Source organism: Neoaquamicrobium sediminum, from assembly GCF_040970315.1.
Lineage (GTDB): Bacteria > Pseudomonadota > Alphaproteobacteria > Rhizobiales > Rhizobiaceae > Aerobium > Aerobium sediminum.
This window is the reverse complement of the sequence record NZ_JAZHFV010000003.1, coordinates 110,498-164,389: the sequence shown is the minus strand read 5'-3', so window position 1 is coordinate 164,389 and position 53,892 is coordinate 110,498. Positions and strand designations below refer to the sequence as shown.

Annotated in this window: 59 protein-coding genes and 1 tRNA gene (2 of these 60 only partly in view); 26 read left to right on the top strand and 34 right to left on the bottom strand. The window is 63.4% G+C overall.

All coding sequences use genetic code 11. The features are described from left to right. Positions 1-1,094 carry the 5' portion of an MFS transporter gene (locus tag V1479_RS11360; RefSeq protein ID WP_368802984.1) on the bottom strand. The gene continues 130 nt to the left of window position 1, outside the view, so 1,094 of the gene's 1,224 nt are visible here — the first part of the coding sequence; the start codon lies at positions 1,092-1,094; its stop codon lies off the left edge, out of view. A 170-nt stretch (positions 1,095-1,264) separates the two neighbouring features. Between V1479_RS11360 and V1479_RS11355 the strand changes: the two genes are divergently transcribed. Genes V1479_RS11355 through V1479_RS11345 form a run of 3 tightly spaced genes read left to right on the top strand, consistent with a single transcriptional unit; the run spans position 1,265 to position 2,619 of the window. Continuing rightward, entirely contained in the window at positions 1,265-1,579 is a 315-nt protein-coding gene (locus V1479_RS11355) for an ArsR/SmtB family transcription factor (protein ID WP_368802983.1), read from the top strand. Further along, positions 1,576-1,950 carry an SRPBCC family protein gene (locus tag V1479_RS11350; protein ID WP_368802982.1) on the top strand — a complete coding sequence of 125 codons (375 nt, stop codon included), beginning with the start codon at positions 1,576-1,578 and terminating at the stop codon, positions 1,948-1,950. Before V1479_RS11355 ends, V1479_RS11350 begins: the two co-directional genes overlap by 4 nt. Positions 1,951-1,995: 45 nt before the next feature. Beyond that, positions 1,996-2,619 carry an ATP-dependent Clp protease proteolytic subunit gene (locus V1479_RS11345; RefSeq protein WP_368802981.1) on the top strand — a complete coding sequence of 208 codons (624 nt, stop codon included), beginning with the start codon at positions 1,996-1,998 and terminating at the stop codon, positions 2,617-2,619. Between the two features lie 22 nt (positions 2,620-2,641). On the opposite strand, the gene V1479_RS11340 is transcribed toward V1479_RS11345, so the two are convergent. Both V1479_RS11340 and V1479_RS11335 read right to left on the bottom strand, forming a co-directional pair. After that, entirely contained in the window at positions 2,642-4,321 is a 1,680-nt protein-coding gene (locus tag V1479_RS11340) for an NAD+ synthase (protein ID WP_368802980.1), read from the bottom strand. A 51-nt stretch (positions 4,322-4,372) separates the two neighbouring features. Further along, positions 4,373-5,086: a DNA-3-methyladenine glycosylase I gene (locus tag V1479_RS11335; RefSeq protein ID WP_368802979.1), complete on the bottom strand. Its 714-nt coding sequence runs from the start codon at positions 5,084-5,086 to the stop codon at positions 4,373-4,375. Between the two features lie 66 nt (positions 5,087-5,152). Here V1479_RS11335 and V1479_RS11330 point away from each other — a divergent pair, with 66 nt between their 5' ends. Then, positions 5,153-5,710, top strand: coding sequence for a DUF1003 domain-containing protein (locus V1479_RS11330; protein WP_368802978.1), 558 nt, complete (start codon positions 5,153-5,155; stop codon positions 5,708-5,710). Next, entirely contained in the window at positions 5,707-6,285 is a 579-nt protein-coding gene (locus V1479_RS11325; protein ID WP_368802977.1) for a DedA family protein, read from the top strand. The genes V1479_RS11330 and V1479_RS11325 overlap by 4 nt, the downstream gene beginning before the upstream one ends. A gap of 4 nt (positions 6,286-6,289) precedes the next feature. Here the strand turns inward: V1479_RS11325 and V1479_RS11320 are convergent, their stop codons facing one another. From V1479_RS11320 to V1479_RS11310, 3 genes are all read right to left on the bottom strand, one after another. Next, complete coding sequence (locus V1479_RS11320; protein ID WP_368802976.1) at positions 6,290-6,649, bottom strand: diacylglycerol kinase; 360 nt, start codon at positions 6,647-6,649, stop codon at positions 6,290-6,292. Positions 6,650-6,721: 72 nt separating this feature from the next. Beyond that, on the bottom strand, positions 6,722-7,519 hold the full coding sequence (locus tag V1479_RS11315; RefSeq protein ID WP_368802975.1) for a DODA-type extradiol aromatic ring-opening family dioxygenase: 798 nt from the start codon (positions 7,517-7,519) through the stop codon (positions 6,722-6,724). 130 nt (positions 7,520-7,649) lie between these two features. Continuing rightward, complete coding sequence (locus V1479_RS11310; RefSeq protein WP_368802974.1) at positions 7,650-8,036, bottom strand: GFA family protein; 387 nt, start codon at positions 8,034-8,036, stop codon at positions 7,650-7,652. Between the two features lie 217 nt (positions 8,037-8,253). On the opposite strand from V1479_RS11310, the gene V1479_RS11305 reads away from it, so the two are divergent. Then, positions 8,254-9,132, top strand: a complete 879-nt coding sequence (locus V1479_RS11305; protein ID WP_368802973.1) for a lipid kinase — start codon at positions 8,254-8,256, stop codon at positions 9,130-9,132. Positions 9,133-9,190: 58 nt separating this feature from the next. Here V1479_RS11305 and V1479_RS11300 read toward each other — a convergent pair whose 3' ends face one another. Continuing rightward, a complete protein-coding gene (locus V1479_RS11300) occupies positions 9,191-10,570 on the bottom strand; it encodes a class II 3-deoxy-7-phosphoheptulonate synthase (RefSeq protein WP_368802972.1) in 1,380 nt (459 codons plus the stop codon). A 95-nt stretch (positions 10,571-10,665) separates the two neighbouring features. Then, complete coding sequence (locus V1479_RS11295) at positions 10,666-11,307, bottom strand: gamma-glutamylcyclotransferase family protein (protein ID WP_368802971.1); 642 nt, start codon at positions 11,305-11,307, stop codon at positions 10,666-10,668. A gap of 411 nt (positions 11,308-11,718) precedes the next feature. Here V1479_RS11295 and V1479_RS11290 point away from each other — a divergent pair, with 411 nt between their 5' ends. Beyond that, complete coding sequence (locus V1479_RS11290; RefSeq protein ID WP_368803280.1) at positions 11,719-12,390, top strand: esterase; 672 nt, start codon at positions 11,719-11,721, stop codon at positions 12,388-12,390. Here V1479_RS11290 and gor read toward each other — a convergent pair. The 3 genes from gor to rpiA all read right to left on the bottom strand — a co-directional run bounded on the left by gor (position 12,387) and on the right by rpiA (position 15,164). Continuing rightward, positions 12,387-13,775 (bottom strand): glutathione-disulfide reductase, encoded by a 1,389-nt coding sequence (gene gor, locus V1479_RS11285; RefSeq protein ID WP_368802970.1) that lies wholly within the window; start codon positions 13,773-13,775, stop codon positions 12,387-12,389. The two genes, V1479_RS11290 and gor, sit on opposite strands and share 4 nt — an antisense overlap. Before the next feature lie 105 nt (positions 13,776-13,880). Then, positions 13,881-14,447, bottom strand: coding sequence for a DUF2059 domain-containing protein (locus tag V1479_RS11280; RefSeq protein ID WP_173191250.1), 567 nt, complete (start codon positions 14,445-14,447; stop codon positions 13,881-13,883). Between the two features lie 18 nt (positions 14,448-14,465). After that, a complete protein-coding gene (rpiA, locus tag V1479_RS11275; protein ID WP_368802969.1) occupies positions 14,466-15,164 on the bottom strand; it encodes a ribose-5-phosphate isomerase RpiA in 699 nt (232 codons plus the stop codon). A 124-nt stretch (positions 15,165-15,288) separates the two neighbouring features. Here rpiA and V1479_RS11270 point away from each other — a divergent pair, with 124 nt between their 5' ends. Both V1479_RS11270 and V1479_RS11265 read left to right on the top strand, forming a co-directional pair. Beyond that, on the top strand, positions 15,289-15,972 hold the full coding sequence (locus V1479_RS11270) for a phosphoglycolate phosphatase (RefSeq protein ID WP_368802968.1): 684 nt from the start codon (positions 15,289-15,291) through the stop codon (positions 15,970-15,972). A 68-nt stretch (positions 15,973-16,040) separates the two neighbouring features. Then, positions 16,041-16,115 (top strand) — tRNA-Val (locus V1479_RS11265). A 55-nt stretch (positions 16,116-16,170) separates the two neighbouring features. On the opposite strand, the gene V1479_RS11260 is transcribed toward V1479_RS11265, so the two are convergent. Then, positions 16,171-18,369 carry a L,D-transpeptidase scaffold domain-containing protein gene (locus V1479_RS11260; RefSeq protein WP_368802967.1) on the bottom strand — a complete coding sequence of 733 codons (2,199 nt, stop codon included), beginning with the start codon at positions 18,367-18,369 and terminating at the stop codon, positions 16,171-16,173. Positions 18,370-18,591: 222 nt separating this feature from the next. On the opposite strand from V1479_RS11260, the gene V1479_RS11255 reads away from it, so the two are divergent. Continuing rightward, entirely contained in the window at positions 18,592-20,211 is a 1,620-nt protein-coding gene (locus V1479_RS11255) for a fumarate hydratase (protein WP_368802966.1), read from the top strand. Positions 20,212-20,237: 26 nt separating this feature from the next. On the opposite strand, the gene V1479_RS11250 is transcribed toward V1479_RS11255, so the two are convergent. Beyond that, entirely contained in the window at positions 20,238-21,134 is an 897-nt protein-coding gene (locus V1479_RS11250; RefSeq protein ID WP_368802965.1) for an alpha/beta fold hydrolase, read from the bottom strand. 47 nt (positions 21,135-21,181) lie between these two features. Here V1479_RS11250 and V1479_RS11245 point away from each other — a divergent pair, with 47 nt between their 5' ends. Next, positions 21,182-21,637: a MarR family winged helix-turn-helix transcriptional regulator gene (locus V1479_RS11245; protein WP_173191240.1), complete on the top strand. Its 456-nt coding sequence runs from the start codon at positions 21,182-21,184 to the stop codon at positions 21,635-21,637. A 9-nt stretch (positions 21,638-21,646) separates the two neighbouring features. Here V1479_RS11245 and V1479_RS11240 read toward each other — a convergent pair whose 3' ends face one another. Beyond that, entirely contained in the window at positions 21,647-22,258 is a 612-nt protein-coding gene (locus V1479_RS11240) for a pyridoxamine 5'-phosphate oxidase family protein (protein ID WP_368802964.1), read from the bottom strand. Between the two features lies 1 nt (position 22,259). Continuing rightward, positions 22,260-22,613: a gamma-butyrobetaine hydroxylase family protein gene (locus V1479_RS11235; protein WP_368802963.1), complete on the bottom strand. Its 354-nt coding sequence runs from the start codon at positions 22,611-22,613 to the stop codon at positions 22,260-22,262. A gap of 177 nt (positions 22,614-22,790) precedes the next feature. Here V1479_RS11235 and moaA point away from each other — a divergent pair, with 177 nt between their 5' ends. The 10 genes from moaA to V1479_RS11185 all read left to right on the top strand — a co-directional run bounded on the left by moaA (position 22,791) and on the right by V1479_RS11185 (position 31,127). Further along, on the top strand, positions 22,791-23,801 hold the full coding sequence (gene moaA / locus V1479_RS11230) for a GTP 3',8-cyclase MoaA (protein ID WP_368802962.1): 1,011 nt from the start codon (positions 22,791-22,793) through the stop codon (positions 23,799-23,801). Positions 23,802-23,908: 107 nt separating this feature from the next. Next, complete coding sequence (locus tag V1479_RS11225) at positions 23,909-24,829, top strand: DMT family transporter (RefSeq protein ID WP_368802961.1); 921 nt, start codon at positions 23,909-23,911, stop codon at positions 24,827-24,829. 10 nt (positions 24,830-24,839) lie between these two features. After that, complete coding sequence (locus V1479_RS11220) at positions 24,840-26,045, top strand: multidrug effflux MFS transporter (protein ID WP_173193519.1); 1,206 nt, start codon at positions 24,840-24,842, stop codon at positions 26,043-26,045. A 16-nt stretch (positions 26,046-26,061) separates the two neighbouring features. Continuing rightward, positions 26,062-26,565, top strand: a complete 504-nt coding sequence (mobB, locus tag V1479_RS11215; protein WP_244648990.1) for a molybdopterin-guanine dinucleotide biosynthesis protein B — start codon at positions 26,062-26,064, stop codon at positions 26,563-26,565. A 149-nt stretch (positions 26,566-26,714) separates the two neighbouring features. Then, positions 26,715-27,494, top strand: a complete 780-nt coding sequence (locus tag V1479_RS11210) for an ABC transporter substrate-binding protein (protein ID WP_368802960.1) — start codon at positions 26,715-26,717, stop codon at positions 27,492-27,494. Positions 27,495-27,590: 96 nt separating this feature from the next. After that, complete coding sequence (locus tag V1479_RS11205) at positions 27,591-28,304, top strand: ABC transporter permease (protein WP_368802959.1); 714 nt, start codon at positions 27,591-27,593, stop codon at positions 28,302-28,304. Continuing rightward, on the top strand, positions 28,301-29,134 hold the full coding sequence (locus V1479_RS11200) for an ABC transporter permease (RefSeq protein ID WP_368802958.1): 834 nt from the start codon (positions 28,301-28,303) through the stop codon (positions 29,132-29,134). The genes V1479_RS11205 and V1479_RS11200 overlap by 4 nt, the downstream gene beginning before the upstream one ends. A 40-nt stretch (positions 29,135-29,174) precedes the next feature. Continuing rightward, entirely contained in the window at positions 29,175-30,044 is an 870-nt protein-coding gene (locus tag V1479_RS11195) for an NAD(P)-dependent oxidoreductase (RefSeq protein WP_368802957.1), read from the top strand. Positions 30,045-30,053: 9 nt separating this feature from the next. Further along, complete coding sequence (locus V1479_RS11190) at positions 30,054-30,785, top strand: DNA alkylation repair protein (RefSeq protein WP_368802956.1); 732 nt, start codon at positions 30,054-30,056, stop codon at positions 30,783-30,785. 93 nt (positions 30,786-30,878) lie between these two features. Continuing rightward, on the top strand, positions 30,879-31,127 hold the full coding sequence (locus V1479_RS11185) for a DUF6074 family protein (RefSeq protein ID WP_368802955.1): 249 nt from the start codon (positions 30,879-30,881) through the stop codon (positions 31,125-31,127). 15 nt (positions 31,128-31,142) lie between these two features. Here the strand turns inward: V1479_RS11185 and V1479_RS11180 are convergent, their stop codons facing one another. The 5 genes from V1479_RS11180 to V1479_RS11160 all read right to left on the bottom strand — a co-directional run bounded on the left by V1479_RS11180 (position 31,143) and on the right by V1479_RS11160 (position 34,505). After that, positions 31,143-31,844, bottom strand: a complete 702-nt coding sequence (locus V1479_RS11180) for a gamma-glutamyl-gamma-aminobutyrate hydrolase family protein (RefSeq protein WP_368802954.1) — start codon at positions 31,842-31,844, stop codon at positions 31,143-31,145. A gap of 183 nt (positions 31,845-32,027) precedes the next feature. Further along, the gene (locus tag V1479_RS11175; protein WP_368802953.1) at positions 32,028-32,519 is read right to left on the bottom strand and encodes an Lrp/AsnC family transcriptional regulator; all 492 of its coding nucleotides are present in this window, start codon (positions 32,517-32,519) and stop codon (positions 32,028-32,030) included. 98 nt (positions 32,520-32,617) lie between these two features. After that, entirely contained in the window at positions 32,618-33,250 is a 633-nt protein-coding gene (locus V1479_RS11170) for a uracil-DNA glycosylase family protein (protein WP_368802952.1), read from the bottom strand. Continuing rightward, positions 33,250-33,861, bottom strand: coding sequence for a glutathione S-transferase family protein (locus tag V1479_RS11165; RefSeq protein WP_368802951.1), 612 nt, complete (start codon positions 33,859-33,861; stop codon positions 33,250-33,252). Before V1479_RS11165 ends, V1479_RS11170 begins: the two co-directional genes overlap by 1 nt. Next, complete coding sequence (locus tag V1479_RS11160) at positions 33,858-34,505, bottom strand: thermonuclease family protein (protein WP_368802950.1); 648 nt, start codon at positions 34,503-34,505, stop codon at positions 33,858-33,860. Before V1479_RS11160 ends, V1479_RS11165 begins: the two co-directional genes overlap by 4 nt. A gap of 74 nt (positions 34,506-34,579) precedes the next feature. Here V1479_RS11160 and V1479_RS11155 point away from each other — a divergent pair, with 74 nt between their 5' ends. Further along, positions 34,580-36,115: a sensor histidine kinase gene (locus tag V1479_RS11155; protein WP_368802949.1), complete on the top strand. Its 1,536-nt coding sequence runs from the start codon at positions 34,580-34,582 to the stop codon at positions 36,113-36,115. Here V1479_RS11155 and V1479_RS11150 read toward each other — a convergent pair. From V1479_RS11150 to gatB, 3 genes are all read right to left on the bottom strand, one after another. After that, positions 36,112-37,101, bottom strand: coding sequence for a nicotinate-nucleotide--dimethylbenzimidazole phosphoribosyltransferase (locus tag V1479_RS11150; protein ID WP_368802948.1), 990 nt, complete (start codon positions 37,099-37,101; stop codon positions 36,112-36,114). The two genes, V1479_RS11155 and V1479_RS11150, sit on opposite strands and share 4 nt — an antisense overlap. Positions 37,102-37,175: 74 nt before the next feature. After that, the gene (locus V1479_RS11145) at positions 37,176-37,676 is read right to left on the bottom strand and encodes a GNAT family N-acetyltransferase (protein WP_368802947.1); all 501 of its coding nucleotides are present in this window, start codon (positions 37,674-37,676) and stop codon (positions 37,176-37,178) included. Between the two features lie 2 nt (positions 37,677-37,678). Continuing rightward, on the bottom strand, positions 37,679-39,178 hold the full coding sequence (gene gatB, locus V1479_RS11140) for an Asp-tRNA(Asn)/Glu-tRNA(Gln) amidotransferase subunit GatB (RefSeq protein ID WP_368802946.1): 1,500 nt from the start codon (positions 39,176-39,178) through the stop codon (positions 37,679-37,681). A gap of 324 nt (positions 39,179-39,502) precedes the next feature. On the opposite strand from gatB, the gene V1479_RS11135 reads away from it, so the two are divergent. Next, positions 39,503-39,760: a YjhX family toxin gene (locus V1479_RS11135; RefSeq protein WP_173191202.1), complete on the top strand. Its 258-nt coding sequence runs from the start codon at positions 39,503-39,505 to the stop codon at positions 39,758-39,760. 48 nt (positions 39,761-39,808) lie between these two features. On the opposite strand, the gene V1479_RS11130 is transcribed toward V1479_RS11135, so the two are convergent. After that, a complete protein-coding gene (locus V1479_RS11130) occupies positions 39,809-40,240 on the bottom strand; it encodes a CBS domain-containing protein (RefSeq protein ID WP_173191200.1) in 432 nt (143 codons plus the stop codon). A gap of 81 nt (positions 40,241-40,321) precedes the next feature. Further along, positions 40,322-41,068: a rhomboid family intramembrane serine protease gene (locus V1479_RS11125; protein WP_368802945.1), complete on the bottom strand. Its 747-nt coding sequence runs from the start codon at positions 41,066-41,068 to the stop codon at positions 40,322-40,324. A gap of 347 nt (positions 41,069-41,415) precedes the next feature. On the opposite strand from V1479_RS11125, the gene V1479_RS11120 reads away from it, so the two are divergent. From V1479_RS11120 to V1479_RS11110, 3 genes are all read left to right on the top strand, one after another. Next, positions 41,416-42,057 carry a PAS domain-containing protein gene (locus V1479_RS11120; RefSeq protein ID WP_368802944.1) on the top strand — a complete coding sequence of 214 codons (642 nt, stop codon included), beginning with the start codon at positions 41,416-41,418 and terminating at the stop codon, positions 42,055-42,057. 114 nt (positions 42,058-42,171) lie between these two features. Beyond that, positions 42,172-42,783, top strand: coding sequence for a PilZ domain-containing protein (locus tag V1479_RS11115; protein WP_173191194.1), 612 nt, complete (start codon positions 42,172-42,174; stop codon positions 42,781-42,783). Positions 42,784-43,023: 240 nt separating this feature from the next. Next, positions 43,024-43,635 (top strand): transglutaminase-like cysteine peptidase, encoded by a 612-nt coding sequence (locus tag V1479_RS11110; RefSeq protein WP_173191192.1) that lies wholly within the window; start codon positions 43,024-43,026, stop codon positions 43,633-43,635. 232 nt (positions 43,636-43,867) lie between these two features. On the opposite strand, the gene V1479_RS11105 is transcribed toward V1479_RS11110, so the two are convergent. The 9 genes from V1479_RS11105 to V1479_RS11065 all read right to left on the bottom strand — a co-directional run. Then, positions 43,868-44,551 (bottom strand): ABC transporter ATP-binding protein, encoded by a 684-nt coding sequence (locus V1479_RS11105; protein ID WP_173193515.1) that lies wholly within the window; start codon positions 44,549-44,551, stop codon positions 43,868-43,870. Beyond that, positions 44,551-45,837: a lipoprotein-releasing ABC transporter permease subunit gene (locus tag V1479_RS11100; protein WP_173191190.1), complete on the bottom strand. Its 1,287-nt coding sequence runs from the start codon at positions 45,835-45,837 to the stop codon at positions 44,551-44,553. The genes V1479_RS11105 and V1479_RS11100 overlap by 1 nt, the downstream gene beginning before the upstream one ends. Continuing rightward, positions 45,834-47,162: a proline--tRNA ligase gene (gene proS / locus V1479_RS11095; RefSeq protein ID WP_368802943.1), complete on the bottom strand. Its 1,329-nt coding sequence runs from the start codon at positions 47,160-47,162 to the stop codon at positions 45,834-45,836. Before proS ends, V1479_RS11100 begins: the two co-directional genes overlap by 4 nt. A 528-nt stretch (positions 47,163-47,690) precedes the next feature. Then, positions 47,691-47,960, bottom strand: a complete 270-nt coding sequence (locus tag V1479_RS11090) for a DUF1467 family protein (RefSeq protein WP_173191186.1) — start codon at positions 47,958-47,960, stop codon at positions 47,691-47,693. A gap of 65 nt (positions 47,961-48,025) precedes the next feature. Further along, positions 48,026-48,430, bottom strand: a complete 405-nt coding sequence (gene mce, locus V1479_RS11085) for a methylmalonyl-CoA epimerase (RefSeq protein WP_368802942.1) — start codon at positions 48,428-48,430, stop codon at positions 48,026-48,028. A gap of 167 nt (positions 48,431-48,597) precedes the next feature. Next, positions 48,598-50,265, bottom strand: coding sequence for a ribonuclease J (locus V1479_RS11080; RefSeq protein WP_368802941.1), 1,668 nt, complete (start codon positions 50,263-50,265; stop codon positions 48,598-48,600). 18 nt (positions 50,266-50,283) lie between these two features. Further along, on the bottom strand, positions 50,284-51,102 hold the full coding sequence (locus V1479_RS11075; protein WP_368802940.1) for a biotin--[acetyl-CoA-carboxylase] ligase: 819 nt from the start codon (positions 51,100-51,102) through the stop codon (positions 50,284-50,286). Positions 51,103-51,107: 5 nt separating this feature from the next. Beyond that, the gene (gene nuoN / locus V1479_RS11070) at positions 51,108-52,544 is read right to left on the bottom strand and encodes an NADH-quinone oxidoreductase subunit NuoN (RefSeq protein ID WP_173191178.1); all 1,437 of its coding nucleotides are present in this window, start codon (positions 52,542-52,544) and stop codon (positions 51,108-51,110) included. A gap of 18 nt (positions 52,545-52,562) precedes the next feature. Then, on the bottom strand, positions 52,563-53,892 hold the 3' portion of the coding sequence (locus V1479_RS11065) for an NADH-quinone oxidoreductase subunit M (protein WP_173191176.1). Its footprint extends 176 nt past the window's final position; the window shows 1,330 of its 1,506 coding nt (coding positions 177-1,506); its start codon lies beyond the right edge, outside the window; the stop codon is at positions 52,563-52,565.

Genomic DNA, 53,892 nt, shown 5'->3' with positions numbered 1-53,892 from the left:
TAGCCCGTCAGGCCCGGCCCCAGCGCCGTGGCGAACACGCCGAGCGCCATTGTCACCGCGCGAATCGCACCGAGGTAGCGCACCCCGTAAATCTCGGGCCATAGCGCGCCGAAGACCGTGTTGGTGAAGCCGTAGCTGATGCCCATCAGACCCATGAATACGAAGGCCGCCCATTGCCCTTCGACGAAGCCGAGGACAAGGCAGGCGAGACCGAGCGGTATCAGGAAGGTCGGCAGCATCGCCTTTGCCGAATAGCGGTCGACCAGTTGTCCCGCCACCAGCGAGAACACCACCACCGTCGCCGCCATAAACGCGAAGGAGGCTGCGAAGGCTTCCAGCGACCAGCCGCGCAGCTCGACCAGATAGATCTGGTGGAAGAAAACCGTGGTGCCGATGAACCCCGGCGCGAGCACCCCCGCCATCGCCATGTAGAACAGCGGGTCGCGCAGCACCTCCGCACGGCTCCAGTCGCGCGCCGCGGCAACGGGCGCTGCGGGGTCGGATGCCTGCGGCGTGCGGTCCTTCGCGACCAGCCAGGAAATCAGCGGCAGCGCGACCACCAGCAGCGTGACCGCGCCGGCAAGCCAGGCGTTTCGCCAGCCCAGCGCGCCCGCCACCAGCACGAACAGCAGCGGAAAGGATGCCTCGCCGGCATTGACGCCAATCGCCGTCAGCGAGGTCGCCCTGCCCCTTTGAGCGACGAACCAGCGCCCGATGGCGGTGAATGCGTTCTGGCTCATCATGCCCTGCCCGAACAGGCGCAGCAGGTAAATAGCGAGTAGCAGCAGCACGATATGGTGCGAGAATGCCATCAGCACGCAAGCAAAGGCGAGTATCGGAACGATGATGAAGGTCACGGCGCGCGGTGAGCGCTTGTCCACGATCTGGCCGAGATAGGTCAGGGTCGCGGCGCTGGCGAGCGTCGCCAGCATGTAGATCGTGCCGAACTGGCCATGGCTCAGTCCGTACTCGGTACGGATATGGCCCGACGACAAAGAAATGAAAAACGTCTGCCCGTAGGACGAAAAGAAGGTCAGCAGGAAGCCGCCGGCGAGCCAGCGCGCGTTATTGCGGATAAAGGCAAGGAAATTCATGGGGGTCGAAAGCCGCTCTTTTGCCGACCCCGCCGGGGCATGCGGGGCCCTGCGTTTGGAATGCCGCGCACTCTATCCGACTCTCGTCGGCCCGCAATGGCACTGACCACCTCTCCTGGAGGGCCAACGCGACTCTTGCCTAAAAGATAAGTCTATGCTTATCTCAAGCCATGAACGAATCTGACATCTTTCGCGCCCTTGCCGATCCGACCCGTCGCGCGGTCTTCGAGCGACTTCTTGCCGGTGAGAAGAACGCGACCGAGCTGCGCGAAGGCTTGGCGATCTCGCAACCCGCCATCTCGCAGCACGTCGCCGTTTTGCGTGGTGCTGGCCTCGTCAACGAGACCCGCGCCGGCCGTCACGTAAATTACAGCGTCAACCCTGATGGCCTGATGCCGCTTTTCGACTGGCTCGCCCGCTATCGCGCCTTCTGGCCGACGCGCGTCGAAAGGCTCAAGACACTCCTCAAGGAAATGGATCAATGACCGACGGTTTTTCGGACGACGCGGACAGCACCGACGAGGTGATGGTCGACTGCGAACTCGACGCCGCACCTGAAAAGGTCTGGCGGGCACTCACCGTGCCGGAGCTTGCCGCGCAATGGCTGGAAACCGATCGCACTGGGGAAAACGCCGCCGGCGAGCGCAGCTATTCCCTTATCGAGGCAGAACCCTGCAACCGCGTGCGCTACGCATGGCGGGACGAGACGGCGAGCGAGCCCGATACGGTCGTCACCATCGACCTATCACCCGCTCCGGACGGCCGCACCCGTTTTCGCCTGACGCATAGCGTGGCCGAACGCGCGATACCGGTGGCAGTCAACTCCAACCGTCCGCCAACGGCCGTGGCCGCCTGACGGCAGCTTCAAAACCTTTCACATCCAAACAAGGAGGATCGCGCGATGCGCGAAACGATGAATCTCGTCCCCATGGTCGTCGAGCAGTCGCCGCGCGGCGAACGCTCCTTCGACATCCTCTCACGGTTGCTGCGCGAGCGGATCGTGTTCCTCAACGGCGAAGTCAACGACGCATCCGCGTCATTGATCTGCGCGCAGCTTCTGTTTCTGGAGTCGGAGAACCCCAAGCGGGAAATCTCATTCTACATCAACTCGCCGGGCGGCGTGGTGACGAGCGGCTTTGCGATCTACGACACGATGCGTTTCATCACGAGCCCGGTTTCGACGCTTTGCATGGGCACAGCCGGATCGATGGCGTCATTCCTGCTCGCATCGGGCGCGCCGGGCCGGCGCATCGCCCTGCCCAATGCCAGCGTCGTCCTCCACCAGCCCCTCGGCGGGTTTCGCGGGCAGGCCTCGGACATCGAACGCCACGCCGAGGATATCCTGAAGCTCAAGCGCCGCATGACGAGCCTCTATGCGCAGCATTGCAACCAGACCGAAGCCGAGGTCGAACGCGTGCTCGACCGCGACTTTTTCTTCACGGCGCAGGAAGCGAAGGAATGGGGGCTCGTCGACCACGTATACGACCAGCGCGAAATTGTGGAGAACGGCAATGGCGCAAGCTGAAGGCGCCGCCGCCCGGTGATGCTCAGCTCCGATCTCGGAACCGGTTCGTGATGGGATAACGGCGGTCGCGGCCGAAGTTCTTCTTGGTGATCTTCACGCCCGGGGCGGCCTGCCTGCGCTTGTACTCGGCGATGTAGAGCAGATGTTCGATGCGATGCACGGTCTCGCGGTCGTGTCCGCGCCCGACGATCTCGTCGACGCCCATCTCGCCTTCGACGAGGCATTCCAGAATGTCGTCCAGGACGGGATATGGCGGCAGCGAGTCCTGGTCGGTCTGGTCCGGCCGCAGCTCGGCCGAGGGCGCCTTGTCGATGATGTTCTGCGGGATCACCTCGCCCGAGGGACCAAGCGCGCCGGGCGGCACATTGTCATTGCGCCAGCGGGCCAGCGCATAGACCTGCATCTTGTAGAGGTCCTTGATCGGGTTGAAGCCGCCATTCATGTCGCCGTAAAGCGTGGCGTAGCCGACCGACATCTCAGACTTGTTGCCGGTGGTGACGACCATCGAACCGAACTTGTTGGAGATCGCCATCAGGATCGTGCCGCGCGCGCGGCTCTGCAGGTTCTCCTCGGTGATGCCTTCCTTGGTGCCTTCGAACATCTGGCCGAGCGCATTGGAGAAGCCATCGACCGGCTCGAAGATCGGCACGATGTCGTAGCGGGTGCCGAGTGCGCGGGCGCAATCCTCGGCGTCCTTCAGCGAATCCTTCGAGGTATAGCGATACGGCATCATCACGCAGCGCACCCGCTCCTCGCCGAGCGCATCGACTGCGATCGCCGCGCAGATAGCCGAGTCGATGCCGCCCGAAAGACCGAGCACGACGTTCTTGAAGCCGTTCTTGTTCACATAGTCGCGAAAGCCCAGCAGGCAGGCGCGGTAATCGGCCTCCTCCTTTTCCGGGATCTTCGACATCGGGCCGTCGGTGCAGCGCCAGCCGTCTGCTTCCCGCTTCCAGGTCGTGACGACGACCGCTTCCTCGAACTGGCTCATCTGGAAGGCCAGCGACTTGTCGGCGTTGAAGGCGAAGCTTGCACCGTCGAAGACGAGTTCGTCCTGCCCGCCGAGCTGCGCCGCGTAGAGCAGCGGCAGGCCGGTCTCGATGACCTGCTTCAGCACGACCTGATGGCGAATATCGACCTTGCCGCGATAATAGGGCGAGCCGTTCGGCACCAGCAGCATCTCCGCGCCACTTTCAGCCAGCGTCTCGCAGACGCCGAGCTCGCCCCAGATGTCCTCGCAGATCGGAATGCCGAGCCGGATACCGCGGAAATTGACTGGACCGGGCACGTCGGGGCCGGCCTGGAACACCCGCTTCTCGTCGAACTCGCCGTAATTAGGCAGGTCCAGCTTGTAACGTTCAGCCACGACGTTGCCGCCGTCCAGCACCATGACGGCGTTGTGCAGGCCACTGTCGCGACGCAGCGGCGTGCCGATGATGACGCCCGGCCCGCCATCGGCAGTATCCTGAGCGAATTCCGCGACAGCACGTTCGCAGGCGGCCACGAAGGCCGGCTTCAAAACCAGGTCCTCCGGCGGATAGCCGGCGATGAAGAGCTCGGTAAAGAAGATGAGGTCCGCGCCATGGCGGGATGCATCCGCCCTCGCCTCGCGGGCCTTGGCGAGGTTGCCGGCAACGTCGCCGACAACCGGATTGAGCTGCGCAACGGCGATGCGAATGATGTCTGGAGCTTTGCTGTTCATGCAAAAGCCTGTAGCGCGGCGGTTGCCGCATCGCAATGGCGCAGGGGCAGCCTAGTCGCTGACATAGCCGCGCAACTCTTCCACCGATCGATTGGGCCCGATCGACATTGAAAGAGTGCGCGAGATGTGGGCGCGCGGCAGGCCGGTTTCCGCAGCCCAGGCATTCATCTGCGCCTGAATGGCTGCGAGGTCCTTCTTGGAAGTCGGGCTTTCGGCGATCTCCAGCCCGGCATCGCGCATGGCAGCGGCCATGTCGCTGGAGATGATGAACGTATCCCAACCCAGCCAGCGCAGCAGGTATTGCCCTGTATTGCCGCCAAGCCGGCTGCCGTGCTTGCCGAAATACGCCGTCAGCCCGACCTGGTCGTCGGCGGGCCAATCAGCCAGGAACTTGCCGAACCCGCCGTGCTCGCGCGAAACGCGGTCGACGAAGGCTGCGTTGTCGCGAACCGATTTGATCTTCTGCGGGTTGCGCACGATGCGCTTGTCGCTCGCCAGATCGTGCCAGAAGTCTTCCGGCTGAAACAGAAGCGGCTTCGGCTCAAAGCCGAGGAACGCCTCCTCGAAGCCCGGCCATTTCTGCTCGATCACCGACCAGACGAAGCCGGCCGAGAACACGCGACTGGCCATGGTGGACAGGATGCGGTCGTCCGGCACGGCCGCGAGTGCCGCATTGTCTGGCACCGGCCCCAGCAGAGAATCCAGCACCTCATCACCGCCCTTGCGGTCTGCCGCGCGGGCGCGGATAGATTTGAATGAAAGCATGGCGGCCTCCCTGAATCGTTGCGATCATGCTTCACCGGAACGTTCCAGCCAAGCAGGAGAATGGCCATGGCAAAGACAGTCGAGGAACTCGCGTCACGCTGGTTCCCGGGCAAAAAGCTCGGCGACGCCGAACACCGTGTTCTTCAAAGCACCGCGGCCCGGCGTCCGCTTGCCAGAGACCAGAACCGGCATATTGCCGACCATGCCGGCTTCGGCGAGAGACTGGCAGACGCGATCGCACGGATCGGCGGTTCATGGAGCTTCATCCTGAGCTTTCTGGCCTTCCTGCTTGTCTGGACGCTTGCCAACACGTGGTTGCTCACGCGTGACGCGTTCGATCCCTACCCGTTCATCTTTCTCAACCTCGTGCTTTCCATGCTTGCCGCCATCCAGGCCCCGGTCATCATGATGTCGCAGAACCGGCAGACTGAGCGAGACCGGCTCGACGCGGCACATGACTACGAGGTCAACCTCAAGGCCGAGATCGAGATCATGGCGCTGCACGAAAAGATGGATGCCCTGCGGCAGAGCGAAATCGTCGCCATGCATGCCGAAGTCCGGGCAATCGCCGAAAGGCTGGAGAGGCTTGAGACGCTGATGACGGGCCGGAAAACCGCCGAATGACCGAGACGATCCATCTGCTGATCGAGAAATACGGATTGCTTGCCGTCTTCCTCGGCTGCGTCGCGGAAGGCGAAAGTGCTGCGGTGCTCGCCGGGTTCTTCGCGCACCAAGATGTCTTTCCGGCGCTAGGCGCATTTCTCGCGGCCTTTGCCGGCGCGTTCCTCGGCGACACGTTGTTTTTCGTCGCCGGCAGACGGTTCGGCACCTACGGGTTTGTGAAACGACAGGCAGCGCGCCCCGGCTTTGGCCGTGCGCTCGACCTCATCGCTAGACGGCCGGTCGCCTATGTCATGCTCAACCGCTATGCCTACGGTTTTCGCCTGGTCGGCGGCATAGCCGCAGGACTGTCCGCCATCCCCGCTGGCAAGTTTGCTGCCGTGAACGCACTTTCGTCAGCGGTTTGGGCGATCCTGTTTCTTGGCGCAGGCTACCTGTTCGGTGCGGGCGTGGAACAGTTCCTCGGAAAGGAGCTCGCAAATCCTCAGCGATTGCTCGCCGCATTGGGCATCGGGCTTATCACGACCGTTGCCGCCGGTCTTGCCGCACATCATTTCGCCAGACGCAGCGAGCGTTAAATGCTCAAACCGGCGCGCCTGCAATCCACTCCCAGAAGGCCAGCAGCCACACGCCACCCGCGATGACGAGCGACAGCGCGACAGCCAGCGAACCACAGTCCTTGGCAAGCCGTATGTCGGTGTTGAACTCGCGCGAAAAGGCATCGCAGGCCGCTTCGACCGCTGTGTTCAGCACCTCCACGACCATCACCAGCAGGATCACCCCGATCAACAGCGCGAAGCCGCGCCATGTCGTTGCGATCAGATAAGCAACCGGCAAAGCAACGCCGAGAAGGATCGTTTCCAGGCGGAAAGCGGCTTCATGGCGGATAAGGACCCCCCAAGCCCGGGCCGAATTCTTCGTCGCGTTGATCAGTCTTTCCATCGGCGGGCCGGTTCTTGAATTGTCGCTTTCGGCTTCTCATAGCCAAAGCGATGCCCGGCGAACAGCCTGCCATCAATGGAAGAGGTAGGAATCGTAGGCGAAGAACCCGAGCTGGCGGGACGCGTGGGCGCGCTCTGCGTGGGGCGCCTCGCCAGCCGCACCGTATGCGAAGAAGATCGGCATGAGATGCTCGTCGGTCGGGTGGTTTTCGCTGGCGAACGGCGCCTGCGCCTTCCAGTCGAGCAATGCATCGCGGTCACCTTCCGCCAGTTTGTCGGCAAACCACTCGACAAAGGCGTCGACATGAGCCGCCAGTTCGGGATCGGCCTGCTTGCCGCCGCGCATCACCGGAAACAGTTCACGCAGGTTGTGGGTGATGTGGCCGGAGCCGATCAGCAGCACGCCTTCCTCGCGCAGCGGCGCCAATGCGCGGCCGAGCGCATAGTGCCATGCGGCGTCGCGCGAAGGATCGACGGAAACCTGTACCACCGGAATATCGGCCTGCGGAAACGCGAGCTTGAGCGGTGTCCATGCGCCGTGATCATATCCCCGCTCGGCAAGGCGGCTCGGCTCCAGGCCTGCCTCGCCCAGCATCGCAAACACGCGCTCGGCAAGGCGCGGCTCGCCCGGTGCCGGGTACACCATCTCGTAAAGCTCCGGTGCGAAGCCGCCGAAATCATAGATCATTCCCGGCGCCGGATCGGTGACGACGGCAACGCCGTTAGTCTCGAAATGGGCGGAGACGATCACGATCGCCCTGGGCCTCGGCAGGTGTTCCGACAACGTTTCGAGATAGTCGCGGGCTGCACTGTCATTGATGACGATGTCGGGGCCGCCATGAGAGATGAAGAGCGTGGGCATCGAAGCCATGGGAAATCTCCTTTCCCATCATATACGCCCCTGCACGATCCGGCGGCAGATGCGGCACCAGCGACTCTTCGTTCAGCAATGATGAACGCCAATCAACGATGCGTTCACGGTCGCACCTAAACCCGCACGCCTAGCTTCTCTGCGGCAATCCGTCGGCGATCTCGTAATAGTCGCCCTTGTCGGCAACGAAGATGTGTTTTTCACCCCTCAGCCCCGAGGGCGCATCGAAACTGCCTGCCATGATGGAGACATAGTCGGCGTCGTCGCGTTTCCAGAACAGCGCCGAGCCGCAGGTCCTGCAGAAGCCGCGTTGCGCGAAGTCCGATGCACGATACCAGCTCACATTTTCGTCGCCGGTGACTTCCAGGTTCTCGTTCGACACGTTGGTCGCCGCGTAATAATGCCCGGTCTGGCGGCGGCATTGCGAGCAATGGCAATAGACGACGCCGCGCAACGATCCCCTTGCGGTGAATCGCACGGAGCCGCAAAGGCACGCGCCTGTATGGGTTTCTCTCATGATCTCCTCCCTGCGTTGTTCTCGCCCCATCTCGCATGACTCCACCGGACGGAACATCGCGGAATTTTGACGCCTCTTTCAGCGAAACACGATCAGCACCACGCAGTGCAACATTAACAAGAATTAACGCAAGAACGTCGCTTTTCGCCCGGCCCGGCATCGCAATGCCCGTTTCACATGCATATGTGCGACGCGCAATCCAAATGGTCGTATCTCCATGCAAGACAAGACGAAAAGAGCGCTTCTGCTGGTCAACCCGAAGGCAAGGCGCGGTAGCGAGGCCATCGGCCCGGTAACCGGCAGGCTCGAGGCTGGCGGGCTTTCGGTGACTGTGGAATCCTTCGAGGCCTTGCCCGAAATCGCGCGCGACATCGTCCGGCTGCGGGAAACCGCCGATCTTGTGATTGTATGCGGCGGCGACGGCTCCGTCTCGTCTGCGGCGCTCGCAGCGGTCGAGAGCGGGCTGCCGCTGGGCATCGTTCCGATGGGAACGGCGAATGACCTGGCACGCACGTTGAACATTCCTGTCGACCTGGCGCGGGCGGCCGACGTCATCGCGAACGGCCAGACCCGGCGGATCGACGTCGGCACCGTTAACGGCCACGCCTTTTTCAACGTTGCCAGCATCGGGCTCAGCGCCGCACTCGCGCGCGGGCTCGATCCCGCCCTCAAGCGGCGCTTCGGCCGTTTCGGCTACGCGCTCGCCGCCGCTCGGGTGATGCGGCAGGCCGATCGCTTCGTTGCCCGCATCACGGAGAAAGGACAAAAGATCGAGACGTCCACCTACCAGATCGCGGTCGGCAACGGCCGCCATTACGGCGGCGGCAACGTGATCGAGGCCTCTGCCAGCATCGACGACGGGCATCTCGACCTCTACAGCCTCGAAATGAAGAACGTCTGGAAGCTCGCGCTGATGATGCGCTCGTTCCGCTCAGGCACGCACGGTGCATGGAGCGAGGTGCGCACTGCGCGTTGCATCGAATTCGATGTGGAAACGGACACCGAAATGCCTGTGAATGCCGATGGCGAGATCGTCACCTCGACGCCGGCGCATTTCAAGGTGCTACCCCAGGCGATCGAAGTCTTCGCCCCCTAGCCTGAAACGGAAACGGGCGCCGAAAGGCGCCCGTTCGATTGTCGCGAAGGCAGGTTGATCAGCCGTTGACGACTTGTCGCGGAGCCTCGCCAGCGTTCTTCCGCTTGAGCAGATCCGCCACCAGGAAAGCCAGCTCGATCGCCTGATCGGCGTTGAGGCGCGGGTCGCAATGGGTGTGGTAGCGATCCTGCAGTTCCTCGTCGCGAATGGCGCGCGCGCCGCCGGTGCATTCGGTGACGTTCTTGCCCGTCATCTCGATGTGGATGCCGCCCGGATGCGAGCCCTCGGCGCGATGCACCTCGAAGAAGCTCTGCACTTCCTTGAGGATGCGGTCGAATGGCCGCGTTTTGTAGCCGGCGGCAGTGATCGTGTTGCCGTGCATCGGATCGCAAGACCAGACGACCTTGCGGCCTTCCTTCTGCACGGCGCGCACCAGCTTCGGCAGGTGGTCGCCAACCTTGTCGGCGCCGAAGCGCGCGATCAGCGTCAGCCGGCCCGGCTCGTTTTCCGGGTTCAGAAGGTCGATCAGCTCAATCAGACCGTCCGGCGTCAGCGAAGGACCGCATTTGAGGCCGAGCGGGTTCTTGATGCCGCGGCAGTATTCGATATGCGCATGGTCCGGCTGGCGCGTGCGGTCGCCGATCCAGATCATGTGGCCGGAGGTCGCGTACCAGTCGCCGGAGGTCGAGTCGATGCGGGTCAGCGCTTCTTCGTAGCCGAGCAGCAGCGCCTCGTGGCTGGTGTAGAAATCCGTTTCGCGCAGCGCCGGATGGCTGTCGCCTGTGATGCCGACGGCGCGCATGAAGTCGATCGTCTCGGAAATGCGCGTCGCCAGCGCCTCGTAGCGCTCGGCCTGCGGGCTGTCGGCGACGAAACCGAGCATCCACTTGTGCACATTCTCGAGGTTGGCGAAGCCGCCCTGCGCGAAGGCGCGCAGCAGATTGAGCGTGGCGGCCGACTGGCGGTAGGCCATCTCCTGGCGCGCGGGATCGGGAATGCGCGACTTCTCGTCGAATTCGATACCGTTGATGATGTCGCCGCGGTAGCTCGGCAGCGTCACGTCGCCCTTGGTCTCGTTGTCGGACGAGCGCGGCTTGGCGAACTGGCCGGCGATACGGCCGACCTTCACCACAGGCTGGGCACCGCCATAGGTCAGCACCACGGCCATCTGCAGAAAGACGCGGAAGAAGTCGCGGATATTGTCCGCACCATGCTCGGCGAAGCTTTCGGCGCAGTCTCCGCCCTGCATCAGGAAGGCCTCGCCATTGGCGACGGAAGCGAGCTGGCGCTTCAGCTTGCGCGCCTCACCTGCAAAAACCAGCGGCGGATAGGTGGCGAGCTGCCGTTCGGTCTCCGCAAGCACAGCGGCGTCCGGATAGGCCGGAACCTGCTGGATCGGCTTGTTTCTCCAGGAATTCGGGGACCATTTCGTCGTCATCGTCGCACCCATTACATCATGCGCGGGCTGCCTACGCCCGCCGGGAACCCGGTTTTTCGGGAACGCGGCTCCTTACACTAGAGCTAATGTTTATTCTACCCCGCATTCGTCCGCGATTCGACCGCAATCAAGCTGCGACCTGAAAGTACGTCGTCGAACCACCGCCGCTGCGCATCGTCGAGGCTGACCGCGCGCGGGTAGACCGGCTCAGCGCGGTCATCATGGATGCCCACCTCGAACCCTTCGGTTTCGGTCAGGAAACGCGCCAGCCCTTCTTCGCCATGCTCGGACAAGAAACCCAGCAGTACGGCATCGAGATAAGACCGCAATATGCGTGGCGGCTCGGGATGCGGCGGCAGATGGTCCTCAGCGACGTAGACATATGTCTGGCATCGATATGGAGCCGGAGCGAGGAGCTCGAGATCGCCGTCGGCAATCTCGATGCGCCGGTAGCGCGCTTCACGCGCGTCGACGGCTGCGAGGTTCTCCATGCGGTCGAAGACCAGCAGTCCATCGCATATGGAACTCTCATCCTGCCGCACCGAAAGAAGTGCTGCCGGAAAACCCGGCATGTCTGGGCGCGGCCGCCAGTGCCGCCGCCAGCCTTTAAGCCGCGCAGGCACGGCCGCCAGAATATCGGTGCGGTGGGTGGCGCGGCAGACAAGCGAACCGTAGCCGAAATAAGCGACGACGGCGTTGTCGGAAAGTTCGGAGGAATCGATTGCGTTGTCATTCATGCCCGGAGGCTAGCTTGTCTATCACGCCTGCCGCAAGCACAGGCATTTCCGTTCAGGCTTGAACATTTTCTGTTGATTTTGACGTTAACGTCAATGCTACGGTTATGCATTGTTCGGCTTTGCAGCCGGAGCCGCTCCATAACCGGAAACGATCCGATGTCGCAGAAACCAGCCCGCGTAATCCAGCCGTCCGAACCTGCCCATGTGGATGCCACCAAAAACCCTGTCACGATCAGCACGGAGGACGGTTTTCCGCTTGGCGGCACGCTGTGGCAAGGCGATGGTGACGGCCCACTGGTCTTGATCTCTTCCGCCACCGCCGTGCCGCAAGGCCTCTATGCACGCTTCGCGGTCGCGCTGGTCGAGGCCGGCGCGCGGGCGGTACTGACATACGACTACCGCGGCACGGGCATGTCACCGCGGCCTGAAGGATGGTCGCGGCGCATCGACTACAAGGAATGGGCACTCAGGGATTTTCCTGCCGCGTGCCGGACACTGGCTGCGGTCGACCCTCGCAGCGAGCTGGTGGGGGTTGGTCAGTCGCATGGCGGGCACGCGTTCGGCCTTTCCGGCGTTTCGGACCGTTTTTCGCGCTACGCGATGGTCGCCACCATGTCGGGTTATCTCGGCCTGCTCGACGACCGCTGGGCGTGGGCGCGGATGAACCTTGTCGGCGTGCCGGTCTCGCTCTGCTTCCGCGACACGCCGCGCTGGATGGGCATCGGCGAGCCGATGCCTTCCTCGTGCTTCCGCGACTGGGCGCGCTGGTGCCGGATGAAGAACTATTTCTTCGACGATCCGGATTTGCCCGAGACTGCGCGCTACGGCGAAGTACGGCGTCCCATCCTCGCCATCGGCCTCACCGACGATCCATGGGCTACGCCCCGGGCGGTGGATCATTTCATGGCGCGCCACACCAACGCGCCGGTCGAGCAGCGCTGGATTTCGCCGCAGGAAGCCGGTGGGCGCGTCGGCCATCTCGGCTTCTTCCGTTCCCGCTTCGCCGAAACGCTATGGCCGCCGCTGATCCGATGGCTGCTGCAAGGCGAAGAGATGACGCTGGGCCGCAGCAGGGCAGCTTAGACGCGCTCGCCGTTCTTCACGCGATAGGTGGGCTGATACATCGTCACCAGTTCCTCGGCGGCGGTTGGATGCACGGCCATGGTTGCGTCGAACACGTCCTTGGTCAGCCGCGCCTTGACGGCGATCCCGAGAAGCTGTGCCATCTCGCCGGCATCGACGCCGAGGATGTGGGCGCCGACAACGCGCCGCGTCGCGGCATCGACGACCAGCTTCATGATCATCTTTTCCTGGCGGCCGGATAGCGTGTGCCGCATCGGCCGGAACTCGGCACGGTAGATTTCCAGCTCGTCGAAGCGCTTCGCGGCATCTTCCTCCGACAGGCCGACGGTGCCTATCTCAGGCTGCGAGAACACCGCCGTGGCGATGGCGTCGAAATCCGGCGTCGTCGGCTTGTCGCGGAAGACCGTATCGATGAAGCACATCGCCTCGTGGATCGCCACGGGCGTCAGCTGCACGCGATTGGTGACGTCGCCGATGGCGTAGATGTTATCGACATTCGTACGAGAATAGTCGTCGACGACGATCTCGCCGACGGTGCCCGTTTCCACGCCTGCCTGCGCGAGCCCCAGCCCCTCGGTGTTGGGCGTGCGGCCCAGCGCCAGCATGAGCTGGTCGACGGTGAGCGTTTCGTCGTTGCTCAGCTCGATCTCCAGCTTTCCATCCGCGCGCTTGCCAATGTTGTGGGCGACTGCGTGGCAGATGATGCGGATGCCCTTGTCCACCATCGCCTTGTGAACGCCGCGGCGCATATCCATGTCGAAACGGCCGAGAATTTCCTTGCCGCGATAGACGAGTGTCGTCTCGACACCCAGCCCATGGAATATGTTGGCGAACTCGACGGCGATGTAACCGCCGCCGGCAATCGCGATCGAGCCCGGCAGCTTTTCGAGATGAAATGCCTCGTTGGAGCTGATCGCATGCTCGTGTCCCGGCAGCGCCGGATGCGGGGTGGGCCTGCCGCCCGTGGCGACCAGGATGGTCCGCGCCGTCACCGTGCGGTCTTCCTTGACGATGCGCACCGTGTGCCTGTCCAGCAGGACTGCCCGGCTTTCGATGATGTCGGCGCCGGCCTTTTCGAGCCCCATCCGGTAGAGCCCCTCGAGCCTCGCGATCTCGCGGTCCTTGTTGGCGATCAATGTCGGCCAGTCGAATTTGGTCTCGCCGACGCTCCAGCCATAACCGGCCGCATCTTCGAAATGCTCGGGGAACTGCGAGGCATAGACGAACAGCTTCTTGGGCACGCAACCGCGGATGACGCAGGTGCCGCCAAAGCGGTACTCTTCTGCAATCGCAACACGCTTGCCCATGCCCGCAGCGAGACGGCCCGCACGAACACCACCGGATCCGCCACCAATGACAAAAAGGTCGTAATCGAATTCGGTCATTGGCGCGCTCCCGCTGCTTTTATGATGGGCTTCACGTAAGCGCTGAGCAGCCAAAAGAAAAGCCCGGCGCAAAGGCCGGGCTTTTTCCGAATACCGTCGTGGAGACTACTGGTTGGCCGTGCCCTGCGCGGCACCTTGGTCGGGCGCAGTTCCGTCAGTGACCCGTGCGACCCCTACCCGCTCCTCAAGCTTCTGGCCAACCTGCTGCGTCATGTCGCGCGCGATGCCACGCCCCCATATTTCGGCTGCCTGGCGAATTTCGCGTATCACGATAGGCGCGTTGTCCATAACCTTCTGGCCGGTGGTCGTGGCGTAGAACGCGGAAATATCCTTCAACTCCGCTTCGGAGAAAATGCGGGCGTAGATCAAAGCAACCTCACGCTCCAGGTCTCCGCGGCGTGCGGCGAGGGAAATCGCGGTCTCGTCGACAACCGCGTTGATGTCGGATTCGAGGTTGGGGTTCTGCTGGATCAGCTCGTTCTTCACGCCAAGCGCCGTTTGCGGCAGGATCGCGTCGTACTCGTTCGTCGTACGCATTGCCCCAATGGCAGCGCGCGCGGCGGCTAGGTGCGAGTCGGAGATTTCCTGCGCGATAGCCGGCTGCGCCACCGCAAGCATTGCGAACGCTCCAACGACGGCTGCAATGTGACGGGATTTATTGGCCAGAATCATGATGTTGCAAACTCCTGTTTAAGCAGCGGCCCGCACCGTTCTCACGCCGTCCGCGTCCGCGACGATCGCCGCATCGGCCAGTTCCAGAAAGAGACCATGCTCGACCACGCCGGGTATGGCATGAAGTGCATCGCTAAGGGCTCTTGTATCGGGAATGCGGCCAAAAGATGCGTCGATGATGAAATGCCCGCCGTCTGTAACAAAAGGCTCGCCGTTCGTCATCCTCAATGTCAGCGGGCCGTCGAGCCCGAGACGGGCGGCCGCCTCGTTGATCGCGATCTCGGTCGCGCGCAGGCCGAACGGGTTGACCTCGATCGGCAACGGAAAGCGGCCCAGCGTGTCGACCAGTTTCGAAGCGTCGGCGATGACGATCATGCGCGCCGAGGCGGCCGCGACGATCTTCTCGCGCAGCAGCGCGCCGCCGCCGCCTTTGACCAGCGTCAAGGCGGGATCGATTTCGTCGGCGCCGTCTATGGTCAGGTCGAGGCGCGGCGTCTCGTCCAGCGTCGACAGCGGGACGCCCAGTTCACTGCAAAGCCGCGCCGTACGTTCTGAGGTCGGGACGCCGATCACAGTCATCCCCTCACCCACTTTTACGGCGAGCAGCCGGACGAACTCCTCCGCCGTAGAGCCGGTGCCGATGCCCAGCTTCATGCCGTCGGCAACATGGGTCAGCGCCTCGCGCGCCGCTTCGATCTTCAGTTGTCTGGCGTCCATCCCACTGCTCCTACGGTCTCGTTGGAAGGTGCCCTAGCAGTTTTGCCGGACGGCGCAAGACTTGCCCGGCCCGGCAAGGCACGCTATCGCGGTTTCACCCGTGGATATTGAGGATTTCCCGCCCATGAAACGACCGATTGTCGTCTTCGACCTCGACGGAACGCTGGTCGACACCGCGTCCGACCTGCTCGCCAGCCTCAACCACTGCCTCGGAATTGCCGGTCTCGCCCATGCCGAGCCGGCGCAATTGCGCAGCTTCGTCGGCATGGGTGGGCGTGTGATGATCGAGCGCGCCTTCGCCGCTCAGCAGAAATCGCTGTCGCCAACAACGCTCGACAAGCTTCAGGCCGCGTTCCTGGACCATTATGGCGGCAACATCCCGGGGCTGTCCCAACCCTATCCCGGCGCGGTTGCGGCGGTCGAGCGCTTCGCGGAAGCCGGATATGCGGCTGCCGTCTGCACCAACAAGTTCGAGGGCCTTTCGAAGAGCCTGATCGATGCGCTGGGCCTGTCGTCGCATTTTGCGGCGATCTGCGGGCAGGACACGTTCGCCTTCCGCAAGCCCGACCCGCGCCATCTGCTCGAAACGATCGCGCTCGCGGGATGCGATCCGGAGCGCGCCATCATGATCGGCGATTCCCGCACGGACATCGACACGGCTAAGGCCGCTGGCATCCCGGTCGTCGCCGTCGATTTCGGCTACACGGACCGCCATGTCCGCGAGTTCGAACCCTCGCGCATCATCTCGCATTTCGACGAACTGACGGTCGCCATGGCCGACGATTTGCTGCGCGCGGTAGCCAACTGATCGGTTCTTGACTTCCCCCTGCCCCGCCCCTTATATCGCGGCTCCTTCGGGGCGATCACGCCCTGTTCGGGCGCGTAGCTCAGCGGGAGAGCACACCCTTCACACGGGTGGGGTCACAGGTTCAATCCCTGTCGCGCCCACCATCCGCCAAGTCGGATGGTGATACTCATCTCACTCCCCGGAGACTGAAGATTACCCTCACGCGCCGGGCGCGCGCAGGGCCTCCACCTTGTCGATCGCCGCTTTCGTCTTTTCGTCGCGGCTGTAGACGTCGTCGTAATAATGAACCTTGCCGGCCTCGTCCGGCCACGCCGTGAAGTAGCCCACATAGACAGGCACCTCGACATCGAGGTTCTGGCGCGAATGCGGCTGTTCGAGGCGCGCGTCGACGCGGCTACGCTCCCAGCCGAGTACGGCTGCGGCCATGCCGCGCGGATCGGCAAGACGGATGCAGCCGTTCGAGACAGCGCGGTTGTCGCGGTCGAAGAGCTGCTTTTCCGGCGTGTCGTGCATGTAGATCGCGTGTTTGTTGGGGAACATGATCTTCAGTTCGCCCAGCGCGTTGCCGCGCCCGGGACGCTGGCGCACGTCGAATGGCACGTTGGCGCCGTATTGCGACCAGCTCACCGAGGAGGACGGCACCGTCCGCCCGCGCCGGTCGACCACCTCGAAGCCGTTGCGGTCGAGATAGGACGGGTCGGAATAGAGCTTGGGCAGGTACTTGTTGACCAGGATCGAGCGCGGCACTCCCCAATAGGGGTGGAACTCGACATACTGGATCTTGTCCTGGAAGAAATAGGTCTGCGTGCGCGTCGAGCCCACGACCGTGCGCATCGACAGCTTTTCCTTGCCGTCCTCGACATAGGTCGCCTTGAAGGCTGGCGTATTGATGAAGACGTGCCGGTCGGGCAGTTGCGAAGGCAGCCAGCGTGCCTGTTCCAGCGCCACCTCGGCCTTTTCGATGCGGCCGGCCCGGGTCTCGCCCGCCAGCGCGCGGATGGTGCGCGGGCCGATCACGCCGTCAGCGCCCACACCGGCCAGTTTCTGGGCAGCCTTGATTACCGGAGCCAGCTCCTGTGCATAGGCTTCGCTGCTGAGGTGCCGCGTCAGCACGTCGCCATGCTCCGCGCGGAATGCCTCGTCGGCGCGCTGTCCGATGAGGGTGAGGATCTTCGGAAACTCCGGATTGGTCTCGCCGGGCCGCACAACCGTGTTGGGCGCGATCACGATGTCGTTCTCTTCCGCCGCGCGCAGCATCTCCAGCTCGACCCGCAGTGCCTTGTAGCGCGCGTTCTGCGGATGCTGGGCCTCAAGATATGCCGCGACATCGTCGGCGTTACGCGCAAGCTGAAGGGCCGCCACCGCGTCGAGTTCCTTGGGCGCGAAGTCGTGATAGCCGGAGATGCGGTTGGGATCGATACGCCCCGAGCGCGCGTCGCGGATATAGCGCAGCATCCGCGCCGAGAGCTCCATCTCGAAGGCGGCCAGTGCTGCGTCGTCAGCGTCCGCCCCCGGCACGGCGACGGCGTAGTCCTGCGGCTCCAGCCCATGGCTGGCCGCGTCGCCAAGCGTGCGCAAGGCGCTGCGGGCACGCTCGTTCGGCCGCCCGTCGCTCACCCAGATGAATTCAGGCACGGCCGTGTAATGGGCGACGATCGCGTCGGCTGCTTCCTTTTCCGCCAGAAGCTCGACCTGCTGCAGCGATGCGATCTCCGCATTGGTCAGCGGCTGGGGCGCCGGCGGCGCGGATACCTGCTCCATCGCCGGCGCATCTTCGACCTTCGGCATCTCTGCGGTGGCAGTGCCCTCGCCGATCAACTGCGCGTCCTCGACCCTGGGCACGGAAACGGCCTGCTTTGCAGCCTCGCCGATCAGTTGGGCATCCTCGACGCGTGGCAATGCAGCAGACGGGCTTTCCGCGACATCCGTCGTTTCCGTCGCGGTCGTAGAGCGCTCGTCAGCCGCCGGATCGGCTTCCAATACGCGTTCCACAGCATCGAGGGCGGTGTCGACCTCTGCGCCAGTCGCCTCTGAACTGTCCGAGGGCGCGGCTTCCATTGCAACGACCGTGGAGCCGACCGATTCGTTGTCGATACCAGTAGGTTCGAGCGCGGCCTCCTCGTCTGCCCGGACAGGTTTGATCGCCGCGAAATCGACACGCACGAGAGCGTCGGTCTTGTAGGTGTAATATTGTGGCCCGGTGACGCGCGGCGGCGCAGGACGTGCCGGCGCCTGTTGAACCACTGGCGGTGGCGCCTCGCGCTCGACGCGGCGCTCGCGATTGCCGAACAGCCGCTCGAAGAGGTTCTGTGCGGATGCGGACGGAGCACCGGCGACCAGCATCGCCGCGATGGCCGTCGTCGAAACCGCCAGGGCGCGGCTGCGCGTCAATCTCATGTCGATCCCCCTTTGTGCCTGATCCGGCGTCGTCATTGAAATGTCGCGCGACTATACGGGCGCGGCGGCATCGCGTTAAGCGAAAACGGGCATGACGGATGCGCGAGCACCGGTGGTTGCGGCTTGCGTGCCACAGCGCCGCGATTGGCATCCCGGCAACACGCCGCTAAAGAGACGGCGCAAGACCCGCCAGCATCTACGCCAGCAACGGAACGTACAGCCATGGCCGACCAGGCAACAGCCAGTCTCTTTCCCCTCGGTGCCGACGAGACACCTTACCGCAAGCTCACCTCGGACTTCGTGTCGGTCGACACGTTCAAGGGGCAGGAAATCCTGACCGTGGAGGCGGAAGGCCTGCGGCTCCTTTCCGAAACCGCGTTCTCCGACATCAATCACCTTCTGCGGCCGGGCCATCTCAAGCAGCTCGCCTCGATCCTCGAAGACCCGGAGGCAACCGACAATGACCGCTTCGTCGCCTACGACCTTCTGAAAAACGCCAATATCGCTGCCGGCGGCGTGCTGCCGATGTGCCAGGACACCGGCACCGCGATCATCATGGGCAAGAAGGGCCGCCGCGTCTGGACAGAGGGCGGCGACGACGCGGCACTGGGACAGGGCGTGCTCGACGCCTACGAGCGCAAGAACCTGCGTTATTCGCAGCTCGCGCCGCTGTCGATGTTCGAGGAAAAGAACACCCGCAACAATTTGCCGGCGCAGATCGACATCTACGAGGAAGGCGAAGACGCCTACAAGTTCCTGTTCCTTGCCAAGGGCGGTGGCTCGGCCAACAAGACCTTCCTCTACCAGGGCACGCCATCGCTGCTGACGCATGACCGGCTGATTGAGTTCCTGAAGGAAAAGATCCTGACGCTGGGCACCGCAGCCTGCCCGCCCTATCACCTTGCCATCGTCATTGGCGGCACCTCGGCCGAGATGAACCTCAAGACGGTCAAGCTCGCCTCGACCCGCTATCTCGACAGCCTGCCGACGAGTGGCGGCGAAAACGGCCACGCCTTCCGCGACCTGGAAATGGAAGCGGAAGTCCACAAGCTTACGCAGCAGATGGGTGTCGGCGCGCAATTCGGCGGCAAGTATTTCTGCCACGACGTGCGGGTGATCCGCCTGCCACGCCACGGCGCATCGCTACCCATCGGCCTCGGCGTCTCGTGTTCGGCCGACCGTCAGGCCAAGGGCAAGATCACGAAGGACGGCATCTTCATCGAGGAGCTGGAGACCAACCCCGCCCGCTACATGCCCGACATCGACGAGGAGAATCTGACCTCGCATGTCGTGCGCATCGACCTGAACCAGCCGATGGAAGCGATTCTCAAGGAGCTGTCCCAACACCCCGTAAAGACGCGGCTTTCGCTCTCCGGCCCGATCATCGTCGCGCGCGACATCGCGCATGCCAAGATCCGCGAGCGGCTTGAAAACGGCGAGCCGATGCCCGACTATTTCAAGAATCACCCGATCTATTACGCCGGTCCGGCCAAGACGCCGGCGGGCTACGCGTCGGGCTCCTTCGGGCCGACGACGGCCGGCCGCATGGATTCCTACGTCGACCAGTTCCAGTCGTTCGGCGGTTCGATGGTGATGCTCGCCAAGGGCAACCGCTCGCAGCAGGTGCGCGAGGCGTGCGGGCGCCATGGCGGCTTCTATCTCGGCTCGATCGGCGGGCCTGCCGCCCGGCTTGCCCAGGACTGCATCAAGAAGGTCGAGGTGGTAGAATATCCCGAACTCGGCATGGAGGCGATCTGGCGCATCGAGGTCGAGGATTTTCCGGCCTTCATCGTCATCGACGACAAGGGCAACGACTTCTTCAGGGAGCTCAATCTCGGCTGACCGACAACGCCGGCCAGCCAAGGACTTCAAGCGGCCGGTTCCTCGCCGAAAAGCGCGAAACCGGCAATCGCAGCCGACACCTCGTCGTCGGCGAGGATGCGTCGATGTCCCCTGCCCGGCGCGCGCATCAGCCGCGCGCCGGCGGCCTCGAAGCGGCGGGCCTCCTCGAACGGCACTTCCTTGTCGTCCGGTGCGTGGATTGCCAGCGTCGGCGTATCCATCACGCGAAGCTGGTCCGCGCCTACGAAATCCTCCAGCGGGCGGCCGGCGACTCGCTCCACCTCGTGCGACAGCGCGACCTGGGTGCGTGTACCGAGCCCGAGAAATCGCCGGAAATCCTCGAAGATGGCCGGCATCGAACTGGGCGCGGAGACGAGGACCAGCCGCTTCGTGCGCACCGGCGCGATCCCGCGGATCGATCCGGCCACCGCGTTGACCGCAACCGCTCCGCCGAACGAATGCCCGACGATCGCTGCAAACGGACCGAACCAGTCGGCGGCGGCGCGCACGGCTGCAACGGCTATCGCCAGATTGAGCCGCCGTCCCGGCGATGCGCCATGCCCCGGCAGGTCGATCGCGATCACCCGGAAGCCCTCGCCACGCAAGGTCGTGATGATGGTGCGCATGTGCTCGGTCCGCGAGCGCCAGCCATGAATGACGAGCACCACAGGCGCGCCATGCCCGACGTCGCTGCGGAAATCGTGGGCGACGACACAGCCTTCCGGCGTTGCGAGCCAGTGGTGCCGGGCCTCGGCCATGAAGGGCGCGGCATCGCCCAGAACGGCGGCCTCGCGCGGCGAAACATGCTGTGGATGCGGCGTGCGGCAGAAAAGCTCGAAAGCGGCGCGCCCGGTCAGGCGCGGCGCGATTTGTTCAGCGAGCGCGAATGCGCTACGGAAAAGCAGGAAACCGACGGTTGCCATGGATGTGACTCGCTAGATAGTTCAAGCATGAACAGAATAGTTCAATCATGAACAATAAACAAGCCCTCCCCTGGGACAATCCGCGATTCCGCAACTGGATCGCGATGGTGCGCGCCGAAAAGGCGGTCGTGCGTGAGCTGACGCATGCGCTTGCCCCCTTCGACCTCAAGCTCGGCCAGCTCGATGTGCTGATGAACATCTACCGCCACCCGGGCATGTCGCAACACGACGTGGCGCGCAAACTGCTGATCGGCCGCTCGAACATCACCATGCTTCTGCCGCAGCTCGAAAAGCAGGGGCTGATCCGGCGCGAGGGCGACAAGAAGGACAAGCGCGTGATGCGCCTGTTCCTGACCGAAGACGGCGAAGCAAGGCTGATGGAAGCGCTGAAGGTCTACACCGCGCTCATCGACCGCGTCATGGCGCAATCGACGCCTGCCCAGTGCGATGCGATGGGCGAGCAGATGCGCCGCATCGAAGAAATGCTCAGCGGCGACGACTAGAGACCCACGTCACCACATCGTTTTCCTGGCGCGCTCCGGCCACTCTGCATCGTAGGCCTCGCCGTCGATCCGGGCCTGGCTGGTCGCCGCGAGGATTTTGCCCGGCGTCGGCAGGCTTTTCGGATCGATATGCCGGTCCGGATTCCACAGTTCGGAACGCACGATCGCCCGCGCGCACTGGAAATAGACCGCCTGGATGGTGATGACGATCACCGAACGCGGCGCCTGGCCGTCGACGGCGAAAGACGCGCGGAGCTCTGGATCGATCGACAGTGTCGCGTTGCCATTGACCCTAAGGGTCGTACCCGAGCCCGGCACGAGAAACAGCAGGCCGACCCGGCCGTCGCGCACGATGTTCTTCAGCGAATCGACCCGGTTGTTGCCGCGCCGGTCGGGCATGAGCAGCGTGCGCTCGTCTGCCACGCGCACGAAACCGCGCAGGTCGCCGCGCGGCGAACAATCCAGCCCTTCCGGCCCGTTGGTGGCCAGCGCCACGAAGGGCGACGCCTCGACGAAGGCGACATATTCCGGGATCAACCGGTCCAGTTCCTTGACCAGCGACGCCTCGCCCGGCGTCCCGTAGATCGCCTCGAGTTGCTCGACGCTGGTGATTTCGGTCATGTCAGCGCTCCCTGGAAAGGCCTTTCGCGGCCAGTTCGTCCAGATAGGACTGCCAGCGTGTTTCCTTTTCATGACCGAGCGTGTGGAAATAGTCCCAGGTGAAGATGCCGGTGTCGTGCATGTCGTCGAAGGTGATGCGCACGGCATAATTGCCGACGGGATCGACCTTGAGGATCGCAACGTCCTTCTTGCCGGGCACGGTCACCCGCTGATCGGGCGAATGACCCTGGACCTCCGCCGAGGGCGACAGCACTCGCAGCAGCTCGGCCGGAAAGGCGAAAGGCGCATGGCCCGGAAAAGTCACTGTCAGGAGGCGCCTGTCCTTGGATACGCGCAATTCTGTGGGAGGGGTCATTCACATCGATCCGGTCTCGTTTCGGCGGCGACACTAGCTCCGCCGATCGTTGCTGGCCATATGCATTGCGGCCCTGGCCCTTGAATTTCCTTGGCGATTGCTCGACATTCCAAGCTAGAAACGCAAGCGCAACCAACGCGACAGGCGCGAAATTTGCGCCAAAGGAAACGCAGGCCCATGAGCTTTGCCGGCAGCAGCATGATCGATCCGTTCGGACGCTCGATTTCCTATCTGCGCGTCTCGGTCACGGACCGCTGCGATTTCCGCTGCACCTATTGCATGGCGGAGGACATGGCCTTCCTGCCGAAGAAAGACCTGCTCAGCCTCGAGGAACTCGACCGGCTCTGCACCGTCTTCATCGAGAAGGGCGTGAAGAAGCTGCGGTTGACCGGCGGCGAGCCGCTGGTGCGCAAGAATATCATGCACCTCGTTCGTCAGCTCTCGCGGCACCTTGATAGCGGCGCGCTCGAAGAGCTGACGCTGACCACCAATGGCTCGCAGTTGGCGCGCTTCGCGCAGGAACTCGCCGATTGCGGCGTGAAGCGCATCAACGTGTCCCTCGATACGCTCGACCCCGACAAGTTTCGCACCATTACCCGCTGGGGCGATCTCTCCAAGGTGATGGCGGGCATCGAGGCGGCCGAGGCGGCCGGCCTCAAGATCAAGATCAACGCCGTTGCGCTGAAGGGCTTCAACGACACGGAACTGCCCGAAATGCTGCGCTGGGCGCATGGCCGCGGCATGGACCTGACCGTCATCGAGACGATGCCGATGGGCGAGATCGACGCCGACCGCACCGACCAGTACCTGCCGCTCTCGCAGTTGCGTGCCGATCTGGAGCGCCGGTTCACGCTGACCGACATTCCCTACAAGACAGGCGGTCCGGCCCGTTACGTCGAGGTCGCGGAGACGGGCGGACGGATGGGCTTCATCACGCCGCTCACGCACAATTTCTGCGAAAGCTGCAACCGTGTCCGGCTCACCTGCACCGGCATGCTCTATATGTGCCTCGGCCAGAACGACGATGCCGACCTGCGTGCGCCGCTGCGTGCATCCGAAGGTAACGAGCTGCTTTCCAACGCCATCGACGAGGCGATCGGACGCAAGCCGAAAGGCCACGACTTCGTCATCGACCGGCGCACCCGCAGGCCCGCTGTCGCCCGCCACATGAGCGTCACGGGCGGTTAGCGGCTCAACGCAGGCCTTTATGGCCTCATCATTCGACGATGCTGTCCGTTGCCTTGGCCCGCCCCGGGAAATAGGTCTGTGCCAATACAGAATCGCCGGACCCGCCCTTGTCACTCTCCCCGAACCTGCGCGCCTCGCTTTTCATCGTTATTTCGATGGCGGGCTTCACCATCAACGACGCGATCACCAAGACGCTGGTCGGCAGCATGAACCAGGGCCAGGTGATGCTGGTGCGCGGCCTGTTCGCGACGCTGATGATCGGCGCGCTCGCCTGGAGCCAGGGCGCTTTGCGCAATCCGCGCCAGGCGGCCCATCCGATGGTGGCGCTGCGCGTGACCGGAGAACTCGTCGCGACCGTCCTCTTCCTGATTGCGCTGACGAGGATGCCACTCGCCAACATTTCCGCCGTGCTGCAGGCGTTGCCGCTGGCGGTTACCATGGGGGCTGCGCTCTTCTTCGGCGAGACAGTGGGCTGGCGGCGCTGGCTGGCGATCGCCGCCGGCTTCACGGGCGTGATGATCATCGTCCGGCCTGGGTTGGAAGGCTTCAACGCCTATTCGCTGGTGGCCCTCGTCTGCGTCCTGTTCTGCGCGGTCCGCGACCTTGCAACCAAGCAGATACCCGATGAAGTTCCGTCCCTGCTGGTTTCGACGCTTACCTCCGCGGCGATCACCATCGTCGGCGCCTTTCTGATCCCGATCTTCGGGGGATGGACGCCGATGACCACCGGCGAGGTTGGCCTGCTGGCGGCGGCTGCCGTTCTGGTTCTGGTCGGCTACCAGTTCATCATCATGGCGATGCGCCTTGGCGACATCTCCTTCGTTGCGCCGTTCCGCTATACGGCGCTGATCTGGGCGATCCTGCTCGGCTATCTGATCTTCGGCGACATACCCGACGGCATCATGATCCTCGGCGCATCGATCGTCGTCGGCTCCGGCCTCTACACGCTCTATCGCGAACGCAGGGTGGGCCGAGAGAAGCCCGCCGCGGAAAGTACCGGGCCCAACATGGCCCCCGACGGGCTTTAAGGTTACAAGCATGACAGGCCCGCTTTTGAACAGAAACACGCCGCCGCATATCCTGACGCTGGTCATCGCCACCGCGACCGGGGCGCTTGCCATGAACGTGTTCCTGCCGTCGCTGCCCGGCATAGCGCGTCATTTCAATGCGGACTACGCGCTCGTTCAGCTTGCGGTGTCGCTCTATCTTGCTGCCACAGCCGTGCTCCAGCTCTTCATCGGCCCTGCCTCCGACCGGTTCGGGCGGCGTCCGGTGATGCTCACCTGTTTCGCGATATTCCTTGTCGGTTCAGTCGCCACGATCTGCGCGCCCACCATCGAGCTGCTGCTTGCCGCGCGATTGCTTCAGGCGTTCTCCGCCGCCGGCATGGTGTTGTCGCGGGCGATCGTGCGCGATACCGTCAGCACCGACGAGGCCGCCAGCAAGATCGGCTACATCACCATGGGCATGTCGGTGGTGCCCATGGTCGGCCCGGCGATAGGCGGAATTCTTGATGAGATGTATGGCTGGCAGGCGTCTTTCCTGCTGACGCTCGGCTTTGGCGTGCTGGCCTTCGCGGTCGTCTTCTTCGACCTCGGTGAGACGAACCACAGCAGATCGACCAGCATGATGGCCCAGGTGAAGGGCTATCCGGAATTGATGCGTGCACGCCGTTTCTGGGGATACACGCTCACCGCCGCCTTCACCTCGGGCACCTTCTTCGCCTTCCTCGGCGGCGGCCCCTATGTCTCGACCGAGATGCTCGGGCTGAGGCCATCCCAATACGGGTACTACTTCGCCCTCATTTCGGTCGGCTATATGGCCGGGAACTTTCTATCCGGCAGGTTTTCCCGCCGCATCGGGATCAACACGATGATGCTCATGGGCTGCACTGCGGCCGTGATCGGGTTGATCGGTGCGCTGACCTTGTTTGGGGCCGGCTATTATCACGCGCTGTCGCTGTTCGGTCCCACCGTGCTCGTCGGGCTGGGCAACGGCATGACGCTTCCCAACGCCAATGCCGGCATCGTCAGCGTGCGGCCGCATCTCGCCGGCAGCGCTTCGGGGCTCGGCGGCTCGATGCAGATTGGAGGCGGCGCGGTGCTGGCTATGGTGGCGGGCGCACTGCTTGGGCCGCAAACCGGCCCATGGCCACTGCTCTTCGTCATGCTCGGCTCATCCGTGGCGGCAGTGCTCGCCGCGCTCTATGTCATGCATGTCGCGCGCAAGGCGGGCGAAATCTGACGCGGAGGATGGCAGCTTGGCGCAACGGGTGATCGGCATTGCCGGGTGGAAGAATTCCGGCAAGACGACGCTGACCGAGCGCCTCGTCGCTGAGCTTTCGGCGCGCGGCTGGTCCGTCTCGACCGTCAAGCGCGCGCATCACGAGGCGGACATCGACCGTGAGGGAACCGACAGTTTCCGCCACCGCAGCGCCGGCGCTTCCGAGGTGATGCTTGTTACGCCGTTGCGCTGGGCGCTGATGCACGAACTGCGCGAGGAGCCCGAACCTGACCTCGAAGCCATGCTTGCCCGGCTCTCCCCATGCGACCTCGTGATCGTCGAGGGCTACAAAGGCAGTCCGCACCCGAAGATCGAGACGCGGCGCATCGAGGCCAAAGACCAGACACCCTTGCCAGCATCCAGCAACGTGATTGCCATTGCGGCCGATCACGCCATTGCCGATGCCGCCGTTCCCGTCTTCGAGCTCGACGCGGTTCCGGCCATCGCCGATTTCGTCGAGGCGGTCACCGACCTTCGGTGATCACGAAGCTACCGCTGCGGAAGCATTTCGCGATTGCAATCCTGCTGAAAACAATGGGAATATCGCCTTCAAAGTGCGCGGCAAGCCGCACTTGAGACGATCGCCGCGATCGAAAGAACGCGGCGTATCCATAAGCAGAGAGGAACATTATGCGTATTTCTTCACGAGTTTCGCTGGCCCTGTCGGCCGCGGCCCTTGCCCTCACCATCGGCGCAGCGCAGGCGCAGGAGAAGCTCCGGATCGGCACCGAAGGCGCCTATCCGCCCTTCAACAACCTCACCGCGGACGGCCAGCTCGTTGGCTTCGACATCGATATCGCCAACGCCCTTTGCGAAGAGATGAAGGTCGAGTGCGAATTCGTCACCCAGGACTGGGACGGCATCATTCCCGCACTCCAGGCCAACCGTTTCGACGCCATCATCGCTTCGATGTCGATCACCGACGAGCGGAAGAAGCAGGTCGACTTCACCAACAAATACTACAACACGCCGCCGGCAATCGTAGCGCCCAAGGACAATGACATTGCCGGCGTCTCGGCCGAGGATCTCGCCGGGAAGACGATCGGCGTTCAGGGTTCGACCACGCACTCCAACTATTCGGAAGCGACCTATACCGACAGCGACGTGAAACTCTATCCGACCGCCGACGAATACAAGCTCGACCTCATCAACGGGCGCATCGACGCGGCCAATGACGACGTCACCGTGCTCGAGGAATGGCTTGCGACCGAGGACGGCGCCTGTTGCAAGATCGTCGGCACGATCACGCCGGTTGAAGAAATCCACGGCCCCGGCGCGGGCATCGCCATCCGCCAGGGCGAGGACGAGCTGCGCGAGCGTTTCAACGCGGCGATCGACGCCATTCGCGCCAACGGAAAGTACAAGGAAATCAACGACAAGTACTTCTCCTTCGACGCATATGGCAGCTAAGCGCCAAGCTTGCTGACCTGATCGGCCGAAGGCGGCGGGCGGCAGTCCGCCGCCTTCGCGCAAAGCGCCAAACGCAAGCTCGAAGAACGCGGCCGTATGGAGACAACGCTCAAACTGCTCGGTTTCGGAGCGGAAGGCTGGGGCGACGAGATCGCTTCCGGGGTGCTCGTGACCGTGTCGCTGGCGCTGGCCACGCTGCCGCTCGGACTTGCGGTCGGCTTCCTGATTGCGCTGGCCAAGCAATCGCAGGAGCGCTCGCTGCGTCTTGCCGCCAACATCTACACCACGATCTTCCGAGGGCTGCCGGAGCTGCTGACGCTGTTCCTGGTCTTCTACGGCGTGCAGCTCGGGCTGCAGCGCATCGTTACGCTTTTCAATCCCAGTGCCACCATCGAGATCAACGCGTTCGTCGCCGGCATGGTGGCGCTCGGCGTCGTCTTTTCCTCCTATGCCAGCGAAGTTTTCCTGTCCGCCTTCCGCGCCATTCCGCGCGGCCAGTATGAAGGCGGCTACGCGATCGGGCTCTCCACCTGGCAGACGATGCGGCTGGTCGTGCTGCCTCAGCTCGTGCGCATCGCCCTGCCCGGCCTGTCGAATCTGTGGCTGATCCTGCTCAAGGATACGGCGCTCGTATCCGTGATCGGCCTGTCGGACATCATCCGCCAGTCCGGCATCGCCGCGCGCGTCACCAAGGAGGCGTTCCTGTTCTTTGGCGTCGCCTGCCTTCTGTATCTGTTCCTTGCAATCATCTCGTCCATTGCCTTCGGCGTCATTGAGCGCTGGGCGGGCCGCACGGAGCCGGCGCGATGAGCAACACCGCAAGCCGGATCATCGAAACGATGGAGCGCCCGCCGGCGCCCGCGCGGCAATGGACCAGGCAGCGTATCGCCGGTCATGTGTTCATGGGCTTCTGGGTGCTTGCGGCGCTCGGCCTCGCGACGTTCCTGGCCGGCGCATGGGACAGCGAGCTGTTCGCGCGCTACGCACCCAACTACGCCTCCGGCCTGATCGTCACGGTTCAGCTCGTGCTGATTTCGATCCTGCTCGGCGCACTGCTTTCCGCTCCCATCGCCTATGCGCGCACCTCGCGCAACAAGTTCCTGGCATGGCCCGCCTATGCCTATGTCTATTTCTTTCGCGGCACACCGCTGCTGGCGCAGACCTTCCTGATATATTACGGGCTCGGCTCGTTCCGGCCGCAGCTCGAGGCGCTCGGTTTGTGGACCTTCTTCCGCGAGGCCTGGTATTGCGCCGTTCTCGCCTTCACGCTCAACACCGCCGCCTACCAAGCCGAAATTCTGCGCGGTGCGGTGCAGAGCGTGCCGCGCGGGCAATGGGAGGGCGCGGCGTCGCTTGGCCTGCACCGGTTCCAGACGCTGCAAAAGATCATCCTGCCGCAGGCGCTTATCGTGGCGCTCAGGCCCTATGGCAACGAGATCATCCTGATGATCAAGGGCTCGGCCATCGTCGCGATCATCACCGTCTACGACCTCATGGGCGAGACGCGACGCGCCTATTCGCGTACCTTCGATTTCCAGACCTATATCTGGGCAGCCGTCATCTACCTTGCGATCGTGGAGACGCTGCGTAACATTATCGACTGGATCGAGCGCCGCATCACCAGACACCTCAAGCGCTGACGCGGCTTTTCAGCACCACACCGCACGAAAGGGAGCCGGCATGGCCAAGATAGCATTTCTGGGATTGGGCGTGATGGGTTATCCGATGGCCGCGCACCTGAAGAACAAGGGCGGTCACGACGTCACCGTTTACAACCGGACCAAGGCCAAGGCCGAGAAGTGGGTGGACGAGCACGGCGGCGAAATGGCGCTGACGCCGGCAACCGCCGCAGCCGAGAAGGATTTCGTCTTCGCCTGCGTCGGCAATGACGACGACTTGCGGTCCGTCACACTGGGTTCCGACGGCGCTTTCGGCGCGATGAAGAAGGGCGCGATCTTCATCGACAACACGACGGCTTCGGCGGAAGTCGCCCGCGAGCTCGACGAGGGCGCCAAGGAGCGCGGCCTCGGCTTCATCGATGCACCGGTCTCGGGCGGCCAGGCGGGCGCGGAAAACGGCGTGCTGACGGTGATGTGCGGCGGCGACGAAGCGACTTTCGACAAGGCTAAGCCTGTGATCGATGCCTATGCACGCATGGTCGGGTTGATGGGCCCGGCCGGCGCCGGCCAGCTCACCAAGATGATCAACCAGATCTGCATTGCCGGCCTCGTACAGGGGCTGTCGGAGGGCATCCACTTCGGCAAACAAGCCGGGCTCGACATCGAGAAGGTCATCGATGTCATCTCCAAGGGCGCTGCGGGCTCCTGGCAAATGGAAAACCGACACAAGACAATGAATGCCGGCAAGTACGATTTCGGCTTCGCGGTCGACTGGATGCGCAAGGATCTCGGCATCTGCCTCGCCGAGGCCGACCGTAACGGCGCGAAGCTGCCCGTCACCGCACTGGTCGACCAGTTCTACAAGGACGTCCAGCAGATGGGCGGCAAGCGCTGGGACACGTCCTCACTGCTGGCGCGGCTGGGGAAGTAGGCTTCGGCCATGAATGCCCTGTCGCGCAATTCCACTGCCGAGGAAATCATCGAGCATCTGAAATCGCTCGGTTCGGAAGAAAACCGGCAGGGCATGCTGCGCTACGGCATCCGCATCGAGCGCGCGCTGGGCATTTCGCACGGTGAGCAACGGCACATCGCCAGGGCGATCGGCCGCGACCACGAGCGTGCCTTTGCGCTCTGGGATTCCGGTATCACGGAAGCGCAGTTCATCGCCTCGTTGACTGCCGACCCCAAGCGCTTCACGGCGGATGACGCGCGCCAATGGGCGGCAGAATTCGATTCATGGGACATCGTCGACGGGGTCTCCGACCTCTTCGTCGACACCGACCACTGGCTGACCCTCATCGACGACTTCGCCGAGGACGAGCGCGAGTTCGTCCGCCGCACCGCCTTCGCGATGATGGCGTGGTCGGTGGTTCATCGGAAGAAAGAGCCTGCGGAAACCTTCCTGCACTTCCTCGAAACCATCCGCCGGCACGCAGACGACGAGCGCAATTTCGTCAGGAAAGCCGTGAGCTGGGCGCTACGGTCGATCGGCAAGCGATCCGCAAGCCTCAACGCCGCCGCCCTGGATCTCGCGCGCGAACTCGCGGCGTCGGAAGACAAGACCCGTCGCTGGATCGGCAAGGATGCCGTGCGCGACCTCACCTCGGAAAAGAGCAGGCAGCGTCTAGAACGCATCGCCAACAAGGTTTCGTCCAAGCCGCGCAAGGCCTGAGCGGCCAGAAATCGCGCTGCCAGCCTAGCCAAAAGTCTCCTGTTAACCATTTGCCCGCTAGCCTGACGGCGAAACTCAGGAGGGGATACGGGCGTGGGCAATGCTGAGGTGCGGGCTTTCCCGCTACATCGTCAACGTAAACTGGTGAGCGGCATCGCTCGCGTTCTTGGCTCCAAGCAGGGCGAAGAGGCCACGCTTTTCTGGCGTGAGACTGCGAAGAGCCTCCTGCAGCGGCTTATCGCGAACGGCGTGCAACAGGCCGCGGCCGAGGACGAAGTACGCGCCCTACTCCACGTCGTGCTTTCGGAGCTCGAGACGGATGCGGCGACGGCAAGGGGCTGACGGCTCTCGAAGCCGCTACGATCGATCCCGCGCAGCGTCCACGAACGCATCGAATATGCGCAGACCCGGATGATCTTCGCCGGCCAGCTTTTCGGGATGCCACTGTACGCCCATGGCGAAGGTTTGTGACGGCACTTCGATGCCTTCGATCACGCCGTCCGGTCCGCGGGCGGTGACGACCACGTCCGCGGACGCCTCGACGATCGCCTCCCTGTGGAAGGTGTTCGCGCTGAACATCTCCTTGGCGAAGACCTCTGCCATCTTCGTGCCGGGCTCAATGAGCACCTCGTGACGCAGGTCCTTCTGGTCATGGTTCAGCGCATCCGGCCATGAGGCATGCACGTCCGAGACCATCCGGCACCCGTTCAGGCATGCGAGCATCTGCATGCCGTTGCAGACACCCAGCACCGGCTTGTTGCGCGCGAGAAATCCTTCCATCAGCGCCATTTCGACCCGCAGGCGGTCGGAGGCCGGATATTGCGACCGGTCGCCGTCGACGTACCAGGGTTCGGGAAATTCGATGCGCCCGCCGACGCTGAGAAACCCGTCGAACTGCTCAACCGTCTGGTCGACGATCTCAGGCAGGTAGGGAATGCCGAAAGGCGCGCCGCCAGCGCGGCCCACCGCGGAGAAATAGGCTTTCGACGTCTCGTAGGCGGTTCCGCCCGCACTGGTGTTTTCGTCCATGATCACGGCGATCATCGGCTTGCGTTTCATATGCATGCACCTGCCCGGCGGTCTGTTTCGTTCCGAGGGAAAGTCTTTCGAAGATTCTCCCTCGGCCGATAGTCGCCAAACGGACCGCACATGCAACGCTGTTCAGACGATACGGCTTGCCTGATCCAACAGCCCGGTGTGGCTGGCCCACGTCCAGGCCGCGTGCCGGATGAAAGCAGAAGCTCAAGCGGCGCGTTCGCCGGCTTCCTTGTCGAGTACCAGATAGTCGAGCGGGAGCTGGGTCGTGTTCTTGATCTGCTCCATGGCAAACGCGGACGAGACGTCGCGTATCTCGATCTTGGCGATCAGCCGCTTGTAGAAGGCGTCATAGGCCGCGATGTCAGGCACCACCACGCGCAGCAGATAGTCGACCTCGCCGCTCATCCGATAGAATTCGACGACCTCGGGGAACTCCTGGATCACCTCGGCGAAACGCTTCAGCCATTCCATGCTGTGTGCGTTGGTACGGATCGAAACGAAAACGTTGACGCGGGTGTTCACCTTCACCGGGTCGAGGACCGCCACGCGCCGCTGGATCACGCCCTCCTCCTCGAGCTTCTGGATACGCCGCCAGCACGGCGTGGTCGAAAGGCCCACCTTCTTCGCCACATCGGCGACGGCCAAGGTCGAGTCCTCCTGCAGCAGGCGGAGGATTTTTTTGTCGAGGCGGTCCATTTCGAAACTCCGTTGGAATTTCATGCCATGATGAGAGCAAAACTTTGCCTCGACAAGAAACTTCTTCTCATAGAAAGGCGCTTTAGCGCGTGAAACGCCTAAGCGTGGCGGTCGAGGCGCATTGCGATTTCGCGGCGGAGCACCGGTAGCAAATCGGCCTCGAACCAGGGATTCTTTTTCAGCCATGCCGTGTTGCGCCATGAAGGGTGCGGCAGCGGCAGCACGCGCGGGATTTCGTTGCGCATGAAGATCGCGCGCCAGTCGGCCACCGTCTCGGTGAGCGAAACCCGCCGCGCATCGCCGATATGCCAGCCCTGCGCGTAGAGTCCGATGGCCAACACCAGTTCCACCTGCGGCATCGCGGCAATCAAATCGGCCCGCCAAGCCGGCGCGCATTCGCGGCGCGGCGGCAGGTCGCTTCCCTTGGCGTCCTGCCCCGGAAAGCAGAACCCCATCGGCGCGATGGCAAAGTTCTCCGGGTTATAGAACTCTTCACGCGTGACACCCAGCCAGTCGCGCAGGCGATCGCCGGAGCGGTCGTTGAACGGCTCGCCGGTGGCGTGAACCCTGGTGCCGGGCGCCTGCCCCGCAATCAGGATGCGCGCGGTCGACGATGCTGTGACCACTGGGCGCGGCTCGTGCGGCAAAGGACGCGCCGGGTTGGCCGGCGCATCCCGGCACAAGCGGCAGGCGCGGATGCGCTCGACCAGTTCTGCCAGTTCTTCGTTCATCAGGCCGCAGCACTCGGCCGCGAGGCGACCGTCGCATACCAGCGCCGCACATTCGCGCACTCGTCCGGCACAGCGATGCGGGCGGGCTTCATGAAGTCGATGCCGATCATTCCCGTGATGTCGGCGATGGAGAAAGTGTCGCTGGCGATGAACTCGCGATCGGCGAGTTCACTATCAAGGAAAGCGAGGAAATCCAGTGCCTTGGGCTTGTTCGCTTCACCCCATTCGGCAATCTGCGGTATCTCCCATTCCTTCATGGCGGGATGCAGATGACGGAAGGCGCTGGCAACGGCACTGAGGAAATTCAGCTCCATCCGGCGCTGCCACATCTCGACCTTCGCCTTGCCGACCGCCCCGGTGCCAAACAGTGGCGGCTCGGGGTGCGTTTCCTCGAAATAGCGGCAGATCGCGACCGATTCGGTGATGACCGTGCCGTCATCGAGTTCCAACACAGGCAGCCGCCGCAGCGGATTGCGGCTGGCGACTTCGGGCGAGCGGTGGCCCATCGCGCCCATGTCGACCGGCACCAGCGGCACTTCGATGCCCTTCTCCGTCAGAAAGATGCGCACCCTGCGCGGATTGGGCGCGCGCCCGCCATCGTAAAGCTTCATCCGGTCTCTCCTCCATCCGTTCCCTGTCCACTCATCTTGCCCTGAAAAAGGGATCGCAACCAATCCCCGATCGCCGAAAGCCCGTCATGCGATACCTCCGCCATTCCGCCGTGAATGCGGCGCCAGTCCTGCGGTCGCTCGAAAGAACCGGCCCATAGGCCACGGCCGGCGTCTCGTGCCGACCGTTCGGCATCGTCATGGTCGCCATAGGCGACCGCCCAGCCGCGCTCCACCATCGCATGGTTCAAGTCGACGCCTCCGGCTTTGCAACTTGCGAGCAGCCGGTCGTAGCGGTCGCGCCGCCGGGCCTCGCACGTCACCGGCCGTCCGCCGATCAGTTCTGCCAGCGCGTTGCGCGCTTGGCGCCCACAGGGATAGTCGCCGCGCGGACCAACGCAGGTCTGGCCGAGTTCCGGCGCATCGATGCCGATCAGTCGCAGCCGCGCGCCGCCGAGCGTCAGGGAATCGCCGTCCACCACCTGCGGCATGCCGGATCTGGTCTCGGCCGTTCCGAAACGCTCGTGTCCGGCAACGAAGGCCAGCGCGGCAAGTATCGCGATAGCCAGCGCCAGGTCCAGAAACAGCCGGACGAACGACCTTGGTTTGCGCCGGCGCGCGTAGCGGTTGCGGCTCTTCAAGGCCATCTACGGAAGGGTCTCTTAATCATTCCGCGTTAGCGTGCCGCAACGAAAGTATCGCGCGAAAATCGTAATCTTCCATGGCGTTACAACGCTCAAACGCAACCGACAAGAACATTGTGGACCGCACCAAGGCGCACCGCAACAGCGACGTGGCGCGCGCCGTGCGTCGCACGCGCGACAGGCTCGCCCAGCAGGCTGGCAATCCGGTCTACGATCGCGAACTGCTGAAATTGCACGCCCGCGCGACGATCAACACCGCGCTCGCCATCCCCCTCACCGTCATGGCGGTCACGGCGGCGGGGCTGTTTGTGGGCGTCGGCTTCACCATCGTTGCATGGGCGCTGGTCACCATCGCCTGCTACGGCGGGCTCGCGCTGATCGCGCGACGCGTGGACCGCACCGAAACAACAGAAATCAACGCCAAGAAGGTTCGGCGCGCCTTCCTTTTCGGCCATTTCGTCAGCGGCATCGGCTGGAGCTATTTCGCCTGGCTTGCCTGCAATGAATGTCAGATCGATCAGTTTCCTGTGCTAAAGGCTGTCGTCCTGCTTCTGGTCATGGCGGCAACCGCGATCATCTCGTCGGCTCTCAGCGGTGCGCTGGCCACTACATTCGCGCTCCCGGTCGGCATCTTTGCCGCCTCGGTCGCCATGTCGAGCGGCTGGCAGCCTGTGGAAGCGATCATGGCAGGCCTGCTCGTCATCTCGCTGCCGTTCTTCAGTTATGTTGCCGGCCACCTGCATTCAGCCAGTGTAATGCTGCTGTCGTTCCGCGCCGAAAAGGATGGCCTGATCGCCGAGCTGGAGACGGCCAAGGCGATGTCTGACGAGGCGCGCAGACGTGCCGAAGAAGCAAACCTCGCCAAATCGCGCTTTCTGGCCACCATGAGCCACGAACTGCGCACGCCCCTCAACGCAATCCTCGGCTTTTCCGAGGTGATGGCGAACGAGGTGCTGGGGCCGCTTCAGAACGAAACCTATCGCGACTATGCGAAGGACATAAACGGCTCCGGCCGCCATCTCCTGCACCTCATCAACGAAATCCTCGATCTCTCGCGCATCGAAGCCGGCCGCTACCAACTCAGCGAAGAGCCGATGTCGCTTGAAGCCGTCGTGGAAGAATGCTGCCATCTGATGGAGCTGAAGGCGCGCAACAAGGATATCCGCCTCGTGCAGCAGTTCGAACCGAACCTGCCGCGCATCTTCGCCGATGAGCGATCCTTGCGGCAGGTGACGCTGAACCTGCTGTCCAATGCCGTGAAGTTCGCGCCGAGCGGCAGCGAAGTGCGCGTGCGTGTCGGCTGGACGGCCGGTGGCGGCCAGTACATCTCGGTGAAAGACAACGGCCCCGGCATACCCGACGACGAAATTCCGGTCGTCCTGTCGGCGTTCGGCCAGGGTTCGATCGCCATCAAGAGCGCCGAACAAGGCACCGGGCTCGGCCTGCCGATCGTCCAGGGGCTGATCGCGCTGCATGGCGGCGAGTTCCAGCTTCATTCCAAGCTGCGCGAGGGCACGGAAGCCATCGCGATCCTGCCGCCCTATCGCATCATGGAAGAACTGCCGGCGCTGCCGACCGAAAAGGTTGCCGCGGCAGGCGGCAGGCGGCGCTAAGTCCGGACAACCATACCGGAATGCACCAGCGCGGCGTTCTTCACGACGCCCGCCGCAAGTGCTGCCCCGATCCCCTCCCCGTCGCCGAGCGACAGATCAAGAAGCGGCCGGAGCCCCATCAGCCGTGCCGCTCGGGCCATGCCCGGCTCGGTCGAGCAATGTGCGAGCAGGCAATGGTCGATTGCGCCGGGTTCGGCCGCTTTCAACACAGCGGCTGCGGCCAGCGCCGCATAGCCATCCAGGATTACCGGGATTTTCTCCACGCGGGCCGCGAGGATCGTGCCCGCGATGGCCGCGAATTCCCGGCCACCCAGCCTGCGCAGCGCCTCGAGCGGGTCCTTCAGGTTCGTTCCGTGGTGAGCGATTGCCTTTTCCACCACGTCCACCTTCAGCGCGATCATCTCATCGTCGGCACCGGCGCCCGGCCCAACCCAATCGGCCGCATCGCCACCGAACAGGGCCGCCATCAGGGCAGCCGCCGAGGTCGTGCCGCCGGCGCCCACGCCGCCGACGCAAAGCAGATCTATGCCGCCCGCCACCGCTTCCATGCCGAAGGCCATGGTGGCCGCGCAGCCGCGCTCGTCCAGCGCCGGTTCAACGGTGATGTCGCCCACCGGCATGTGGAGCGCGAGGTCGAATATCTTCAGGCCGAGATCGTTGGCCGCGCAGAGCTGGTTGACTGCCGCGCCGCCGGCCGCCGCGTGCTCGATCATGGCTTGCGTTTCGTCGGCCGCGCGGCGGGAGACGCCATGCCGCGTCAAGCCGTGTGTGCCGGCAAAAAGGGCCACCAGCGGTCTCAACACCTGCGGGTCACGCCCGGTCCAGGCTGCCAGCCATTCGGCGACCTCGCCCAGGCGGCCGAGCGATGGCCCTTGCTTCGACAAGGTCTCGTTGCGCAACGCCGCACGGTCGCGCGCGGCACTATTCGGCCCGGGCAAGGTCTTCAGAAGCTGGCGGTAATCGTCGAAGGGCAGTCCGGTGGTCATGGCAGGTCCGGTTCAGATGAAGTCGGCCCGCAATAGCCGCTCGCGGCGCGGCGCACAATGCAACAGCCGGGCTTTCAGTCGGCCCAGACGATCGGACGCTCGTAGATCGCGGCGGGTATCTCGGAATTGCTGCTGCCGCAGTTGGCCGTCATGCCGACCTTGGCGAAACCCTGCGCAACATAGAAGGCGACGGCCTTGGCATTGGCCTCCTCGACCTCCAGCCGCACCTTGTCGGCGTCCGGAAAGCAGCTTTCGATCTCGTCCAGCAAAAGGCCGCCGATGCCCCTGCCCTGACAGTCCGGCTTAACGTAAAGCTGATGCAGCATCACGGTCTTGCCCTCGTCGGCGGCCGAGGCGAATGCCATGCCGCCGATGCGCTCGCCGTCGTCGGCAACCAGGAACTCGGAGTTCGGCCTGACCAGCCGCGCTTCGAGCGACGGGATGGAATGCCAGTCGTCGGTGATCGCCGTCACCCGTTCCGGGCCGTAGATCGCATCGTAGGTGTCGTGCCAGGTTTCGACCAGCAGGGCGCGCACGGCTTCAATGTCTCGCGATGAGGCCGTGCGCACGAACATGGCTATTCGATCCCGAGGCGGGCCTTGACCAGGTCGTTCACCGCCTGCGGATTGGCCTTGCCACCGGTGGCCTTCATCACCTGGCCGACGAACCAGCCGGCGAGCGTCGGCTTGGCCTTGGCCTGCTCGACCTTTTCCGGGTTGGCGGCGATCACCTCGTCGACGGCCTTCTCGATGGCGCCGGTGTCGGTCACCTGCTTCATGCCGCGCTCTTCGACCAGCGCGCGCGGGTCGCCGCCCTCGTTCCAGACGATCTCGAACAGGTCCTTGGCGATCTTGCCGGAGATCGTGCCTTCCTTGATCAGGTCGATGACTGCGCCGAGCTGATCGGGCGAAACTGGAGTCTCTTCAATATCCTTGCCGGATTTGTTCAACTGGCCCAGCAGGTCGTTGATGACCCAGTTGGCTGCCGCTTTGCCGTCGCGGCCGGCCGCGACCTTCTCGTAATAATCGGCGATCGCCTTCTCGGACACGAGGATCGATGCGTCGTAGGCCGACAGGCCCAGGCTCTCGACGAGCCGCGCCTTCTTGTCGTCCGGCAGTTCCGGCAGATGCTCGGCCAGCGCATCGACATAGGCCTGGTCGAATTCGAGCGGCAGCAGGTCGGGATCCGGGAAATAGCGGTAGTCGTGCGCTTCTTCCTTGGAACGCATCGACCGGGTCTCCCCTTTGTTCGGGTCGAACAGCCGCGTTTCCTGATCGATCGAGCCGCCGTCCTCCAGAATGCCGATCTGACGGCGGGCTTCGTACTCGATCGCCTGTCCGACGAATCGGATCGAGTTGACGTTCTTGATCTCGCAACGCGTGCCGAAGTCTCCGCCCGGCCGACGAACCGACACGTTGACGTCGGCGCGCATCGAACCCTCGTCCATGTTGCCGTCGCAGGTGCCGAGATAACGCACGATGGTGCGCAGCTTGGTCAGATAGGCCTTTGCCTCGTCCGACGAGCGCATGTCCGGCTTGGAAACGATCTCCATCAGCGCCACGCCCGAGCGATTGAGGTCGACGAACGACATCGTCGGGTGCTGGTCGTGCATCGACTTGCCTGCGTCCTGCTCGAGATGCAGCCGCTCGATGCCGACCTCGATGTCCTCGAAGTTGCCCTTCTTGTCGGGCCCGACAGAGATCGTCACGGTGCCCTCGCCGACGATCGGCTGCTTGAACTGCGAAATCTGATAGCCCTGCGGCAGGTCGGGATAGAAGTAGTTCTTGCGGTCGAACACCGACTTCAGGTTGATCTGCGCCTTCAGACCCAGCCCCGTGCGGATCGCCTGGCGCACGCATTCCTCGTTGATGACCGGCAGCATGCCCGGCATCGCCGCGTCGACGAGGCTGACATTGGCGTTCGGCTCCGCGCCGAAGGCGGTCGAAGCGCCAGAGAACAGCTTTGCCTCGGAGGTCACCTGTGCGTGCACCTCCAGGCCGATGATGATTTCCCAGTCGCCGGTCGCACCAGCGATCAGGCGCTTGGGGTCGGGTGTGCGGGTATCGATGATCGTCATGGAAGTCCGGTTCGCTGTGGCGTTATCGCGCTTTCGCGCCTTTCTGCATGCGGCTTTCGCTAGATCAAAGCGCGCGTCCATGCAAGCGATTCGCCCTTGTCAGGCTGTTGCAAGCCTACGGTCACCACCCGCATCTGGACGAGGCGGACGATGTCGCCTATGTAGCGCGTGCATTACAGGGTGTTTTATGTCCACCAGCTTTGAGTCCCGCTGAAGCCCTGACGTCCACGATCGTCAGGGCATGAAAACCGAGTAACGACGCCCCGCTCACGCGGCGGCGTGATTGGCGTTCGGCCTTTGGCCGGGTTTTCGGGACTTTTTCCAATGAACATCACACGCGCTGAACAGCGCATCCTCCACCTGTTGGCGCAGGGCGGATGGATCGAACTCGAGAAAGACGAGCAGGGCCGTATCGCGGCAGCTCATTGCCACACGCGCGACAACTGGCGTTTTGCCGGTTTCGATGTCGACCTTTTCCGCAGGCTGAAGCGGCGCAACGCCGTGGCCTCGAAAGGCGGCGGGCCCTACCGCATCACGCGGCGCGGCCTCGAACTGGTGCGCGCCAGGCAAGACAACCGCTGATCCTTCCGCAAACCCGTCGGGGCCAACCGGCTCCGACGGGCGTCAACCCTATGCGGTCGCAATATATTCCCTGATCTGCTCGGCCTCGCGCTCGACTTCCTCGATGCGCAACTTCACCACGTCACCGATGGAGATGATGCCGTCCAGTTGCCCGTCCTTTTCGACAGGCAGGTGGCGGAAACGTCCGCGCGTCATGATTTCCATCACTTCGTTGACGGTATTGGCTTCCCGGCAGGTGCTGACCTTTGCCGTCATGGCCTTGTCGACGGTCAACGACAGCGCCTCCGTGCCAAGTTCGCCCACGGCCCTCACGATGTCGCGCTCCGAGAGGATACCGCGGATCTTGCGGTCGCCCGCCGTTACCACCACCGCGCCAATGCGCCGTGCGCCCAGAAGCTGGGCGGCCTGCGCCAGCGTCGCGCCGGGCTCCAGTGTAACAACGTCGCGACCTTTTTCCTCCAGTATCAACCTGACCGTCATCGCACGCTCCTCTCGGCTTGTTGGTCCGCGATGGCACATGGTGCGCTCGGCTCGAACCGTTTTCAAGAGTACTGCAACGTGTCAGTCGGGCCGGGCGCGGCGGACAAACAGCCTGACGAGAAAGAAACCGGCCAGGAAGCCACCGATATGGGCCTCCCATGCGATCGGGTTTTCGGACCCCGGTGCGCCAACGCCCAGGCCCATCACGAGATTGACCACCATCCACACCGCCAGGAACGCGACGACGGTGCGCGAGCGGAAGACGGCAGGGATCGAGAGCACCGGTCCCGCGAATGCACCCCGCCCCTGGCGGCGGTCGATCTGGAAGCCGAAGCGCGCGGCAGCGCCCATCATGCCTGAGATAGCGCCTGATGCGCCGACCAGCGGCGCGGGATCGAACGGGTGCAGCACGAAATGCAGTCCCACCGCCGCAAGCGAGGTAACCAGCCAGAACGCAAGGAACCGCGCCGCGCCGATGCGGTTGGCCAGCGGTGAGCCGAAGGCAGCCAGCCAGACCATGTTCACGATCAGATGCGCGAAGCCGCCATGGAGGAAGGCGTAGGTCCATGGCCCCGCGAACGCGAAAAGGTCGAGGGCATAACCGCCGGTGTAGCGAATCGGGATGAATGCGAAGCGCAGTATCACTTCGAAATCCTGCCGGTCGGTCAGGAGATAGGCGCGCACCAGGTGAATGCCGACACAGATGGCAAGCAGCGCGATGACGACCTTCGGCAGGTTGAACACCGGTTCGCGCTGCGGTGCCGATTCGCCGTTTTCGGCGATCTCATCCTCGACGGAACGGCTTTGCGGATCGGAATCGGAAGACATGGCTGACAATCTGCAACGGGTCCTTTTGCGCTAGCACCCTGTCGCGCAAATGAAAAGCCGTCCGGGTTTCCCCGAACGGCTTTGGTCGAGCCCCCTGCTCACCCCCAAGATTTCTTCTGACTGGAGTTCCCGCCGAAGCGTCGTCCCCTTGGAGTGACTGGAAGGTGTCACACCACTTGCCGGCCGGCAACGTAAACCCTTTGTTAACCTTAACGAACCCGAACGCCGTGAACAACGGTTAACGGGACTGGCACGGGTTCTGCCTGTCCGTCCATGTAGCACATCGGAGGGATTCGTTTCTGTTCACCGATGACACAACCGCAAAGGGACAAGGGGCGGCAGGAAGCATGAGACAGGAAGGATCGATCGCGTTGTTCCAATACTGGGACAGGTTGCGCAAGGGGCGGCCTGCACCGCGGCGCACCGAGATCGAACCGGCGGACATCAAGACCCTGCTGGCCGATACATTCATCCTGGAGAAGGACACGCGCGGCGAACCGGTCTTCCGGCTCGCAGGAACCCGCCTGTGCGCCACCTACGGGCGCGAACTCAAGGGCTACTCCTTTCCGTCCATCTGGGCGCGTCGCGACCAGCGCATGATCGCACGCGTGGCACACAGCGCCTTCCACGAGAAATCCGTGGTCACGGTCACCTATGAAGGTCTCAGCCAGGGCGGAAAGGTCAATCTTTTCGAGCTGGTGTTGCTACCGCTCGAGGGTGGCCTGGGCAGCCCGCGCTCGCTGGGTGCGATCACGCCCCTCGCCAAGCCCTACTGGCTCGGCGCCGACCCGATCGTCGAAGGCAGGGTCGATACGCTGCGTGTCGTCGATCCAGACCACGAATCGGTGTTTTCAACCGCCCGCCCGACGATGTCCGTGCCCCCCATCGCGCCCGGCGCGGCGCAGATTATCGGCAGCGAGCCGCAAGGTCCGGAACACGGCCGTCGCATCCGCCATCTCGTCGTATTCGACGGCGGCAAAGACGGTTAACTTGTCACATCGCCGACACGTTCGGCTTACCGGATATTAACCGATCCGAGAATAACGTTTCGCCAACGTCTTCGCCATGCGCGAAGCATGGAAATGAGCGAGGCGGATTCGAGAATGATTTTAGCGGCGAGCCACACAGCGCCGTCACGAACGGAAAGACGCAACTTTCAGCGCGTGCCGGTGAAAGTGTACGGCCGCTATATGCTTGAAGACCGGTCCGAACACCCATGTCAGGTGATCGACATGTCGCCGGGCGACGTCTCGTTTCTGTCAAACCATCCCGGGCAGCTCGGCGAGAAGGTCATCGCCTACCTCGACCATATCGGTCGCGTAGAGGGCGTGGTGACGCGTCGTCTCGAAACCGGCTTTGCGATGACGATCCTGGCTTCTGAGCGCAAGCGCGACAAGCTTGCCGCGCAGCTTACGTGGCTTGCCAACAGGCACGAACTCGACCTGCCGGAAGATCGCCGTCACGAACGCGTATCGCCGCGCAATCCGATGACCGTGCTCCACATGGGCGACGGCCGTCAATACAAGTGCCGCATCATCGATCTTTCGCTTTCGGGCGCCGCGATCGAGCTCGACGTCAAGCCGGCACTGGGCGTCGAGGTGACGCTCGGCAACATGCGCGGCCGCGTCGTCCGACACTTCGACGACGGCATCGCCATCGAGTTCGCGATGGTGCAGCGGGAAGAAACGCTCGCCGCGCACTTCAGCGGCCACTAGCCCTACCTCACAATCCATGCTTTCCAGGCCGGCCATTGCGCCGGCCTTTTGCATTTGCGGCATCGGGACTGCAACCCCGAATTACCTACAATTTTAATCAAAATCTATTCTATTTTTATTCTTATTCTATTCACAGTTACACAAATAACTCTCTTGTTTTGAGGCAAGTTATACTTCGCTCTTTTGCGCGGAATAAATTCCCGTCTGCCATAGTGATCTCGTCAAAGGGGAGACGACACTATGGGGACCAGGACAGGGATGCTGCATGCGGCGATAGCCGCCGCCATGCTGACGAGCGGTGCGCAGGCCGCATCGGCGCAATCTTTCATGCCAACGGGCGGGCTCTCGACGCAGCCGGTCGGCCATTACGAATTCTGCCAGCGCGAGCCGCGCGAGTGCACCAGTACGGCACATGCCGGTCCGGTCGATCTGACACGGCCGCTCTGGGCGAAGATCGTTGAGGTCAACAACATCGTCAACACGACGGTTACGCCGCGCACCGACATGGAGCTCTGGGGCGTCGAGGAGCGGTGGACCTATCCGGTCAACGGCTATGGAGACTGCGAGGACTACGTGCTCGAAAAGCGCCGCCGCCTCATCAAGGCAGGGGTGCCGGCCTCCAACCTTCTCATCACCGTGGTGCGCCAGCCCAATGGCGACGGCCATGCGGTGCTGACGGTTCACACCAATATGGGCGACTTCGTGCTCGACAATCTCGAGCCGCGGGTCCTCGCCTGGAACGAGACGGAATACAGCTACCTCAAGCGACAGTCCGCGAAGCATTCCGGCATGTGGGTCTCGATCGACGACGGCCGCAACGTGCTGGTCGGCAGCGTCAGCTCCAACAGGTAGCCAGAGCATGTCGCCCAAAAGCGGCAATCGGTTTGGGGACAACGGCATGCGGAAAACAACACTTAAGGCGCGTCGCCTGAGCCTGATCGAACGCGACGCGCCTTAGAGAAACGGGAAATCAGGGACAACCCGGTCGAGTCCCCACCCTCCCCGTCCCCAACGACCGGGTTCAGGAGCCGGCCCTTCCCCAAAGGGTCGGCTCCGCTTTTTGTGGGGTACCCTAAGCAGGCTGCTAGAATTCCACGATCTTGCCGTGGTCCAGCGTCACGCGGCGGTCCATGCGCGCGGCCAGGTCGTGGTTGTGGGTGGCGATCAGCGCCGAGAGGCCTGACTGGCGCACCAGTGCCTCCAGCGCCTCGAACACATAAGATGCGGTATCGGGATCGAGATTGCCGGTCGGTTCGTCCGCCAACAGCAGCAGTGGTGCATTGGCCACGGCGCGCGCGATCGCAACACGCTGCTGCTCGCCGCCCGATAGTTCCGCCGGACGATGTTCCGCGCGCTCGCCGATCTTCATGTAATCCAGAAGCTGCAGCGCGCGTTCGCGCGCCTGCGTCTGCGGCAGCCCGCAGACGAGCTGCGGCATCATGATGTTTTCCAGCGCCGAGAACTCCGGCAGCAAGTGGTGGAACTGGTAGACGAAACCGATGTCGTTGCGGCGGATCGCGGTACGCTCGTCGTCCGAGAGGCGGCCGCAGGCGCGCCCGTCGAGGATCACATCGCCGCCGTCCGGCCATTCGAGAAGCCCCGCCGTATGCAGCAGGGTCGACTTGCCGGCACCAGAAGGCGCCACCAGCGCAACCGTCTCGCCACGCCGCAGCGTGAAATCCGCCCCGTCGAGGATGGTCAGCTTGCGCATCCCTTCATCGTAGCGGCGGTCGATGGCCTTGAGTTCGAGCAGAAGGTCGGATGCCATCATTCGTACCGCAGCGCTTCGACGGGATCGAGCCGGGCTGCGCGCCAGGCCGGAAACAGCGTTGCCAGGAACGACAACACCATGGCCATCAGCACGACCGAGATCGTTTCGCTCGCATCCATCTTCGCCGGCAACTGGCTGAGGAAATAGAGCTCCGGATTGAACAGCGTCGTACCCGACAGCCACGAGAAGAACTGCCGGATCGATTCGACGTTGAGGCAGACGACCACGCCGAGCAGCACGCCCGCGATGGTGCCGGTGACGCCGATAGCCGCCCCGGTCATCATGAATATGCGCATCACCGATCCGCTGGTCGCGCCCATTGTGCGCAGGATCGCGATGTCGCGGCCCTTGTCCTTCACAAGCATGATGAGGCCGGAAATGATGTTCAGCGCCGCCACCAGCACGATCAGCGTCAGGATCATGAACATCACGTTGCGCTCGACCTGAAGCGCGGAAAAGAAGGTCTGGTTGCGCTGCCGCCAGTCGGTGACGAATATCTGGCGTTGCGAAGCGACCTCGACGGGCCCGCGCAAAGCGTCCACCGCATCGGGGTCGTCGACGAACACCTCGATCGACTGCACCACCCCTTCCGAATTGAAATAGAGCTGCGCCTCGCTGAGCGGCATATAGATGATCGAGCCGTCATATTCGGACATGCCGACCTCGAAGATCGCCACCACCGGATAGATCTTCTGTCGCGGCGTGACGCCGAACGGCGTCACATCGCCTTCGGGTGCTACAAGCTGGATGCCGTCGCCCACGGCAAGGCCGAGGCTGTCGGCCATGCGCTTGCCGATCGCCACACCTTCCGACTGGTCGAAACCTTCGAGCGTACCTTGCCTGATGTTCTCGGCGACGAGCGTCATCTTCTCGATGTCCTGCTCGCGCACGCCGCGCACCAACGCGCCGGTTCCCGCTCCAACCCGGCCGGTGGCCAGAACCTGCCCCTGAACCAGCGGGATCGCATAACGCACGCCTTCCACGCCCTCGATCCGTCCAGCAACGCCGGCATAGTCATCGAAGACACGGTCGATGGGCTCGACGATCAGGTGGCCATTGACCCCGAGGATGCGGTTGAGCAGCTCGGCGCGGAAGCCGTTCATGACGGCCATGACGATGATGAGCGTCGCGACGCCCAACATGATCCCGACGAAGGAGATCAGCGAGATCACCGAGATCACCGTATCCTTGCGGCGCGAGCGCAGATAGCGCCAGGCGACCATCCGCTCGAAGACGGAGAACGGCCCGGCGCCCGCGAGTTTCCTGCCGGCTGTTTCGCTCATGCGGTTTTTCCGAAGCGCGCCGCCACAGCGGACAGCGGCATGGTTTCGCGTTCGCCCGTCTTACGGTTCTTCACCTCGGCTTCGCCCGCGGCCACCCCGCGTGGCCCCACGATCACCTGCCAGGGCAGGCCGATCAGATCGGCGGTGGCGAACTTGCCGCCCGGACGCTGATCCGTATCGTCATAGAGCACGTCGACCCCCGCAGCGCCCAATGCGTCATAAAGTTCGTCACACGCGCGGTCGCAGTCCGCATCGCCGGCCTTCATGTTGATCAGCGCGACGTCGAAGGGCGCGACCGATTCCGGCCAGATGATGCCGTTCTCGTCGTGGCTGGCCTCGATGATCGCCGCCACGAGGCGCGAAGGGCCTATGCCGTAGGAGCCCATGGAGACGAAGTGTTCCTTGCCGTCGGGTCCGGTCACCTTGGCATTCATCGGCTTCGAGTATTTTTCGCCGAAATGGAAGATATGGCCGACCTCGATGCCGCGCGCCGCCATCCGGTCGCCTTCCGGCACTTCCTCCCAGGCGTTCTCGTCATGCATCTCGTCGGTTGCCGCATAGGGCGTCGTCCACGCTTTGACGATGCCGTCGATACCCGCATCGTCGGCAAAATCGGTGTCCGCGCCTGGAACCGGCAGGTCGAGAAAATCGCGATGGCAGAAGACCGCGCTCTCACCCGTATCGGCCAGGATGATGAATTCGTGGCTCAGGTCGCCACCGATCGGACCGGTATCGGCCCGCATGGGAATCGCCTGCATGCCAACCCGCGCGAAGGTGCGCAGATAGGAGACGAACATGCGGTTGTAGGCTGCGCGCGCGCCCTCATAGTCGATGTCGAACGAATAGGCGTCCTTCATCAGGAACTCGCGCGAGCGCATGACGCCGAAGCGTGGCCGCACCTCGTCGCGATACTTCCACTGGATGTGATAGAGGTTGAGCGGAAGATCCTTGTACGACTTCACATAGGACCGGAAGATGTCGGTCACCATCTCCTCGTTGGTCGGCCCGTAGAGCATTGCGCGGTCCTGCCGGTCGCGGATGCGCAGCATCTCCTTGCCATAGTCGTTATAGCGCCCGCTTTCGATCCACAGATCGGCGGACTGGATCGTCGGCATGAGGATTTCCTGCGCACCGGCGCGATCCTGCTCCTCACGGATGATCTTGCACACCTTGTCCAGCACGCGCTTACCCATCGGCAGCCAGGAGAACGAGCCCTGCCCCTGCTGGCGGATCATGCCGGAGCGCAGCATCAGCCGGTGCGAGACGATCTCGGCCTCGCGCGGATTCTCCTTGAGGATGGGCAGAAAGTAACGCGACAGACGCATGGGAAATTCCGTGAGAGATGGCTGCGGAATCATCCGCGCCAGGGTCCATTTGCTTCGGCTTCATAGCGATTTCATGGCAGGATGGAAACCCGACGCCAGCGCGTCCCATTGTCCGCTGCCGGCCTGTGCTTTTGCTGTGCAGTAAGTGACGCGAATTTGTGCAGTGCAGCACATCAAGGGTCATGTAAATGCAATATTTCTCGTGACATCGCGCGACCTGTTGGTCTAATGTGCCCCGCATAACCGAGAGGGCGGGACAATAATCCGCTCTCCTACGCGGTCAAAGTCTTGGGAGGATGCGATCTAGGCGCGATTTTCCGCAGCCGCCTTAATACGGAAACAGATCGGACGCGTTCAAATTGCAAGGCTTCGGCCTTGCATTTTTTTTGTGCAACGAAATAAATCACCGGCCTTCGACCGGCACTGGCTTGAACCGCTTTTTCAGCCAGGTTCAAGCGTTCCACTCGCAGCAAAAGAGACTGATACAACGGCTCGAGCAAGAATACCCGACGCTGGCTGCGGCGGTTACTATCCGATCGACGGCCCGATGTGGGGGATGTCGTTGAACGAAAATCCGAAATAAACGACCGCTATGTAGAAGGCGCCGAAGATTACGCCGGCTACGATCGTCGTGCGGATCACCGCGCCCAGCATGTGTCTGCCGTGCGGCGCGCTTGAGACGGTGCCCAGTGTGACCTCGCCGTCCTCGTCCTGCGTTTTCAGCCCGAATGGCAGCATGGCGAAAAGAACCACCCACCAAAGGATGAAGTAGATCGCGAAGATCGAAATCCAGCTCATGATCTTGTCCTTTTCAGCGCGCGGCCGGCAAAGCCTGCCCGGCGCTCATGGTTCGGCGCGATGCGCTATACCTGTTCCAGTTCGACCAGCGTGCCAAAGAAGTCCTTGGGGTGCAGGAACAGCACCGGCTTGCCATGCGCACCGATCTTCGGGTTTCCGTCGCCCAGCACGCGGGCTCCGGATGCGGTCAATCGGTCCCGCGCGGCGATGATGTCATCCACCTCGTAGCACACATGGTGCATACCGCCCGAAGGGTTCTTTTCCAGGAACGGCCGGATCGTGGAGTTCTCGCCCAGTGGCTCCAGCAGCTCGATCTTGGTGTTCCCGACATCGATGAAGACGACCGTCACGCCATGCTCGGGCAATGGCTGCGGCTCGGAAACACTGGCCCCCAGCGTATCGCGATAATGCGCGCTGGCGGTTGCAATGTCCGGCACCGCGAGCGCGACATGGTTCAAACGTCCGAGCATTCGTTTGTCTGGCTCCAGTTCATGAGTGCGTCTTTCGAGGCTCGTTCCGCTCGCACCTCAGGATGAGGAAGGTAGTGCATCGAGCCTACGGTGGCTGAGTTCGATCAAACCACTTCCCTCATCCTGAGGTGCGAGCGGAACGAGCCTCGAAGGACGCACCTGTTCTTCTACCGCGTCACGAACACCGTGACGATCGGCTTCTTACCCCAGGCATCGTTGGCGGCGGAGCGCACGGCGCGCCGGACTGCTTCGGCCACGAGGTCGAGGTCTTTTCGCCGGACGCGCGGGATGCTTTCAATTGCGCCGATCGCCGCATCCAGCATCAGCTCCTCGAGCTCTTCGCCAGCGGCATCAGCCTTCGCTACCCCGACTGCAACCAGATCCGGATCGCCGGCGATCTCGTAACGATCGTCCAGCACCACATTCACCGCGACATGGCCGACATAGGAAAGCTTGCGGCGGTCGCGAATGCCCATCGTTTCGTCTGAGCCGATCAGCTTGCCGTCCTTGAACATGCGGCCCGACGGCACCTGGTCGATGATCTCGGCCGGCCCGGGCGCAAGGCGGATCATGTCGCCGTTGCGCACCTGGGCTACCTCGCGAATGCCCGCAGACGCACCGAGCGCCCCATGTGCGACCAGATGCGCCGCCTCTCCGTGAACGGGCACCAGCACCTGCGGGCGCGTCCATTCGTACATCCGCTTGAGTTCGTTACGCCTTGGGTGGCCGGACACGTGCACCAGAGCATCGCTGTCCTCGATAATCTTGATGCCCTGCTCGATCAGCAGGTTCTTGGTCTCCAGGATCGCCTTCTCGTTGCCGGGAATCACGCGCGAGGAATAGACCACCGTGTCGCCAGGCGAGAGCGCGACATTGCGCATCTCGTCGCGCGCCAACTTGGCGAGTGCCGCGCGCGGCTCGCCCTGGCTGCCGGTGCACAGGATGACGAGGTTTTCGCGCGGGATATAGCCGTAATCGTCCTCCTCGACGAATTCCGGCAGGCCGTCGAGATAGCCGAGTTCGGTCGCCACGTTGATGACGCGCTTGAGCGACGAGCCCAGGACCAGCACCTGCCGCCCTGCATCGCGCGCGGCTTCAGCGATCGAGCGGATGCGGCCGACATTGGATGAGAAGGTGGTCACGGCGACACGGCCAGCAGCGGCCTCGATGACCCCCTTCAGCCCTTCGCCGACGGCCTCTTCCGACGGCGATTCCCCCTCTCGCATTGCGTTGGTGGAATCGCAGATCAGGGCCCTGACACCTTCGTCGCCGAGCGCGCGGAACCGCTGCTCGTCGGTCTTGCGGCCGATCGTCGGCGCCGGATCGATCTTCCAGTCGCCAGTGTGAACCACCATGCCCAGTGGCGTGCGGATCGCCAGCGATACCGGCTCGGGGATGGAGTGCGTAACGCCCACCGCCTCGATGTCGAAGGGGCCGACCTGAAAGCGGTCGCCGGCGTTGAATATCTGCACGGGGATTTCCGGGCCGCCATCCATGCGCCGCTTGGCGCCCAGAAGCCCGGCGCTGAACGGCGTCATCCATACAGGCTTCTTCAGACGCGGCCAGATGTCCAGCAGCGCGCCGTAGTGGTCCTCATGCGCGTGTGTAATCACGATGCCGCGCAGATTGGCGACCTCGCTCTCGATGAAGCGCGTGTCGGGCAGGACGAGGTCCACACCCGGCAGCGTCGCGTCCGGAAATGTCACCCCCACATCGACCACGATCCACTCGCGCGCGCCCGCTGGCCCCAGCCCGTAGAGCGCGAAGTTCATGCCGATCTCGCCGACGCCGCCCAGCGGGCAGAACACCAGTTCGGGTTCGTTGTTCCTTGCCATCGCCGCTTCCTTTCCGTTTCAGGCCGAGGCGACCGCGCCGAAATGCACGTCGCCGGCGGCGATGGTGGTGACGTTGCCCTCCTCGTCCCGAATGACGAAGCGACACTGCTCGTCGATCGTTTCGAAGATGCCGCGCACCACGCGCCCTTCCATTCTCACCGCCACGGGCGAACCAAGCCCGGCGGCGCGTTTCAGCCATCGCTCGCGGATCGCGGCGAGCCCCCTGCCCTCGTCCCAGATTCGCGCATTGTCGACCCACGCATCGGACAACGCAATGAACAGCGTTTCCGCGTCACAGGTTGCACCGAGCGCGGCAAGAGACGTCGCGGGATAGGGAACATCCTGCGGGTGCGCGACGACATTCACGCCGATGCCGATGGCAAGAGCGAAGCGGGATTCGTCCAGCATGGCCGATTCGAGCAGGATGCCGGAGAGCTTTGCGCCATCCGCCAGCAGGTCGTTGGGCCATTTGAGCTCGAAGCGCCCGCCGCCGATGGGTGTGCCGCCATCGACGCCGACGCTCACCCCGCGCCCCGGAATCACCGCCGCCAGCGCATCCGCCAACGCGAGCCCGGCCACAAACCCTAGCGTTGCGGCCGCCTTGATGTCGAAACCCGGCACCAGAAGAAGCGTTGCCGCGAGGTTGCCTTCCGGCGTCTCCCAGGCGCGGCCGCGCCGGCCCCTGCCCGCTTCCTGCCGCTTCGAGACCAGCCAGAGCTTGCCATCGTCCCCGCCGCGCGCGCGTTCGATCGCCACGGCGTTGGTCGAGCTTACGGTGTCGAAGGCTTCGAGGCGGTACCCCAGCGTTGCCGCGGTCGGCGCGAGCGAAAATCCCATGCCGCTCAGAAGAAGGTTGCCGCTGCAGCCTCGGCCATGCGTTCGAACGGACCGCCGACGACGGCGTAGAACAGCACGAGCAGACCGGAGAGGCCCAGCACGAGCCGCAGCTCACCCGCCATCGGCAGGAAGCCGCCGGCAGGCTGGTCGAACCACATGATCTTGATGATGCGCAGGTAGTAGTAGGCGCCCACGACCGACGCGAGAACGCCGATGATTGCCAGCGGATAGAGTTCGGCATCCATGGCCGCCAGGAACACGTACCACTTGCCCCAGAAACCGGCGAGCGGCGGAATGCCTGCCAGCGAGAACATCAGGATGGTCAGGATGACCGCCATAAGCGTGTTGGTCGATGCGAGGCCGGACAGGTCGTCGATGCGCTCGACATTGCCCTCTTCGCGCCGCATGGCGAGGATGAAGGCAAACGTGCCGAGCGTCATGATCAGATAGATCAGCATGTAGAGCGCGACGCCGCGCACGCCAGCCTGGGTGTTGGCCGCAAGGCCCACCAGCGCGAAGCCCATATGCGCGATCGACGAATAGGCCATCAGGCGCTTGATATTCGTCTGGCCGATCGCCGCGAATGCGCCGAGAACCATCGATGCGATAGCGACGAAGACGACGATCTGCTGCCAGTCGGCCGCGACCGGCTCGAACGCGCCGACGGTCACGCGCACCAGCAGCGCCATTGCCGCCATCTTGGGCGCGGCGGCGAAGAACGCCGTCACGGGCGTCGGCGCGCCTTCATAGACGTCCGGAGTCCACATGTGGAACGGCACCGCCGAGATCTTGAAGGCAAGGCCGGCAAGCACGAAGACAAGACCGAACACCAGGCCGAGCTGGCGCTCGCCGCCGCTCAGCGCAGACGCGATCGCTTCGAAACCGGTGTTGCCGGTGTAGCCGTACACGAGGCTAATGCCGTAGAGCAGCATGCCCGACGACAACGCGCCGAGGACGAAATATTTCAGGCCCGCCTCGGTGGAGCGGAGATTGTCGCGGTTGATGGCGGCGATCACGTAGAGCGCAAGCGACTGCAGTTCGAGGCCGAGATAGAGCGCGATCATGTCGTTGGCCGACACCATCAGCAGCATGCCGAGGGTGGCCAGCACGATCAGCACCGGATACTCGAACTTGTCGAACTTCTCCTCGCGGGCGAAGCCGACCGACATGATCAGCGTTACCACGGAGCCGATCAGCGTCAGCACCTTCATGAAGCGTGCGAACGGGTCGCTGACAAAGGCGCCGCCAAAGGCTTCTCCGTCGCCGGTGAACACCAGCATCCAGCCTCCCGCACCGATCAGCAGTGCGATAGCGAGGCCGGTCACGGTCGTATTGGCGCGTTCGCCGGAGAAGACGCCGATCATCAGCAGCACCATCGCACCCACGGCCAGGATGAGTTCCGGCGTCGCGAGAGTGAGGCTTGTGGAGAGTTCTGCCGTCATGATGTCCGTTCCGGCTTCCTAGCGCAGCGTCGCGGCCTGGGTGGCCTCGATCGACAGCGTTACATTGTTGACAAGCGCGTCGACCGAAGCGGCCGTCACGTCGAGGACGGGTGCTGGGTAGACACCGAAGAGGATGACGAAGAACACCAGCGGATAGATGATCACCTTCTCGCGCGTCGAGAGGTCGAGCAGGCCCTTCAGGCTTTCCTTCGTCAGCGCGCCGAACACCACCCTGCGGTAGAGCCACAGCGCGTAGGCGGCAGACAGGATCACGCCGGTCGCGGCGAACAGCGCGACCCAGGTGTTCACGCGGAACACGCCAAGCAGTGTCAGGAACTCGCCGACGAAGCCGGAGGTGCCCGGCAGGCCGACATTGGCCATGGTGAAGATCAGGAACACGACCGCGTATTTCGGCATGTTGTTTACGAGGCCGCCATAAGCGTCGATCTCGCGGGTATGCATACGGTCATAGACGACGCCCACGCACAGGAACAGCGCGCCGGAAACCAGCCCGTGCGACAGCATCTGGAAGATGCCGCCCTGGATGCCTTCGACGTTCATCGCGAAGATGCCCATGGTCACATAGCCCATGTGGGCGACCGACGAGTAGGCGATCAGCTTCTTGATGTCTTCCTGCATCAGCGCCACCAGCGAGGTGTAGATGATGGCGACGATCGAGAGCGTGAACACGAACGGCTGGAAATAGAGCGAAGCATCCGGGAACATCGGCAGCGAGAAGCGCAGGAAGCCGTAGCCGCCCATCTTCAACAGGATCGCCGCCAGGATGACCGAGCCGGCCGTCGGTGCCTCCACGTGTGCGTCCGGCAACCAGGTGTGCACCGGCCACATCGGCATCTTCACGGCAAACGATGCGAAGAAGGCAAGCCACAGCCATGTCTGCATGCTGGCCGGGAAATCATGCGTCAGCAGCGTGGGAATATCGGTCGTTCCGGACTGCCAGAACATCGCCATGATGGCCAGCAGCATCAGCACCGAGCCGAGCAGCGTGTACAGGAAGAACTTGAACGAGGCGTAGACGCGACGCTTGCCGCCCCACACGCCGATGATGATGAACATCGGCACGAGGCTGGCTTCGAAGAATACGTAGAAAAGCACGATGTCGAGCGCGCAGAACACGCCGATCATGATCGTTTCCAGGATCAGGAAAGCGATCATGTATTCCTTGACGCGGCTTTCGACGGACTCCCACGAGGCCAGAATGCACAGCGGCATGATGAACGTGATCAGGATGACGAACAGCATGGAAATGCCGTCGACGCCCATGTGGTAGGAGATGCCGGAGCCCAGCCACTCCACCTTCTCCACCATCTGGAACCCGGCATAGCCG

What these genes read in the sequence shown, in the direction of transcription:
- V1479_RS11355 (WP_368802983.1), top strand. Translation starts at nt 1,265, where the DNA reads ATGAACGAATCTGACATCTTTCGCGCCCTTGCCGATCCGACCCGTCGC.
- V1479_RS11350 (WP_368802982.1), top strand. Translation starts at nt 1,576, where the DNA reads ATGACCGACGGTTTTTCGGACGACGCGGACAGCACCGACGAGGTGATG.
- V1479_RS11345 (WP_368802981.1), top strand. Translation starts at nt 1,996, where the DNA reads ATGCGCGAAACGATGAATCTCGTCCCCATGGTCGTCGAGCAGTCGCCG.
- V1479_RS11340 (WP_368802980.1), bottom strand. Translation starts at nt 4,321, where the DNA reads ATGAACAGCAAAGCTCCAGACATCATTCGCATCGCCGTTGCGCAGCTC.
- V1479_RS11335 (WP_368802979.1), bottom strand. Translation starts at nt 5,086, where the DNA reads ATGCTTTCATTCAAATCTATCCGCGCCCGCGCGGCAGACCGCAAGGGC.
- V1479_RS11330 (WP_368802978.1), top strand. Translation starts at nt 5,153, where the DNA reads ATGGCAAAGACAGTCGAGGAACTCGCGTCACGCTGGTTCCCGGGCAAA.
- V1479_RS11325 (WP_368802977.1), top strand. Translation starts at nt 5,707, where the DNA reads ATGACCGAGACGATCCATCTGCTGATCGAGAAATACGGATTGCTTGCC.
- V1479_RS11320 (WP_368802976.1), bottom strand. Translation starts at nt 6,649, where the DNA reads ATGGAAAGACTGATCAACGCGACGAAGAATTCGGCCCGGGCTTGGGGG.
- V1479_RS11315 (WP_368802975.1), bottom strand. Translation starts at nt 7,519, where the DNA reads ATGGCTTCGATGCCCACGCTCTTCATCTCTCATGGCGGCCCCGACATC.
- V1479_RS11310 (WP_368802974.1), bottom strand. Translation starts at nt 8,036, where the DNA reads ATGAGAGAAACCCATACAGGCGCGTGCCTTTGCGGCTCCGTGCGATTC.
- V1479_RS11305 (WP_368802973.1), top strand. Translation starts at nt 8,254, where the DNA reads ATGCAAGACAAGACGAAAAGAGCGCTTCTGCTGGTCAACCCGAAGGCA.
- V1479_RS11300 (WP_368802972.1), bottom strand. Translation starts at nt 10,570, where the DNA reads ATGACGACGAAATGGTCCCCGAATTCCTGGAGAAACAAGCCGATCCAG.
- V1479_RS11295 (WP_368802971.1), bottom strand. Translation starts at nt 11,307, where the DNA reads ATGAATGACAACGCAATCGATTCCTCCGAACTTTCCGACAACGCCGTC.
- V1479_RS11290 (WP_368803280.1), top strand. Translation starts at nt 11,719, where the DNA reads ATGTCACCGCGGCCTGAAGGATGGTCGCGGCGCATCGACTACAAGGAA.
- gor (WP_368802970.1), bottom strand. Translation starts at nt 13,775, where the DNA reads ATGACCGAATTCGATTACGACCTTTTTGTCATTGGTGGCGGATCCGGT.
- V1479_RS11280 (WP_173191250.1), bottom strand. Translation starts at nt 14,447, where the DNA reads ATGATTCTGGCCAATAAATCCCGTCACATTGCAGCCGTCGTTGGAGCG.
- rpiA (WP_368802969.1), bottom strand. Translation starts at nt 15,164, where the DNA reads ATGGACGCCAGACAACTGAAGATCGAAGCGGCGCGCGAGGCGCTGACC.
- V1479_RS11270 (WP_368802968.1), top strand. Translation starts at nt 15,289, where the DNA reads ATGAAACGACCGATTGTCGTCTTCGACCTCGACGGAACGCTGGTCGAC.
- V1479_RS11260 (WP_368802967.1), bottom strand. Translation starts at nt 18,369, where the DNA reads ATGAGATTGACGCGCAGCCGCGCCCTGGCGGTTTCGACGACGGCCATC.
- V1479_RS11255 (WP_368802966.1), top strand. Translation starts at nt 18,592, where the DNA reads ATGGCCGACCAGGCAACAGCCAGTCTCTTTCCCCTCGGTGCCGACGAG.
- V1479_RS11250 (WP_368802965.1), bottom strand. Translation starts at nt 21,134, where the DNA reads ATGGCAACCGTCGGTTTCCTGCTTTTCCGTAGCGCATTCGCGCTCGCT.
- V1479_RS11245 (WP_173191240.1), top strand. Translation starts at nt 21,182, where the DNA reads ATGAACAATAAACAAGCCCTCCCCTGGGACAATCCGCGATTCCGCAAC.
- V1479_RS11240 (WP_368802964.1), bottom strand. Translation starts at nt 22,258, where the DNA reads ATGACCGAAATCACCAGCGTCGAGCAACTCGAGGCGATCTACGGGACG.
- V1479_RS11235 (WP_368802963.1), bottom strand. Translation starts at nt 22,613, where the DNA reads ATGACCCCTCCCACAGAATTGCGCGTATCCAAGGACAGGCGCCTCCTG.
- moaA (WP_368802962.1), top strand. Translation starts at nt 22,791, where the DNA reads ATGAGCTTTGCCGGCAGCAGCATGATCGATCCGTTCGGACGCTCGATT.
- V1479_RS11220 (WP_173193519.1), top strand. Translation starts at nt 24,840, where the DNA reads ATGACAGGCCCGCTTTTGAACAGAAACACGCCGCCGCATATCCTGACG.
- V1479_RS11210 (WP_368802960.1), top strand. Translation starts at nt 26,715, where the DNA reads ATGCGTATTTCTTCACGAGTTTCGCTGGCCCTGTCGGCCGCGGCCCTT.
- V1479_RS11205 (WP_368802959.1), top strand. Translation starts at nt 27,591, where the DNA reads ATGGAGACAACGCTCAAACTGCTCGGTTTCGGAGCGGAAGGCTGGGGC.
- V1479_RS11200 (WP_368802958.1), top strand. Translation starts at nt 28,301, where the DNA reads ATGAGCAACACCGCAAGCCGGATCATCGAAACGATGGAGCGCCCGCCG.
- V1479_RS11195 (WP_368802957.1), top strand. Translation starts at nt 29,175, where the DNA reads ATGGCCAAGATAGCATTTCTGGGATTGGGCGTGATGGGTTATCCGATG.
- V1479_RS11190 (WP_368802956.1), top strand. Translation starts at nt 30,054, where the DNA reads ATGAATGCCCTGTCGCGCAATTCCACTGCCGAGGAAATCATCGAGCAT.
- V1479_RS11180 (WP_368802954.1), bottom strand. Translation starts at nt 31,844, where the DNA reads ATGAAACGCAAGCCGATGATCGCCGTGATCATGGACGAAAACACCAGT.
- V1479_RS11175 (WP_368802953.1), bottom strand. Translation starts at nt 32,519, where the DNA reads ATGGACCGCCTCGACAAAAAAATCCTCCGCCTGCTGCAGGAGGACTCG.
- V1479_RS11170 (WP_368802952.1), bottom strand. Translation starts at nt 33,250, where the DNA reads ATGAACGAAGAACTGGCAGAACTGGTCGAGCGCATCCGCGCCTGCCGC.
- V1479_RS11165 (WP_368802951.1), bottom strand. Translation starts at nt 33,861, where the DNA reads ATGAAGCTTTACGATGGCGGGCGCGCGCCCAATCCGCGCAGGGTGCGC.
- V1479_RS11160 (WP_368802950.1), bottom strand. Translation starts at nt 34,505, where the DNA reads ATGGCCTTGAAGAGCCGCAACCGCTACGCGCGCCGGCGCAAACCAAGG.
- V1479_RS11155 (WP_368802949.1), top strand. Translation starts at nt 34,580, where the DNA reads ATGGCGTTACAACGCTCAAACGCAACCGACAAGAACATTGTGGACCGC.
- V1479_RS11150 (WP_368802948.1), bottom strand. Translation starts at nt 37,101, where the DNA reads ATGACCACCGGACTGCCCTTCGACGATTACCGCCAGCTTCTGAAGACC.
- V1479_RS11145 (WP_368802947.1), bottom strand. Translation starts at nt 37,676, where the DNA reads ATGTTCGTGCGCACGGCCTCATCGCGAGACATTGAAGCCGTGCGCGCC.
- gatB (WP_368802946.1), bottom strand. Translation starts at nt 39,178, where the DNA reads ATGACGATCATCGATACCCGCACACCCGACCCCAAGCGCCTGATCGCT.
- V1479_RS11135 (WP_173191202.1), top strand. Translation starts at nt 39,503, where the DNA reads ATGAACATCACACGCGCTGAACAGCGCATCCTCCACCTGTTGGCGCAG.
- V1479_RS11130 (WP_173191200.1), bottom strand. Translation starts at nt 40,240, where the DNA reads ATGACGGTCAGGTTGATACTGGAGGAAAAAGGTCGCGACGTTGTTACA.
- V1479_RS11125 (WP_368802945.1), bottom strand. Translation starts at nt 41,068, where the DNA reads ATGTCTTCCGATTCCGATCCGCAAAGCCGTTCCGTCGAGGATGAGATC.
- V1479_RS11120 (WP_368802944.1), top strand. Translation starts at nt 41,416, where the DNA reads ATGAGACAGGAAGGATCGATCGCGTTGTTCCAATACTGGGACAGGTTG.
- V1479_RS11115 (WP_173191194.1), top strand. Translation starts at nt 42,172, where the DNA reads ATGATTTTAGCGGCGAGCCACACAGCGCCGTCACGAACGGAAAGACGC.
- V1479_RS11110 (WP_173191192.1), top strand. Translation starts at nt 43,024, where the DNA reads ATGGGGACCAGGACAGGGATGCTGCATGCGGCGATAGCCGCCGCCATG.
- V1479_RS11105 (WP_173193515.1), bottom strand. Translation starts at nt 44,551, where the DNA reads ATGGCATCCGACCTTCTGCTCGAACTCAAGGCCATCGACCGCCGCTAC.
- V1479_RS11100 (WP_173191190.1), bottom strand. Translation starts at nt 45,837, where the DNA reads ATGAGCGAAACAGCCGGCAGGAAACTCGCGGGCGCCGGGCCGTTCTCC.
- proS (WP_368802943.1), bottom strand. Translation starts at nt 47,162, where the DNA reads ATGCGTCTGTCGCGTTACTTTCTGCCCATCCTCAAGGAGAATCCGCGC.
- V1479_RS11090 (WP_173191186.1), bottom strand. Translation starts at nt 47,960, where the DNA reads ATGAGCTGGATTTCGATCTTCGCGATCTACTTCATCCTTTGGTGGGTG.
- mce (WP_368802942.1), bottom strand. Translation starts at nt 48,430, where the DNA reads ATGCTCGGACGTTTGAACCATGTCGCGCTCGCGGTGCCGGACATTGCA.
- V1479_RS11080 (WP_368802941.1), bottom strand. Translation starts at nt 50,265, where the DNA reads ATGGCAAGGAACAACGAACCCGAACTGGTGTTCTGCCCGCTGGGCGGC.
- V1479_RS11075 (WP_368802940.1), bottom strand. Translation starts at nt 51,102, where the DNA reads ATGGGATTTTCGCTCGCGCCGACCGCGGCAACGCTGGGGTACCGCCTC.
- nuoN (WP_173191178.1), bottom strand. Translation starts at nt 52,544, where the DNA reads ATGACGGCAGAACTCTCCACAAGCCTCACTCTCGCGACGCCGGAACTC.